We start from the raw sequence: 46,354 nt of genomic DNA, 5'->3' as shown, positions 1-46,354 counted from the left end.
GCGTTTTTAGAAGCAGAACACATAGAAGCCTCCTGTCTTTAGGTGATACATATAGCTATATCCCTAAAACAGGAGGCTTCCCTTTTTCATCCCATTACAAAGTTCGGGATGACTCATGTTTTTGTTTCTAGCCACTCTTAAAAGTATACATGGAAGCTAAGCTCTAAAATAAATTGTTTGCTTGAGGGTAAGGTTGTGTCATTCTATATTTCTGCCGCAAGTTTTCAACTTGTGGCTTGTCATGGTGTTGAGTTTTCAACTCAACTGGGCTGGAGGCCCAAACTATAGTCCGATATTAACAAAGGCACTCACACTATATGCATGTAGCTTTCTAGAATTAATCATCCCTGTTTCGGGGAGAATAATTTTGTTTGAATTTAACAGCCCTTCACCATTCAAAGTATGAACAACCACTCCAGGTTTTACAGGCAGACAAATGAGTACAGTTATACTTTAGGAAGTATAAAATAGGGACAGGTAAGTGTTTTGGTATACTTGCTTAGCCTACCAGCAGCATCGAAAGTATACCAGTAAGCATGATAAACTTATTGAGGTCGCTCAGGTAAGTAAAGTCTTTCTTTTTGTCGGCGCGGATAAGCTTTAGCAGCAACCACACAGAAGGGGCCAGCACAAGTATAAGCATGTATACATCCAGTACAGTAGAAGTTCTGGGGTGCAACATAATCACTATTAAAAAAGCCTGGAAAATGGCGATGAGCGGGTAGAGCACTAGCTTGGTGTTGCGCAAACCAGCTACGATAGGCAGTGTGCGGCAGTCAAAAGAGGCATCGCCTTTAACATCTTCCATGTCTTTGATGATCTCACGGATAAGGGATATGAGCAGGGCAAAAAGGGCGTAACTGATGGTGATCTTATTCAGCGTGTCGGCATAAACGGCAACCACCAGCAGCATGGAAGCCGACAGCAGCGAGATAACCACATTGCCGATAAGCAGCATTTTTTTTAAGCGTGCCGAGTAACCCCATAGTAGTAACACGGCCCCCAGGTTTATCAAGCCTACCGGAATTGACAGCCAGATACCGCCCAGCACCCCCAAAGCTGAAAGTATAAGGTGCGCGAACATGGCCCTCCTGCGGCGTATCTTACGGCCTACCAGAAGCCTGCCGGGCTTGTTTATGGCATCTATCTTTATGTCGTAATAATCGTTGATGATGTAGCCTGCCGCCGCGATAAGCACCGTTGAGAAAGTAAGAAGCAGAAAGCCTGGCTCCAGCACTTTGTACCACTTAATGCCATCCGAAAGCAAACAAGCCTGCGCCAGCGACTGGCTTAGCACGATCAGCACCAGGTTTGGGAAACGTATGAGGCGAAGTATGTTTTTCACGGAGGGTTTAAATAGCTGCGTAAAGTTAAGGGCAAGAGCCGGAATTCCATAAAAAAAAGCCCTTGCATAAAACAAGGGCTCCTTTCTGAAACGGCAGAGTATATATGTACTATATTCTTTTCACGTTTACAGCGTTGATTCCTTTTTTGCCTTCCTGCGTGTCAAACTCAACGCGGTCATGCTGCTGAATCTGCAAGCCGTTAAGGCCAGTTACATGCACAAAGAAATCTTCGTTTGTCTCGTCCTCAGTGATGAAACCGAAACCTTTTGACTCAATAAAAAACTTAACTTTTCCTGTTTTCATAAAAATGAACAAATAATTTATTTTAAATCTAGCGTAATGTAGTTAGTAATTTTAATATATGCAATAGTCTATTAAGATAAATTTAATATTGAATTGCAGGAAAAGTATAGTCAGTTTACCAGGTATCCTGGGCTTTCATAATGGTCTCTATCAGCTCTCTAACTGCCCCGCGGCCGCCTTTTTTGGTAGATATAAAAGTGGATATCTCTCTGATGTCGTCGGCAGCATCGGAAGGGCAGGCTCTCAGGCCGCAGCGTTGCATTACTTCGTAGTCGGGCATGTCGTCACCCATGTATGCCACCGTGGCGGGGTGTATGCCCTGTGTGTACAGGTAGTCCTCAAAAACATCGGTTTTATCATCTATCCCCAGAAAAATGTTCTCGATGTTCAGCTGCTCCAGCCTGTTGCGTACGCCGGGCTCGTTTTTACCGGAGATAATGGCTACGTTGTATCCCTGCGAGATGGCGTGCTTTATAGCAAAGCCATCCTTTATGTTAAAGGCCCTTACGTGTTCGCCATCGGCAAAGCAGTACAAAAGGCCATCCGTCAATACACCGTCCACGTCGAAGACAAAAGTATTGATGCGGGTGAGGTCTGTTTGAGTAATTGGCATAGGTATAAGGAATAAAAAAAGGTTCTTTACAAGAAAGAACCTTTAAAAGTATATATTTTATACGATATAATCGAGAAGCGGAGGTGTTAATTAGTCCTGGTTGTCGCGCCACTCGTACACCCACGCAGCCTGGATCTGCTCCAGGTGGCCTTCGTTGGCCTCTTCGCGCTTGCCCTCAAAATTTGGCAGCGAAAGTACCCAGTCCAGCAGTTCGGTAAAGCGGATGCGGTAGATCTTAGACTCTGTAAAGTCATCACCGAATTTCTCGTATAGCGCCATGGCGATATCCTCGTAATCGTTCCAGTGGATTGGCGGCTCGTAGTTCTTATTCATTGTTCAGATGGTTAAATGGTTTAATGGCTAAATGGTTATTGGCAGAATTGGCGTTGAGCGCCCAAGCAATTTAACCATTCAGCCATGCAGCAATTTAAATTAATGCCCCAGGAAATCCTGCTCAGGTATGGTTACTACAATGTCTTCGTTGCCTTGCACCACGCACTGGCAACCCAGCCTTGAGTTGATGCGCGGATCGATGGCACGGTCAATGTAATCCTCCTCTTTATCAGAGATCTCTGGTAGGTCGTCCATGCCTGCCTCGATGTATACGTGGCAGGTACTGCAACCGCAAACACCACCGCAGTTGTGCTGCAGCTGTATATCGTTGTTCAGCGCCACATCCAAAATCGATTCACCCTCAACGGCCGGGTGTACCTCGTCTGGAGAGCCGTCTGCAAACTTAAAGGTTATATTTACTACTTTCATTTCTGCGTTTCAATTTAAAGTGCAAAGGTACAAAGCCTACTTGCCGAATCAAAGTATACGCTGCCTGATAGGCAATGAGTTTAAGCTTTTGGAGTGCAAAATTTATACTTTGGCAGCCTGTATACTTTCAGTCAGTTTTTGATAAAGCTCCTGAAAGCGGGGATGTTGTTGCAGCATCTGCAGGTGTGCCTGTATCACGTTGTCATCGTGGCGTATGGCGGGGCCGGTTTGTACCTGGTATGGGTTTTGCTGCATGGCTTTGGCGATAGTTTCCTGCACCAGTGGGTGTAGCAGTTCGGTGGGCAGGTTGGCCTCCTGCAGCAGTTGCTGACTAATGCCAAGCAAATGGTTGGTAAAATTGCAGGCAAACACGGCTGCCAGGTGCAGGTGTCGGCGTGCCTCCGAATCAACGCGTTGTACCTTGGAGCTTATACTTTGCGCAAGCGCCTCCAACTCTTGGGTTATACTTTCCTGAGAAGCCTCTACAAGTATAGGCACTTGCTGCAGGTTAACAGGTTTTGCTTTGGAGAAGGTCTGTAATGGGTAAAAGACTGCCGGCTGTGCACCTTCAACTGCATCAAGCATAATCAGTGGCTGTGAGCCTGAAGTATGGGCCACAATAGTATCCGGTGCAACTTTTAACGCTGAGGCTACTTGTTGCAAAGCTGCATCCGGCACGGCAATTAACACTGCATCTACAGCCAGGGTTGTAAAGTCTGGTGTTTGCAAAGCTTTTGCCCCAGGAAGTATACTTGCCAATTCGTTGCGGTTTGCCTCGCTGCGGCTATAGATTGCTACCACCTGATGCCCCGCGGCTACAAAGGCCTGCGCCAGGTGCCAGGCTACGTTGCCTGCACCTACTAAGGCTATTCTATACTTTTTAGCGGTCGTATCCATACTTTTAAGCTGGCTCAAGTTAAGGGCAATGCGGCTATAAAACAAAAGAGCCTCTGCCATAGCGGCAAAGGCTCTCTATACGTTCAGGCTATATTAGGCAACCTGTGTTTTCTTGTTTTGCTTTGGTTTGACAACATTCTTAGGTGTGCCGCCCTCCTGGTTACGACGCACAATGGCCATTATAAAGCCAATCGACATTACAATCGTACCAATCCAAAGTATATTTACAAAAGGTTTTTCTACTGCCTTCAGGATGATGTAATCCTTTTGCGTAGCGTTCACGCCGAATGTAAACTTGCCTTTTTCAGGGTCTACGTTCATAAGTGTAAGCCTCAGGCCAAGGTCACCAATAACCTCCGGGTAGTAACCAGCCATGCCGTCTTTGTAGATAAGCACCGGGTGGGCGTGGTATACTTTCTTCTCACCAAAAATCTTCAGGTCGGCCTGTACGGCAATGTCGCCTTTGTTTAAGGTAACACCCGGCACCTTCTCAATCACTTCGGCACCGTTAAACTGCGCCACGTAATCGTTCAGTATAATGGTGTCGCCGGCTGCCAGTTCGTGCTGCTTCATCTCGCCCCACTCTTTCTCCTCGTTCGGGTCCGGAATAGACGAAACGTGCGTGTAAAGGTCCTTATCAGCAAAGTGCTTGATATCCGGGGAGGCTAGCAAGCCCATGTTCGGGTTAACCTGTGCGCGTGGGTAAAGCGTGAAAGTCTTGTCGCCTTCGCGCTCTTTGTACTGTACTTCGTAGTATGTGTTCTCCGGAGAGTGCAGGTTTATAGTATCACCGGTTTCGAAGTATATTTTTTCGCCTACCTGTATGCGGCCACGCGCAATGGCTTTGTACTCATCAGCAGTCGGGAAAAGCAATTCGCGGTTAACGTAACCCGGCACGCCTTCCACCTCCTGGAACTGGCCATGGTAGCTCACTGTATACTTGTCCATGTCAACCGGCGAGTTTCTCCAAAGCAGCACGTTGTCGCGGTTTATATCCTCCGGGAACTCACGTGAGTACACCATACCCGATGTGTTTTGCGAGATGATGTTGGAATAACCCGATGAGAAAAGTATACCGATCAGCATTAAAGCGATGCCGATGTGCGCCACCGCACCACCAGAAAGCGTAACTTTTTTGTGCAGCAGGTTAAGGATGATGCTCAGGTTAGCAAACACCGCGAAAAGCGAAGCTGCCAGCAAAATCATATAAACAGGATTGTCGATAGTCTCGTTGCCAACCACGCCCAGCTTAGACAATACAATGATTAAGCTAAAGAAAAGCATGGTAAGCATGCCCGGCATCATGATGGCCTCTTTAAAACCACCTTTGTCGGATTTGCGCCACCACAGCAACTGGCCAATGCCTGTAAGTATGGCAATGCCTACACCGGCCCATAACTGGAACTTGGTATAGTGTGCGATCTGGTCGGCTGGAAGGGCTGCGTTAGAGTCGATGCCGATGAAGCCAAGGAATGAGTTGTAAACCGGAATAGAGGTAGTAAACAATACCTGGAATGCCGCAAGGCAAAGCACAATGGCACCAATGAACACCCAGAATTCACCGCTGTAGGTAGAAAGCTCTTTCTCGGTAGTAGGGATCTTCTTCCAGTTATACGCCAGCAAGCCAACCGCCAATACAGCAAAAGCAGCCAGGTAGCTAAATAGCTGTCCCGACAAGCCAAGGTCTGTGAAAGAGTGTACAGAGGCGTTGCCCAAAATACCACTACGCGTTAAGAAGGTAGCGTAAAGTATAAGTATAAACGATGCGATAACAAGTATAAACGAAGCCTTTAAGCCAGACTTTCCACGGCGGTACGCGATCATAGTATGGATAGCACCCACCAGCACCAGCCACGGAATGTATACGGCATTCTCAACAGGGTCCCAGTTCCAGTAGCCACCGAAGTTAAGCGTTTCGTAAGCCCAGTAAGCTCCCATCATAATGCCAATGCCCAGCACCACAGCCGCAAAATGCGACCAAGGCAATGCTGGCTTTACCCACTCGGTAAATTTACCTTTCCAAAGGCCAGCCATGGCAAATGCAAACGGTACAAGCGTAGCGGCAAAGCCCAGAAACAGGGTAGGAGGGTGAATCACCATCCAGTAGTTTTGCAATAATGGGTTCAAACCGGTACCATCGTTTGGTACAAAGTTCGGGTCCATGGCAAACACCGGGGCATCTGTCATGAAGTCGCGCATCAGGATGAACGGAGATGAGCCTATCTTCAGGTCACCGATTACCACACCCAGAATCATGGAAGTAAGGAACAGTTGCACAAACGAGAAAATGCCCATTACAGGCGCTTCCCATACTTTGTTCTTCTTACCGCTCTTGATCAAGGCAAAGCCCAATAATACATGCCAGAATATCCAAAGCAGGAACGAGCCTTCCTGACCCTCCCAGAAGCAGGAGATCATGTAGTATACCGGCAGGTGGTTAGAGGAGTGGCTCCAGGCGTAGTAATACTCGTAGCGGTGCTCGTAAATGATGTTGAACAACGCGAATATCACCATGAACACGGCAGCGCCATGCACATAAAAAGCCCCACGGGCCAGGTTGCGCCAGCTGTTGTCGCCGGCAGCCTCTACCTTGGCGCGCGAAGCCATAAAATAAGCGTAAGAGGATACGATAGCTGCCACAAAAGCAACAATCACACTTGCATGGCCAATATCCCCGATCAGCGTATTAATCATCTCTGATAGTTAAAAGTTATAAGTTAAAAGTTAAAAGTTGGTAAGGTAAAGAGTCATCACTTCTAACTCTTCACTCTCAACTCTTAACTAAATTACAGGCTTGCTGTGTTTTGTTGCACTTCTTTTTCCACGTACTTGGATGGGCACTTGAGAAGGATCTTGTCGGCCACGAACACGTTGTTTTGCATGTTGCCCGTAATTACGACCTGCTCAGAGCGTTCGAAATCCTGTGGTTTGGGGTTATAGTAGACTACCTGCTGCTCGAAACGGTTAGTGTCTACCAGCATGAAGGAGAAGTAATTAGGGTCTATAAGCGGGTCGTACTGCATGCCCACAATGTGGCCCTGTGCGTCTTTTTTGAGGCGGCCCACCACGTGCACCTTTGTCATGTCTCCGTCTTCGGCGCGCTCAATGGCCTCGTCAAAAGAAACGTAGGTGCTGGCATCGCCAACCGACGACATAATGATGACGATCGCGACAGCAATCACTAAAATCCCGATGATGTGTGACTTTTTCATCTATGTAAAAATGTGTATTCTCTTGTTCTTGTAGCCTAACACACAACCGGATATTATAAATCCATTGGGTGCGGCTTAATTTATACTTAGGGTCACACAGCGCATCGGGCCTTGGCTAGTGTTTGCCGTTGCCGTTGCTGCTCACGGCATCCTGGGCTAACAGACTGGCCACGCTTTCCTGCTCTTTCTCTTCAAGCTTAAAGTATAGCTTGTCGGAGTCGAGCAGTTTGTAGGCTCTGAGGTGGCGCTGCGAGATAAACCAGATCTCGTTTTGTGTGTTGCTAAGTATAAAATAGCACTCCGAAGTTTCGCTGGCGCTGTGCAGGCCCAATACTTTGTAAGCATAAGCCGGGTCAAAGCGTCCGTCGGTAATCGGGTGCGGTTTAACGTGTGCTAAAGGCCGAAGGGTAACGTAAAGTTTAGGGTTTAAATAGATGCTCATTCAGTTTTAATTATGTTGTTGAATGAACTAGGTACGTAAACCCGGTAGCTTTCGGCTGTTTAATCGCGCATCTGTTTTTCAAGTCTCGCTACCTTACGGTCTAAGGTAACCAGGTAAGCAATCATGCCTCCCAACACGGTAAGCAAAACCACCACTACCACGTAAATCTTTCCGTCCTGGCGCAGGGTGTCGGCCATTTCTACTTCTGGCTCGGCTACAGTGGCGGCTGTGTTTTCGGCAACTTGTGCCTGTGCCTGCTGTAAGCCAGCCGTGGCGCAAAGTATAAAGCACCACACAGCCAGTATTCTAAACAGTTTCATATAAGCGTTGTCTGAGTATTTCTAATCTTGATTTCACGTTCACGATCCAGAGGCCAAGCAGTGTCCAGCCCAAAACAGCTGGGTAAAACACCAGGCGCAGGCGGTTGTCCAAGTCGTAAGAGTTAAACCCGGGGTTGCCTCCGTTGCCAGGGTGCAGCGAGTCGGTTAGCCTTGGAAGTATAAACAGCAAAGGTATAAGCGCCGCAAAAGCGAATATGTTGTACACGGCGCTGATGCGGGCACGCTGCTGTTGCTCGTTAAAAGAGCTGCGCAGTACCAGATAGGCAAAGTATATCAGCAAGCCGATGGCCGAGGCGTTCTGCTTCGGGTCGTTGCTCCAGTATTCGCCCCAGGTAAACTTAGCCCACTCCATGCCCGTAACAATGCCCAGCACCCCGAACAGGATACCAACTTTGGCAGCCTCGTAAGCTATAACATCGTTCTTGATGCTTGGTTTGCGCAGGTATTTGATAGAGTAGATCACGGACACCAGTAGGATCAGGATCATGCCGAACCACATGGGCACGTGAAAATACAGGTTGCGGATGGTCTCGTTTAGGATGGCCAGGCGCGGAACCTCAGATAACATACCGGCCAGCACTGTAAAAACCAACAGTACAACGGCCACTATTTTCCACCAGTTTTTTTTCATTCTTTATAATCAGACATAAGATGTTAGACAAAAGACACAAGACTTTTCTCTTTACCATCGGAGTCTTTTAACACTATTCTATTTTTTAGACACTTTAAAATATCAATTCGTTCTTCATAGTATGGTGTAAGCGCATAATTTTGTCCTGAATCTGATATCTTACATCTTGTGTCTTTAGCCTTACGAGCGCCAAAGGTACGGGAATAAGATGTAAGAAACCGTGACAACGATCATGTTTATGGCAAGCAAAGTGAGTAGTTCGTCGAGGCTGGTACTTCTGTCGAGGCCATCCAGCGCGTTTTTAGACATTTTTATCAGCATCAGCAGCATCGGTATGATCACCGGGAAGCTTAAAACCGCCATTAAGGTGCTGCTGTTGGCCGCCTTGCTGGCAATACCCGATATCATGGTAAGGGAAGTAGAGAACCCGATGGCCCCCAAAAGTATAGTGAGCAGAAACATGGGTACATCCTGCACCGGGTTACCCAGCACAAAGGCATAAAACACGAAGCAGATCAGGGCCAGGATGAGCATGAGCATCGCGTTGTACACGATCTTGGCAAGTATAACCCCCTGCGGACTCACGATGGAGTAGAAGTATAAAAGCCTGCCCCGGTTCTCCTGCATAAAGCTTTTGGCAATGGCATTTACCGATGTAAACAGCAGTATGATCCAAAGCACTGCGTTCCAGACCGGTACGGTAAGCACGTTAGAGCGCAGGCCAAAGCTCAGGTAGCATACAAACACTGTACTACTGACATAAAGCAACATCCCGTTAAAGGCATATTTCTGTCGCCACTCCAGCACCAAGTCCTTCTGGATCAGGTATAAAACTTCTTTAAAGAGCATCAAAGCCAAAATTTACCGCAAAGGTACGGCACAAAAAGTATAATTGCTAAAGTGTTGGCTTTATGGTTGAATTGCCGAATGGGTGGATTGTTCTCGTAGGAACAGGTCGCGACCCAATACCTTTAATTTAATTAATAAACGCATCCAAACTGTCATCTCGACGACAGGAGAGATCTGGAATATTTTATGTAAAGCGGCGTTTCAGATTTCTCACAGCTAAGCTGATCCCTTTCGACTCTCGTCTCAGGCATGTTCGAAATGACATTTTTTATAAATTGACAGCATTGAATCGCTGCCTGTCCATACGAATATGAAATAGCACGGACCTTAATTTTGTTATTGGTTATCAGTTGTTGGATTTGGGTTTAAGTAAAATGGACACACTGAGTTGTTTAAGAGGGTGGTTAGCTTATTACTTAAGGAATTTAATACGCAGCAGGGCAAGTTTCAATTAACGCTATACAAGGCATTATTAATCAAGGTATCTAAATACTTTCTTCTGGATATTTTGTTAATTCTGTTTTTTTTTATTTTCGGGCCGGATAACACATACTATATGAAAACAAATCACATATTAACCATCACGTTACTGCTAGTGGCGGTATTACTCTATGCCGGGTCAGAAAGTATAATTTCCAGGTCCGATCAAGCCAAACCCACTGTCAAGGTCAGCCAGATTGGTATTAAGAAAGGAAAAGGCAAGACAGTTTATTTAAATGATAAACTTACTTCTGTAAAAGCTATCCTGGGTAAGCCAAGTTCGGTTTCAACTGAGTATTTTGAGATGATGGAAAAGGATGCGACTGTGCTGAGTTATGGTAGTAACAAGCTTTATTTTGTTGATGATGTTTTAGATTCTTACGAGTTAATTGAGTCAACTATTGCAGTAGGTCAACAAGGAGGTACTTTTTTTAAAGTTGGAGACAATCTTAATGCTGTTAATCCCTTAATATCGACTGCTGCAATAAAAAATAATTGGCTAACTGCTGACATCAGCACAGAGAGTGGTATTATAACCGATTACTTCATCTCAATAGAAGTTGAGCCATCTAATAGTAAGGTTAAGACAATCAGAATCAATTCATACTAAAAGACAGCGTGAGATGAGAAAAATCTCTATAATTATCATAATGGTTGTAGTTTCAGCAACTTTTATGCTGCTAAAGGGAAAAGGTATAAGACTAGTTGACGGAGATAGCGTTAAGATTTCTTCACTCTATTTGCATCCCACAGCAAACCCTAGCTCCACTTTCAACTTACTAGATCCTTCTTCTAAGCTTAGTACCGTATTTGGGTCGCCGCTGAATGTAAAAACAGAGTTTTCCGAAATGTATGGTGGTAATGTTACACAATATGAGTTCGAGGGAGTTAATGCTTCCTATTTTGAGGGACATGCAATTTCTAATCAAATTAAAAAGGCAACGGTTTCACTAGGCATTGTTGGTGCTGGCAGTATCAAAACAGGAGATAGTATAAATAAATTAGAAGCAATATTTCCAAACTCGCTTGCGCTAAAGAAGGATGGTCAAATTTTTGTTTCTATACTAACGCCTTCCGGCGAGGTATCAGATAGTTTCCTTGTATTTGACTATGATGCAAACAATGTAGTAACAAGCATCGTCATAAATTAATTGTATTGCTGTATGGCCTTGTAAATTCATTATACTTCATACAACAAAAAGAGCATGGACCGCTTTGGCCCATGCTCTTTCATTTTTTATACCTTGCTGAATTGACAATCAGCAATCCAGCAATCCAGCAATCAACAATTACTTCTTCTTTTTCTTGTCCTGCTTGTGCTTTACCACCTTGGCCTCACGGTAGAAGATAACTTCCTCGGAAATGTTGGTTACCTGGTCGCCTACACGCTCCAGCTTTTTGATGATGGAGAGTAACGCCAGTGCTTCAGAAATTCTGTCTGGGTTCTGCTGCATAAACTTGGTTGCCACGGCATCAGACTTACGGTAGATCTTGTTCAGTACCTTATCGCGCTTGATCAGGGTTTTAGCCAGCTTAGGGTCGTTGGAGATGAAAGCCACGCGGCACTCGGCGAACATGGCAAGCGCTTCTTCATACATAGGCAGTACCTGTGTTGCCTCCAGCAAATCCGGGTGCGCAGGTTCTTCCAGTTTCTGCACAAAGCGGGCAATACCTTCTGCCGTGTCGCCGATGCGCTCCAGGTTGGCGTTTATTTTGAGCACGGCCAGTACCATGCGCAGGTCAACGGCCACTGGCGTAAACAACGCGAAGAAGTTCTCGCACATGCGGTCTATCTTCACATCGAACTGGTTCACTTTTTTATCGCGCTTTACAATAAGCTTTGCCAGTTCCTGGTCTGCATTCAGCATGGCTTCGCGGCCACTCTGCAATTGGTATTCCACCAAATCCCACATCTCCAGGAGTTTGGTTTTCAGGCGCTCTAACTCTACGTCTATATGCGGCATGATGTCTTATTAATTTATTGGGTGAGATTACACAAACAAACAAGTATAAATAACTGAGAAAGGCCCGGGATTAACCGAAACGCCCCGTAATGTAGTTTTGGGTGCGTTCATCCTTAGGGCTCGTAAACATGGTTTTGGTTTTATTAAACTCCACCAGCTCACCCATGTAAAAGAATGCAGTATGGTCGCTTACACGGCCTGCCTGCTGCATGTTGTGGGTTACAATTACAATTGTATAGTCGTTTTTAAGCTCATAGATCAGCTCCTCCACCTTTGCCGTAGAGATCGGGTCCAGGGCAGAGGCGGGCTCATCCATTAGCAATATTGAGGGCGAAATAGCTAGGGCGCGTGCAATACACAAACGCTGCTGCTGACCACCCGAAAGCGCCAGCGCCGATTTATGTAGCTTGTCCTTCACCTCTTCCCAAAGTGCGGCACGTTTCAACGAAGTCTCGCATGCCTCTTCCAGTACCGACTTCTTTTTCACACCCTGTATCTTCAGTCCATACACCACGTTTTCGAAAATGCTCTTCGGAAAAGGGTTTGGCTTCTGAAACACCATGCCTACTTCTTTGCGCAACTCATCCACGCGAACGTCTTTTTTATAGATGTCCTTGCCGTCGATCAGGATCTGTCCGTCCACCCGGAAGGCTTCGATGTAGTCGTTCATGCGGTTAAATGTGCGCAGAAACGTAGACTTGCCACAGCCGGATGGTCCGATAAAAGCCGTAACGGCCTTTTCTTCCATAGATATGTTTATTCCTTTTAAAGCGTGGAAATCGCCGTAGTATGCATCGAGGTCAATCGCCTCCAATTTAGTTCTTTTGCTCATGGTGTATGTTTACCACTTAACTTTTTTCTGCTGCCTGTTGCGCAGGTATACGGCAATGCCGTTCAGCATAAAGGTGATGATCAATAGGATAATAATGGCGGCTGCAGCGTTTGTAAGGAACTCCTCCTGCGGCCTTGAGGTCCAGTTAAAGATCTGGATAGGTAATACAGTAAACTCATCAAACGGCGAAGATGGCGTAAAAGGCACATAAGCCAAAGCACCGATCACGATAAGCGGGGCAGCCTCGCCAACTGCTCTCGAAAGAGCTAAGATAATACCTGTAAGTATACCGCCAAAAGAGGCAGGCAATACTTGGGTCCAAACGGTTTGCCACTTAGAGGCTCCTAATGCATACGCACCATCGCGGATGCTGCGTGGAACTGCCTTTATAGCCTCACGGGTTGTAACGATGATGATCGGAAGTATAAGCAGCGACAAGGTTAAAGCACCTGCCAGCAAGCTGCCGCCCAATCGCATCTGGCGCACGAATATCTCCAGGCCCAGTAAACCGTAGATAATGGAGGGCACACCGGCCAGGTTGGCAATGTTGATCTCCAGGAAGTTGTTTATTCTGCTTTTACGTGCGTACTCTTCCAGGTAAACTCCAGCCGATACACCTAATGGAAAAGCTATAATGGTAGTAAGCACCAATATCCACAGCGTACCCACCCAAGCCGTAAGTATACCTGCGCGGCTTGCTCTGCGCGATGGCAGGCTAGTCAGGAAGTCCCAGTCTATGCGACCTACACCTTCAACAATAATGTCGAACAGGAATATTGCTAGTACTACCAGTCCTATGAAAGTACAAAAGATGCCAAAGAAATGGAAGGCTTTGTCCTTCAGCCTGTTTTTATCTGAGTTAGTCATACTTTTCCTGGTATTTCTTTTTGATCCAGAAGCTTAAATTGTTCAGGGCAAACGTGAAGATAAACAGCGTGATACCGGCTGCGAAGATGGTTTTATACTCCAGAGAGCCCTGCGGCACGTCGCCTAAGCTTACCTGTACAATGTAAGTGGTAATGGTCTCGATGGGCACCAGCGGATTTAAAGTCAGGCGTGGCTGCTGGCCGGCAGCAATTGCCACGATCATTGTCTCGCCCACAGCCCTTGAGATAGCAAGTATAACCGATACCACAATACCCGATGAGGCTGCTGGCACCATAACCCCGAATGACGTTTGCAGACGGGTAGAGCCCATGCCATAAGCTGCCTCACGCAACGAACGCGGCACAGAGCTGATGGCGTCCTCGCTGAGAGAGGATATCATCGGGATGATCATGATGCCCATTACAATGCCTGCCGACAAGGCGTTGAATCCTGCCAGTGATGGTATGATGGTCTGTAAAAATGGCGTTACCACTGTCAGGGCAAAGAAGCCATACACTACCGTAGGTATTGTTGCCAGAATTTCCAGTAGCGGTTTAACGAACTGGCGCATACGGTCATGTGCATACTCATTCAGGTAAACGGCAATTGTTAAACCTATCGGGAGTGCTACGGCAATGGCTACGGCTGTTGTTAACAAAGTGCCCGCCACCAGGGGCATAATGCCAAATTTCTTATCGGCAAAAAGCGGTGTCCATTCTTTCTCGGTTAAGAACTCGGATAAAGAAACAACCTGGAAAAAGCTGATAGACTCTGAAAGTAATACCCAGATAATGCCTATGGTGATGAGTATTGTGATTGCCGCAGACAACCACAACAAGCCCTCGATTATTTTTTCTGATACTCTCAAGGTGCTGTATAGTTTAAATGCTGCTGCCTTGGCCTAAAAAAGCCAGGACAGCAGCATTGATTTGTTTGTGTTATTTTTTAGCAGCAGTCTGAGCAAACTGCTTAAACTTCTCTTTCTGCTCTTTGTACATTTCTGCAGGCATCGGGATGTAACCAACCTCCTGGCTAAGATCAGCGGCGTTGTCCAGGTAGAAATTTACAAAGTCAATTACAGCAGGGCTGTTTACGCCTTTAGAGCTTACATAGATAAACAACGGACGAGAAAGTGGGGCATATGATCCGTCTTTTACTGTTTCCAGGCTAGGGGTGATAGCACCTTTGCCATTGGCATCATTCAGGTCATCTACAGGCACTACTCTTAGCTTACCCTGGTTTTCTTCGTAATATGCATATCCAAAGAATCCAAGCGCATTCACATCAGTTGATACACCTTGTACCAGTACGTTGTCATCTTCACTGGCAGTATAGTCGCCACGGCTGGCGCCGCTCTCGCCTACAACAGCCTCTGTAAAATAATCATACGTGCCAGACTCAACACCAGGGCCATAAAGATGGATTTCCTGGTTTGGCCATTCCGGACGGATTTGGTTCCAGCGTGTTATCTTGCCTTGTGCAGCGGGCTCCCAGATTTTCTTCAGCTCATCGATGGTGATGTCTTTTACCCAAGTGTTCTCAGGGTGCACTACTACTGTAAGGCCGTCGTAAGCTACTGGTAACTCAACATAAGATATACCGTTTTCCTTAGCCTGATTTGCTTCTGCCTCTTTTATCTGGCGCGAAGCGTCTACAATATCAATTTCGCCACGGGTAAACTTTTTGAAGCCACCGCCTGTGCCGGATACCCCTACTGTTACTTTCACATCAGGAGCTTCGGCTCTGTACTCCTCGGCCACAGCCTCGGTGATCGGATAGACAGTTGAAGAACCGTCGATCTGGATGCTTCCGGTCAGGTCGCCGTTGGCCTCGGTTGCACTTTTATCGCCACCACAGGCACTGAACATTAGTGTAGCGCCTAGCAGCATGGCTGCGTTTAGTTTCGCACTTGTTAGCTTAAACTTTAACATGAGCTCTTTTGAGTTAATTTGAATGTTGTTTTATAAAGTTTATACTTCTGGTAAAATGCTTCTGTTGATATACTCTAATGTGTATCAAGTAGTTGTGTTTGGGTTGTTTCTTAGGCCCTGGCACCGTTTTGCGAGTGCAAAGAGAGGCAGAACCAAGCACATTAGAAACAGTGCAATATTAACTTATTGTTAAGTTTTAGGGTTACAGCGCCACTTCCATTTGCAGCCTGAACAGATAAGTGTTTTCCCTGCCTGGTGTGTCTTGTAGCGTAGCATCGCCCTGTACTTTCAGGCTGTGTCCCACAATGTATTTTGATACGCCCAGTGTATACTGTTCCTGTGCACGGATGTTAGTAGCTGCATCAGGATTGTAGGTAGTATAACGGCCTGCCAGCTCCCAGTTGCTCGGGAAAAGGTAGCCTGCCTGAATATTGAAAGCGTTGCCGGTTACAAATGTTTCTTTAACGGCACCTTCATCGGTTCTGAGCACAACAGGGCCTGCCGGTGCAGTTTTGTTGGCATACTCTGCCATTGAAGAGAAACCTTTATACTTGAACATGTAATCCAGGAACCAGGTCTTCAGGTCACGCTCATCGCTCAGGAAATCGCCTAGCTGACCTCTGGCGCGGGAAGCGTTGTCGTTAAAGTTGTATGCGGCGGCAATGGCCAGTTTGGGAGTTTCCTCGCGGTAGATGTCGCTGCCCACATAGGCACCATCACTCTTAAACGCGCCGAAAGGCATTACTTCTATTTTAGCTGTGTAATCGTAGCCTCCGGCGTTGTTTACTGTAATGTCGCGGCCTTCACCCATAGAGATCGAACCAGACTCACGTACCAGTGCATTACCTACCATGTGCGTGTGGTGTAGCTGTACACCTGCATCCCTGTCAATGTTGAAGCGGGAGTTTAGCAGGCTTCGGTCTACGAATTGCATCTTCTGTGATGAAACGATTCGCTCTCGGTTGCCCGGTAGTTTTGTCTGGCCTACCCATAGTTCCCAGTGCGGGGCAAAATTCCATTTGGCAACGGCGTCAAGTATAATGTTGTCGGCGTTGTTGGTCTGGTTGGGTATGTCGTTGCCGATGTCGCTGTTGCTAAGGCCCAGCTCAATTTTATACTCCAGCTTGGGCGAGAACACAAAGCCATCAAACTTTAAGCGTGCTCTGCGGATAAGGAAGCGGTCATCCAGCTGGTTAGTAGAGTTATTGATAGCACCCTGGTACAGCATCTGGAAACGCGTGCTGAACCTGAGGCTGAAGGAGGAGTCGGCTGCAATGAACTGCAGGCCTTTGCCAAACTTTGATTGATTGACACTTTGCGCCTGTGCGGCGCTGATAACGAAAAGTGAGAAGAGTGCTACGAAAGCACCTTTCAATTTGATATTCACGATTCTTAATGGTTTTAGTGAGAATAAAATACTTAAGTCGTGACTAGCTAAATAAAGTTGCACCCCAGGTTTTACGCCTTCTGCGTTAGCCCTTAATGTGCACAAAACAAGCATCCTGCATTCAAAAAAGTTAGTCAGGCTTTCCCGAACTGTTCCTGTTTTGCGGTGCAAAGTTCTGGCTTTTAGCAGGAAAGTGTTAAGTATAATGTGTTATCAAATTGTTAAAAATGGGGCCACATGCTTAACATAAAAACAGCCAGAAATACTAAAATTCGCCATTTTGGGGGCGTTGTCTGCTGTTGTTATTATTGTTTCCGGAGAAAATGCATTATTTTGTTAACATTAAATTAACATGAAGCAGTGAAGCTAAAGGCCAATCTCGGGCAGGGATAGGACAGGTATGAATAATAATCCCCTGCGTAATCAAGCGTTACGCAGGGGATTATTATTACAAGTTGTAGGGTTTAGAAGTTGAACTGCGCCTGCAAGCGAAGTCTGTTCCCATGTTGCCTGTTAAAAGGGTTCTGTGCGTTTCGTACAGTTCGGTCTTCTATGGAGTAAAGGGCTGTCAGCTCCAGGTTGCGGATAATCTGCCACTCGGCGCCTATCTCTGTTTGGTATACCAGATGGCTTGGCGCATCACGTTCATGCTTTTTACCGCCATCATAATACTGCAACTTCACAAAAGGTATAAGTGTCTGGTTACCTATCTTTTTCATATACATTACCTGTGCGTAGCCGCCCTGCAGGTCTTTTACCTGTATCGAGTTCGTAGCTGGATCATACTCTGGCCCTTCGCCAATGTTATACTCAGCCTGTAAACCCAGAGGCTGCGGGTAAATCATAAGCGTGGCAGCAATGCGTCGGTCGTCAAAGCCGTCTTGCTGCTGCCCTTCTGTCGGTATTTTCACCCCTGAGGAAAGCTGGTCCGGGGTTACCACATACTTACCGGTGTATGCCTGCAGGCCAGGTTCGATAAACTGGCCGTTCTTTAATTTAAACGGATAAGAGACTCTGGCCACGGCATGCAGGTCGTCGTTGGCTTCGGGGCGGTTGGCTGTTTGGCCATTGTACAAGCCTATGCCAAAAACGCCATAGTCACCGCTTCCCTTTAAGCCGAGGCTCGTTAATTCCTCAAAACGCTTGCGGATTTCAGCAGGGGCAAAGTAGAAAAACACTCCCAGGTCACGCTCGTTGGCAATGGCGCTGTTAAGGGCATCGTTACGGTCAAGGGTTAAGCGATTGCTGCTCGACTGCAGGTTCTCGAAACCATATGGTATTTTGCTTTGGCCGATACGCACTCTGTATTCCTTTGCCTTATCCAGGGCCACATCAAAGTATGCATCCCGAATCTGGAAAAAGTTAAGAGAGGTAGAGCTGGAAGAGGAGGCAATGTCTGGCTGTATGTATATAAATACACGGTCATGTACGTTTCCGCTGAAGATCAAACGTGCGCGCCTGATAAAAAAGCCACCGTTGTCGCCTAACGATCTGTCGCACTGGTCGCACTTAAGTTCGGGATTTGTTTCCAGCAGGCGGTTATACCTTATCTGTGCATAGCCTCTGATAGAAATGATCTCGTACCAGGCCTTTTTCTTAGCCGTTTCTGTTGCCACAGCAGGTGCCTGGGCCTTTACCTCAGGCTCGGTTACAACCGGGGCAACAATAATGGCTTTTGTTGTATCGGTTTGTGCTTTGGCAACTGGTGCCGCAGCGATACCTAAAGCCAGGGCAAATGCCAGTGCACAGCCGCGTGATTTTTTGAATGTCATTTTGGTGAGAATAAAATAACGTTTAAAACTGTCTGCGTATGAGAGAGTTAGTCAGGCTCTTTCAATTCGATGCGCAAAGAACGCTCGCTAATATTATTAAGATATTATGCCAATGTTATTATAATGTTAAGGGCAAAAATAATAGCAAATAGCCTTAATATATTGTAATCAGCGAATTTATATAAATGGGCTCCGTTGCAAATTGAAGTATAACATAACAGATGCGGTGTGTAGTTAACATTCGCATAATTTTCGGGTAACGCTATGTTAAAACAAGTGCCTTATTCTTAACAGAAGGGTAATTTCTATGTAAAAATGGGGTAATGTAGGCATTCTACTTTTGCAGCGAGACTAAACAAGAGTAGATCCCATGAAATCATTGCTTACAATTCTCACCATTTTAGCTGCCACCATCAGTGGCTTTGCACAACAAGGCACTTTAAAAGGAAAGGTAACCGATAAAACAACCGGCGAAGAAGTAATAGGAGCTGTTGTATTTATAAAAGGTACCTCCAAAGGAACCACAACTGACTACGAAGGTAACTACACACTGCCCCTTGAGCCGGGTACTTATAATGTGTCGGTTACCTTTTTGGCTTATAAGCCCTTCGAAAGTGCTGGTGTAAGTATAAAGTCCGGGCAGCCAACTACACTTAATATACAACTGGAGGAAAATGCCACACAGCTACAGGCAGTTGAAATTGTGGGAACGCGCCAGACGAACACAGAAATGGCCGTTCTGGAATCGATTCGCCAGAGTGAGGTGGTGGTAAGCGGTGTGGCTGGTGAGCAAATTGCCAAGTCAATGGACCGCGACGCGGCTGAGACAGTTAAGCGTATACCTGGTGTAACCATACTTAACGACCGCTATGTGGTGATAAGAGGTATGAACCAGCGCTACAACACAGTAATGCTGAACGATGCCCTTACCCCAAGTACAGAACCCGACCAAAAAGCCTTTTCTTTCGATGTGCTTCCTACAAGCGTTATCGACAGGATCATGATCTACAAGAACGGCTCTCCGGAGTTGCCAGGTGAGTTTGCCGGCGGTGTTATTAAGATCTATACTAAGAATGTGGTTGATGAGAATAAGACAAGTATAGGCGTTTCAGGTTCTTACCGTGTAGGTACTACCTTTAACAACTTCCTGACGGACAGCAAAAGCAGCACGGACATCTTTGGATTTGATAATGGCAAACGTGCTATACCTGCAGGTGTGCCGGCAAACATAAACACGGTGGGCAACCAGGATGAACTGGCGAAAGTCGGAAGACTTTTTCCGAATAACTGGGCGGCTCAATCTTCAACGGCTATGCCCGATCTGCGCTTTTCATTAGGCCTTAACCGTCGGTTTGATCTTGGTAACATCAGGGTAAGCACAGTGTCTGCGGCATCTTATAGCAACACGAACTCGCTTACCGAAGGAACACGCGATACCTACGGCGCATTTAGCGAAACAGAAGGCAGAAGTCAGCGTCAGATGAGCTATAATGATAAAGTATATACTAGCAATGCACGTGTTGGTATTATCAGCAACTGGATGGCCCGCCTGAACAACAATAATAAGATAGAGTTCAGAAACTTATTTAACCAACTGGGAAGCAATGAGGTGCTGGAGCGTGAAGGTATAGACTTTACAAACGATGACCAGCGCCAACGCAATTACTCGCTTCGTTACGAAAGCCGCACGATCTACACTGGCCAGTTACAGGGAACCCACGACTTCAACGATAACAGAAGCTCAGTAACCTGGACGGGCGGATATAACTACACAAACCGTAATGAGCCGGATTACCGCCGCCTGCGCACAGCCGATGACGATAATGACGGAGTTTACCGCCTGCTTTATCAGCCTATCCCAACACTGAGAGACGCTGGCCGCTTCTATTCAGATCTGAATGAGCAGGGTGTTATGGCCAACGGGCAGTTTGAGCACAGATTCGCAACAGCAGACTCTACAGCAGAGAATGCACCTAAAATCAGAGTTGGTTTCTATGCAGAGCACAAAAGCCGCGATTATACTTCACGCTTCTTCTCATTTGCCCCATTAAACACCAGCACCTTCGACGAGAATATTCCATACCTGCCAATAAGCCAGATCTTTGAGCCAGGCAATATCGGTACCTCTATTGGATGGAAATTGCTGGAGGATTCTAACCCGCAGAACAACTACGAAGCACAGAATATGTACCTGGCAGGTTTTGTTGGTGGTGCCACACCTCTTAACGAAAAGCTTTCAGTGTCCGGCGGTGTGCGTGTAGAGCATAACAACCAGAAAATGCAATCGCTTGGTTTCGACGGCAGACCGATCAACAAAGAGAATCCGGTGCTAAGCATACTTCCATCAGCCAACTTTACTTATGCCTTTAACCAGCGCGCTATGCTGCGTGCCGGTGCAAGTATAAGTGTAAATAGACCAGAGTTCCGTGAGATTGCCCCTGCACCATACTTTGACTTCGTGAACCTGCTGGAAGTGATTGGTAATCCAGACCTGGATATTGCCACGATCTACAACGGTGATGTACGTTACGAATTCTACCCTAACCCTACGGAGCTCATCTCAATCGGCGGTTTCTACAAATACTTTAATAAACCAATCGAGTCGGTTTTTGAGAATACCAGTGGCGCCAACACCATAACGTTCGAGAATGCGAAGAATGCCTACAGCTATGGCCTGGAGGCGGAGGTAAGGAAGTCATTACTAGACCTGTCTGAGAACAAATTTGTACAGAACCTAAGCCTGGTGCTGAATGCAGCCCTGGTAAAAAGCGAGGTGCAGTTAACTGATGACAGAGCGGCTTACCAGCCAGGCAAGCGCGCCATGGTGGGCCAGTCGCCATACGTGCTGAACACGGGAGTGTATTACCAGGATGATGACCGCCAGTTACAGTTTAACGTGCTGTACAACGTAATCGGTCCTAGAATTTTTGCAGCAGGAAGCAACCAGCGCCAGGCAGTTTACGAGATGCCGCGCCACCAGATAGACCTGTCGCTTACAAAAGGTATAGGCGAGCATTTTGAGATCAAAGCTGGTATCCAGGACCTGCTTAACCAGAAAACCCGCCTGATACAGGACTCCAACGACGACCAGAAGATCACGGATATAGACGAATCATTCAGAGCTTTCCGCAAGGGCCAGTACTCAACCCTGGGAATTACATACAAATTTTAACTAAGAACCAAACCCTAAACCTTTTAACACTTTTAACAACGATTATGAAAAAGTTATTTAATCTGATGTTGGTGGCATTGTTTTCTGTAGTGCTTTTTGCCTGCGACGATGAGAGCACTACTCCAACGCCTACAGGTCTTGCTTTTACAACTTCTCAGGAAAACGGCATGACTGTAATTTCTGGATCAACGGAGCAGAATTATACTTTTAAAGCCGACACAAAATACCTGCTAAAGGGCTTTGTATATGTGAAAGACGGTGCTATGCTTACTATTGAGCCAGGCACTATCATTAAAGGGGATAAAGCCACAAAAGGAACACTTATTATTGAGCGTGGTGGTAAGATCATGGCTAACGGTACAGCTGCCAAGCCAATCGTGTTTACATCTGCTCAGCCGGCTGGCCAGCGTGCTGCCGGCGACTGGGGTGGCATCATTATACTTGGTAAGGCCCCAGTAAACTTAGGTGCTTCCGCTAAAATTGAAGGCGGCGTAGACAGAGAGTTCGGCGGTACTGACGTTGCTGACAACTCTGGTGTACTAAAGTATGTTCGTATCGAATATCCTGGTATCGCTTTCCAGCCAGACAACGAGATAAACGGCCTTACAATGGGTGGTGTAGGCTCCGGTACTACCATTGAGTATGTGCAGGTGTCTTACAGCGGCGACGATTCTTTTGAGTGGTTTGGCGGTACAGTAAACGCAAAATACCTTATCGCTTACAAAACTGTGGATGATATGTTTGACACAGACAATGGTTACTCTGGAAAGCTTCAGTTCCTGGTAGGTATCTCTGACCCTAACGTAGCAGACGCTTCCGGCTCTAACGGATTTGAGTCTGACAACGACTCTCAGGGTTCTACTGCTACGCCAATCACATCCCCAACTTACTCAAACGTAACGCTTTTCGGTCCGCTTGGCACAAACCCTTCTGCACAGGTTAATGCAAACTTTAAGCGTGGCCTGCACCTGCGCCGCAACAATAAAACAAAGCTACATAACTCCGTTATACTTGGCTGGCCTGTTGGGTTGCTTTTAGATGGTGGCACTACGGAAGCAAACGCAACTGCAAACGAATTCAGAATTCAGAACACGGTTATTGCAGGTGTACCTTCAGGCAAAGCTTTGACACTTGCTACTGGCAGCACTTTTGATATTGCAGCCTGGTACAATGCCACGGCTAAAGGAAACGCTGTTGTAAACGACGGTGCCTCACTGAACATCGGAAACGCTTACAATGCTACTCCTGGCTTTACGCAGGCAAACACTTCAGTGGCTGCCAACTTCACAGGGTTAGATAGCTTCTTTACGCCAACTACATACGTAGGTGCGTTTGGCAGCACAGACTGGACTGCAGGCTGGGCTAACTTTAACCCGCAGAACGTAGCTTACTAATAATCTTTAAAACACTGATTGCGCATGTATGGGTGAGAAACATCGTGTCAATCACTAGCAAAGCGGATTAGTCTCCCGCTTTGCGCAGAACCCGCCTTACCGGCGGGTTTCTTTTTTATCAGGCAAAGTAATAACGTATACTTTCAGTGACGAGAAGTATAGCTGTCGCAAGCAAAAAGTGCCCACCTTGCATAGAGATGGGCACTTTTAGTATGGGGTAATGTATAGAAGAAACTTAACTGATCGGTACCTTGCGAAGTATGGCCTCGATAAAATCCTTGGAGGTGATGCCATCGGCTTCTGCCTCATAGTTGAGTATAATACGATGGTTCATAACATCGTGGGCCACTTCTTTAATATCCTCTGGCAACACATAGTCACGCTCGTCGAAATATGCTACGGCCTTGGCTGCACGGTTTAAAGCTATACTTGCCCTCGGCGACACACCAAACTGAATGTATGGCGCAAACTCGTTCAGGTCGTACTCTGCAGGGCGGCGGGTGGCAAAAACCAGTTCTATGATATACTTCTCCAGCGTTTCCGATATCTGCACCTGGTTAATGTCGTTTCGGATGTCAAAAATGTCTTCTTTGGAGAGTACCTTGGCCACCGAGTCCTGGAAAGACATGTTGGCCATGCGGCGCATGATCTCCAGTTCGTCCGCCTTTTTAGGGTAGTCGATATATACTTTCATCATAAAGCGGTCTACCTGCGCCTCTGGCAGCGGGTAAGTACCTTCGTGCTCCACAGGGTTTTGCGTGGCCAGTACCAGAAACGGAAGATCAAGCTGGTAGGTCGTTTCGCCAATGGTTACCTGCTTTTCCTGCATCGCCTCCAGCAACGCTGACTGCACCTTGGCCGGAGAGCGGTTAACTTCGTCGGCAAGTATAAGGTTGGCAAAGATTGGCCCCTTCTTCACTTCAAACGCAGAGGCATTCTGGTTATAGATCATCGTGCCGATCAGGTCAGAGGGTAGCAGGTCCGGGGTGAACTGGATACGCTGAAAGTCGAGCCGCAGGGCTTTAGACAGGGAGTTAATAGTTAAGGTTTTGGCAAGGCCGGGCACGCCTTCCAACAAAATATGGCCGCCAGTAAAAAGGCCTATCAGCAAGCGGTTAACCATATACTGCTGGCCTACCACTGCTTTGCCCACCTCGTTAAAAACCTGTTTTATTTTTCGCTGGTGCTCTTTCACCTTGTCTTCGTAAATCAAATCGTCTGTTGCCATACTGCTTCAGAAACTTTAAACCCTTAAATATAGCAATTATTGTGTATCGGTGGGTAAGGTAGGGTGCGCTAAGTACAATTAATAAAAAAAGCACCTTGTCAGGTGCTTTTCAAAATCTATACTATATAAGCCTGTGCAGATTTCTCTAATATTCATACTGCCTGCCCTTGCTGCGTTTTTTCACCGGCAAGTATACTTGAATCTGCCTTTTGATCGTTGGTGAAAAACACCAACAATGGCGGGATTATACCTTTTATCCCAAACTTTAGGCACCTTCTGTATAAGCCGATTTAGGCCACTGCAGTCTGGTGCTTTAACTGCTCAACTCTGTTGTGTTTTGCTTTCCGAACCATCTCTATCAGATTGCTGATACGTGACTCCTCAACCTCGAGGGGAAGTACCGTTACACCGTTGCGTGTATTAATGTGGATGCGGTTTTGCCTAGTCATAAAATACAACATCAGGAAAAAACCGCTGAGCAAAGCAAAAGAATCGTTGAAGTAGATCAACAAAGCCATGCCTATGCTTAAGCCAAAGTAAAGGCTGTTTGTTGTCTTTTTTACTTCCCAGTTTACAATATCCTCTAACTGAATGGAAGATAAACCAATGTTTGTCCAGGGCAAACGTCTGAAAATGAGCCTTTGGTTTGTAAGCGCCAGTTTTTTGTCAACGGTCTGCACAAGGTATTGTTCACCGGTAGCCAGTTTAGTTTGTGCCTGGTAGAGAGGGGAATTAAGTTTGTTTAATTTCGGATAGCGAAGTAATGTTAATATCACGGTGTTTTCGATAGATGTTCAAATAGGTAGATCACATTTATAGCAAAATGGTTGCATGCTATATGGCGCAAAGATAGAATTTTATTAGCGATTTTCTAATATTATGTTGCATGTAAAAATGTCTAAATCCTTGAATATAACGATTTGTTAATTTATACTTCTCTGCCTGCAAATAAAAAAGGCCCTCCCTTGTTCAGGGAAGGCCTTTCTTATATAATTTTCAAGGGCTAGTCGTTCAGGTAATAATCACCCTCATGGCCATGTGCCCTTTGGTTTTTAAAACGTGCAATATCAGACTGCATGTTGTCGTATATTTCCTGTATCTCCTCTGAGTCGGCGGTAAGTGGCTTAATGTGCTCACTCAGAAGCTTGGCCGCAAGCGGGTAAAACTTAGAGTCGTCAGTATTCTTAGCGTTTACTTTAAACGAGCTAACAGCACTTTCCAGTTTTTTAAGGGAAGGATACTTTGTCTTGTATTCCTGAATGGTGTCGCGAAGCTTTTCGCGTATCATCAGGTACACGTCCTCTTCGAACGTCATGCCGAAATCGTCATCATCCTCTTCGTCGTCGAAATTGTGTGAATAATCGTCGTCGTAGTCAAAATCGTCTCTCATGGCTGTTAGTTTCTATTATTTATTATTTGGTAGTACGGGTTAAGTTCCGGTTTGTGTCGGTGCTTTTTGCTTTTCCTCTGAAAATACAAGCCCCTGTGTTATCCGGGTAAAGTGCCTCTGCGCTTTATAAATGCATAATTAGCATTTCGCACCATTATTTGCAACAGGTTACGTGCACACCGCAATAACTGTTTTTCTGAATTAAATACAGAAGAAAACACACAACTGTAGTTTAGGCCTGAGTATGAGCCTGAAACAAAAAGCCCCGCTTGGAAAACAAGCGGGGCTTAATTTGCTGTAAAATGTTGTTTAAGCGAATTTTCTGTCGATGAGGCGGAGCATCTTGCCTACGTGCTCCTGCTTTTTCTGCCAGTCATACTTTGGGGCTACTTCCTTCATAAAGTACTGTTTGGCAGCTTCAGGGTCGTTATACTCGTCGAGTTGTTTTATGGTGTTATAGTATGTCATGTTATCACCATCAAAAAGCTCGTTAATAAAGCTGAAACGCTGGTTTATGGAAATGGAGTTCTTCAGCGAGTCAATTTTACGGTTGCTGTGTACATCGGCAAGTGAGGCTGGCGCTGCCTTCCGGAAGTTATCGTTGAGTGTAGGGCGATGGCCAGCTGCAATTTCTTCTTCCGCTTCCTCATCTTCCCGGTAAACAGGTTTTGCCACTGGCGCTGATGCTTCGCGCTGGGTAGTATGGATTGGGGCAACCACTTCCTTCTCGGCCACAGGTGCAGCCGGTGTCGCTACAGGCGTTGGGGTAGCCACCGGAGTCGGTTTGCCAAGTATCTCTTCCTCGGTAATGGCAAGCAAGTAATTAAACTGGCCTAGTAAATCTGAAAGAGGCGTAAGGCTGCTCTGGTGCGCATTCACATACAGCCTGAAGCGGCTCAGGATATACTCCCTGTCGCGGTTGCCCGGCGACAGCGTTTCTATGAATCCGGCAAACAGCTGCTTGTCAATGTCGATATACTTCAGGTTCTCCTGCAGCTTTGGCAGCGTGATCTCTTCCTGTATGCGTAAGAACTTCTCCTCAAAGGTGGCAACAGGGGCCAGTATAACCTTAAACGTGTCAAGTATGGCTTTCTGCAGCAGTGGCTCAAAGGCATCGCGCTTCATGAGTATTTTGCGCGAAAGCACATTCATGAAATTCAGCAGCGCTTCCTTTACCTCCTCATGCTCATAGTCAAAGTATGGGCTGCGCAGGTTTGCCATTTCCTGATGCCATTTCAGTAAAAGCTCTTTGATCACGAAAAGGTTTACCTGCTTAATTGGCGTAAATCCAATAAGCTGAGGGCCGTTCAGGGAGTCGTGGGTGGCAAAATGTCTGTCGCATAGCAGATTTGCCAGTTGTTTACTGTACTGCTCTAGGCGTAATTGATTATATTTGTCTTCCATAGGAATCTCTTTCTTCTGTAAAGTTATAAAATTATGCCAATCTTGACGGTGCAAAACCTTTCCGAACTTAAAGTAAAAGTAACGGAGGGGCAAACGCTGCTCAAAGCCTTGCAAGCCGAAGGCGTGGATTGGATGCATGCCTGCGGAGGAAAGGGCCGCTGCACCACCTGCCGCATTATTGTAGCGCAAGGTATGGAGCACCTGGGGCCCCTGACGGACAGTGAGCTGCGCTACCGAAACAACAACCGCCTGAAAGATAACGAAAGACTGACCTGCCAATGTACACTATCAGGCGGAGATATTACAGGCAGCGTGCCGGAGCAGACAAAACTGCCGCATATGAGTTATAGCAGTTAAAGAGGTTTCAATTTTGAATGAGTGATTGAGCGAATGTGTGAATGTAATAACAGTTTACAAATCAGCCATCCAATAATTAACAAACAGCAACCAACAATCAGCAATTTAAATTACCACATCACAAACCCATGTTTATTGAACCACGTGTAGGCAACGGAAAAAATACTGCCAGAAGAGGATGGATAGAGGTGATCTGCGGGTCCATGTTTTCGGGAAAGACGGAAGAACTGATCAGAAGACTGAACAGGGCCAAGATAGCCAAGCAAAAGGTGGAGATCTTTAAGCCTGCCCTGGACAAACGCTACCACGACGAGGACGTAGTATCGCATAATGCCAACTCCATCCGGTCCACACCCATCGATTTTGCCCAGGACATGCTGCTTTTGGGAGGCAGCTGCGATGTTGTGGGCATTGATGAGGCGCAGTTTTTTGACGAGGGCCTGGCGGATGTTTGTGCCAAGCTGGCCAACAGTGGCGTTCGTGTGATCGCTGCCGGCCTGGACATGGATTACCTTGGTAACCCCTTTGGGCCTATGCCGGCGCTTATGTCGGTGGCAGAGTATGTAACTAAAGTGCATGCGGTTTGTGTACAGTGCGGCGATATAGCACATTACTCTTTCCGGAATGCCGCCTCCGAGCAGCAGGTGCTGTTAGGAGAAACAGATTCGTACGAGGCACGCTGCCGCCACTGCTTTGTAGACGGAATGAAAGCAAAGAAATAGCTGTTCTCTAAATCCCGGACTTAAGTTAAAGTATGAACCACAGCAAGCCATTCGCTTTTTCCCTTCGCTTTTTGCTTTGCCTGTTTTTACTGGGCGGCGCTTTAAACAGCTATGGACAAAGCAGCCTGCCATTGGGTGGCTGGCGCTTGCATGTGCCTTACCAGCAGGGCAAAGCTGTAGCCCTAGCTGGCGACAAAGTATACGTGGCGGCAGAAAAAGGGCTTTTCTACTTTGATAAGGAGTTCAATACCACGCAGCCCATCTCTAAAGTGGATGGACTGAATGAGCAGCAAATAAGCACCATTGCTTACGATGAGGCAACAAAAACGCTGGTAATAGCCTACCAGAACACTAACCTGGACCTTATCCAGAACAGCCGCATTATAAATGTAAATGATATCCTGCGCAAGGCGGTTTCAGGCGATAAGGCCATCAGCGACGTTAGCATCCATAACAAACTGGCTTATATCTCCAGCACCTTCGGGGTAGTGGTACTGGACCTGGTTAAGCACGAGGTGCGCGATAGTTACCGTAACCTAGGGCCAAACGGCGAGGCTGTGAATGTGAAAGCCGCAGCTATCTTACGCGACAGCATTTACCTTACTACCGACGTAGGAGTGCTGGCCGCAAAAAACTCAGGCACAAACCTGCAGGACTACAGAAACTGGGGGCGGTTAAACAGCGGATTGCCTTTAAACGGCAGCGCCGCCGAAAAGCTGGCAGTATTCAATAACAAACTTTACGTTAGCAGCAGTGGAGGCGGGATTTATACGTTGCACCAGGGTGTGTGGGTAGCCGAAGCCTTGCCTGTAACAGGTACCGTAGTCTCTTTTAATGCAACGGCCACGCATTTAAGTATAACCAGTGCCACAAGTATAACCATAGTAGCCCGGGATGGATCTGCAAAAAACTACACACACCAACGCCTGATAGCGCCACGTGAGGCTGAAGTTGATAAGGATGGAGCCATTTGGGTGGCCGACAGCCAGGCAGGGCTGGTAAAACTTAACCAAAACGGCACCGAGGCAACTGCATATACCCCGAATGGGCCCTACAGCGCAAGCAGCTTTAAAATTTATACTTATGGCGGCAAAGTGTATGTGCTGAGTGGCGGCTATAGCTCTGCTTACCTGCACAACGGCACCTGGAACGGCTTTTATGTCTATGATCAGGGCAGGTGGGAGAGTTATAACCGATATCTGTATACAGATCAGTCTTTTGTGAAAGGCTACGATATGGTAGACGCCGTTTACAACCCAACTACAAAAAAGCTATACCTGGCCAGCTACGGAAATGGTGTAATTGAATGGGAAAGCCCGGACAAGGCCCTGCTATACAACGGGCATAACAGCACTCTTTTAAGTGCTTTGTCTTTTTCAGATAAAACTGACTACGTGCGGGTAACGAGCCTGGCAGTTGACGCTGACGGAAACGTATGGGCCGTAAACAGAAACCAGGCCACTGGTGCGCCAGGGCTGCACATGCTTAAACCCGACGGTACCTGGAAATCCTTTGTAGTACCCAATGTACCCGATGCCAGTAACCTCGACCAGATCTTGATCGATGATTACGGCCAGAAGTGGCTGTCTGTGGCACGGAGGGCAAACCGCCGTAACGGACTGGTGGTTTTTGATGAAACGAAGAACCGCGTTAAAGAACTGTCTGTAGGCAATGGAAGCGGAGGATTACCCAATGGTGATGTTTACACACTTGCCAAGGACCTGAACGGAGATATCTGGGTGGGCACAGCAAACGGTGTAGCTGTATACTATAACCCGGGAAGTGTTTTTACAGAACAAAGCTATGATGCCCGGATACCAATCGTAGACAGAAGGCCTTTACTGGACGGGCAAACAGTGCGTGCCATTGCCGTGGACGGTGCTAACCGCAAATGGATGGGCACGGACAATGGCCTTTGGCTTTTTAACCCGGAAGGGGATAAGCTGATCCGACATTTTAATACATCCAACAGTCCTATGCCGTCTAATAAGGTGCTGTCGGTGGCAGTGGAGCATACTTCCGGAGAAGTGTTTGTGGCCACGGATGCCGGCGTTGCCTCTTACAGGGCAGAGGCTACCGTTACAGAGGGCAAAGCAGAATGCGCCACTGTGTTCCCGAACCCGGTGCGCAAAAATTACACAGGCTTGATAAGTGTTTCCGGGTTGCCTAACAATGCCAATGTACGCATTACAGATGTGGCCGGCATGCTGGTTTACAAGACAAAAGCCACTGGCGGCACCTTAGCCTGGGATGCCCGCGATTATAACGGAAAACGTGTGAAAGCCGGAGTATACCTGGTTATGAGTGCCTCCGACGACGGAACCCAAACCTGTATCAGTAAAATAGCCGTACTGGATTAAATGCTAGTCAAAACAAGGGGCATCGTACTTAACCACATCAAGTACCGCGAATCATCCATCATAGCCAGGGTGTACACCGAGCAACTGGGGGTGCAATCGTATATCGTGAACGGAGTGCGCAAAAAAGGCAGCGGCTCCCGCATCGCCTTGTTCCAGCCTTTCACGCTGCTCGATATGGTGGTGTATACTTCGCAGAAGGGTGGACTTACCCGTATATCAGAGTATAAAAGCGCTTATCCTTTCGGCAGTATTCCATTCGATATCCGGAAGAGCAGCATCTTGTTGTTTCTGGCCGAAATCGTTTCCAAGACAATAAAAGAGGAGGAGGAGAACCCGCAGCTCTTCAATTTCCTGTACCAGGCCATCATATTTTTCGATGAGCAGCAGGAGCATTTTGAGAATTTCCACCTGGTGTTCTTGCTGCAACTCAGCCACCATTTAGGTTTCGGGCCTAGCTCAGGTGCCGAGATTGTAGAACAGGTGGCTTTTTCGGCCAACGCACAAACGGCCACAGCCGCACCAACTGTGCTGGCGATACAGGCCCACGAAGAACTCTTTACCCAACTTTTGCACCACCCTGAGCAGGCGCACATTCCCAATGGCAGGGTGCGCCGGGAGTTGCTGTCCATACTTATCCGGTATTACCAACTACACGTGGACAAACTCGGAGAGATAAAATCGCTGACTATACTTTCAGAAGTGCTTTCATGAGGAGTTAAAACAGAAGAGGCGCCATACTTTGGCGCCTCTTCTGTTTATACGCTTATACTTTATACTTCTTACTTTATTCTCAGTACTTCTATGTCAAAGATAAGCACTGCGCTTGGCGGGATACTGCCCTGGCCATAGGGACCGTAAGCAAGATGAGAAGGAATGAACAACCTCGCTTCTTCACCAGCTTTCATAAGCTGTAAACCCTCATCCCAGCCGGCAATAACTTGTCTAGCCCCTACTGTAAATGTAAAAGGCTGGCCTCTGTCGTATGAAGAGTCAAATTTGGCACCGTTGATCAGTTTGCCTATATAATGTACCTCCGCCAGGTTACCGGCTTTGATTTCAGCGCCGCTGCTTGGTTTCAGGTTAAGATAATACAGGCCAGAATCAGTCTTCACTACTTTTGTAGTATCCACGTTATTGTCGCGGAAGTACTTACGAATTACCTGCTCATCAATCTTCTTCTGTCCCTCTACATCAAAAGTATAAGGGTCTACATCGTCGCCGCAAGCAGAGAAAGATGCAGCCACTAGCACAAAGAGGAAAACCTTAAGCAAATTACGGCTGTTGGTTGCCCATTGGGTAAGGGTTTGCATTTTCATAAAATAAAGTATTTAAAAGATTACTGTTTGCTAACTTTTACCAGTTCTATGTCGAAACGAAGTATAGAGTTGGCTGGCATTTCCGGGCCACGCTCCTGCTCGCCGTAAGCCAGCGGAGAAGGAACAATAAGAGTGGCTTTGCTGCCTTCCTTCAGTTTCTGGATAGCCTCATCCCAGCCACGGATTACCTGGCCCTGGCCAAGCGTGAACGTGAATGGCTCGCCGCCAGTCATCGGGTTGTTGTAAGAAGACTCCAGTTCTTTGCCTTCCAGGTTGGTAAGCTTGTAGTGTACAGTTACCTGATCGCCGGCAGCTGCCTGCGGGCCTTTGCCCGGAGAGGTTACGTTATAGTATACCCCAGACTCTGTTTTCTGTACATTGCTAATGTTTTGCTTTTTAATGTACTCCTGTATCTTCTGGTCGTCTACTTTGATCTGCTTTTCAGCACGTACCTGCGCCTCTTTCATCTGTTCCTCAAACATCTTCTGCTGGTCGGCTATAGCGGCTTCTCTCGACTGTATTTTCTCAGCTTTGATGAAGAACGTAAGGTGCGAGCCAGGCTTAATGAAGGGAGGAAGCGGCTGGTTAAATGTTTTAGCGAAAAGCGAATCGGCGTTTACTTTAAATACACCACTGTCACCCGCAGACATCATCATCAGGGCATGCTCCAGGCTGCCTTTAAAAGTTGGCTCCATTACCGGGATCATGATCGGCTGGTTTTGTGTGCGTGAGTCAAAAAGCACAGAGTCTGCTGCGTTTTTGTACATCATGTGCATGGTTACTACCTCGCCAACTTTAGCGCCAGTCGTGTCATCAGCGGATACTTCGCCTTTGTTCTCGTACTCGCCCTTGTCGTTTTTCTCATAGATTTTATAGGTCAGGCCATCAGCCGTAGTATAAAACTCATCTTTTTTGTTGCAAGACTGCAACATGATCGCGCCAGCTAGTACCGGCAGCAAAAATTTAGTTTTAAATAGCATTGGTTTTAAGTTGAGATAAATTTCTAGTTATTGTCTGTAGCATGCAGCAGTTGCTCTTTGTATTGCGGCAGCAAGCTTTCAAATTTGGCAACGGTGGCCTCCAGCGTATCCATAGACATACCGCCTGCCGCGTTTTTATGGCCGCCTCCGTTAAAGTGGGCGCGGGCAAACTCGTTTGCCGAGAAATTGCCCACCGAGCGGAACGACATCTTAACTGCCTGCGTGCGGTCTATGATCAGGGCTGCAAATACGATGCCCTCAATAGAAAGCGCGTAGTTTACCAAACCCTCCGTATCGCCGGTCTTTGAGTCGTAAGCCTTTAACTCATCTGCTGTTATAGAGATGTAAGCTGTTTTATACTCATGCAGCACTACTAACTTATCTTTCAGGGCATAACCCAGAAAGCGCAAACGTAGTTCCGATGAGCTGTCGTAGATAAGGCGGTGAATATCCGAGGTACGCACCCCGATCTGCAGCAGGTCTGCGATGATCAGGTGCACGTTCTGCGAAGTGCTTGGGTGCCTGAAAGAGCCTGTGTCGGTCATGATGCCGGCATAAAGTGCCTCGCCAATGCCCGCGTCGATCAGGTCTCTGTCGCCCATTGCCTTAATCAGTTCATACACGATCTCGGCAGTTGCAGCGGCGGATGTGTTTGAGAACTCAAGGTCTGCAAAGTCTTCGGGTTGCAGGTGGTGGTCTACAAGTACTTTCGTGCCGTTGGCGTTTCCAATGTACTCACCCATCTCGTTAATGCGCGACAGGTTGTTAAAGTCGAGGCAAAAAATTACCTGCGACTCGTTAATGATGCGCTGCACGAGGGCATCATTTTTATCAGAGTATACGATCACGTCGTCGTTGCCCTCCATCCAGTTCAGGAACGAAGGGTAGTCCGATGGTGTGATAACTGTTACACGGTGTCCCTTTTTCTTAAGGTAGCCTGCCAGTCCAAGCGAAGAGCCCAGCGCATCAGCGTCCGGTTTGTGATGTGTGGTGATCATCACTTCTTTAGGCTCTTGCAGCAGCTCTTTCAGAGCGTTGATATTGTGCATACTATAGTTTTAAATCCTCTGATTAGTAAGGATATAAGGCGCGAATTTCTAAATAAAATAGTTCTAAAGCAATTATATGGGCTTTGAAGGCATACTTTAACAAATTTTAAAACCGTGTGGCCCGGAAAAGAGTTAGCAAGTATATCTGAAAAGTATGCCAAATATTGCCCGAAATCCCCTACTTTTGCAAACCAAAATCGAAAAATATAAACCAAACCATTAAATAGACATGGCCGGAAACATCACATTTACCATGATTAAGCCTGATGCTGTGGCTGATAACCACATCGGCGGCATTACTAAAATGATCGAGGAAGGCGGCTTCCGCATTGTGGCAATGAAGAAAACTAAGTTGTCTGAGGAGCGTGCCGGTAAATTTTACGAAGTACACAAAGAGCGTCCTTTCTACGGCGACCTTGTAAAGTATATGTCTAAAGGCCCTATCGTGGCGATGATCCTGGAGAAGGACAATGCGGTTGAAGATTTCCGTACGCTGATCGGTGCTACTAACCCGGAGCAGGCTGCAGAAGGCACTATCCGTAAGAAGTATGCGAAGTCTATCGAGTCTAACGCCGTTCACGGTTCTGACTCTGACGAGAACGCACAGATCGAAGCTGACTTCTTCTTCTCAGCTGACGAGCGCTTCTAATTTTTAGAAGTATACTTATTGATTTTTGAAGGCCTGCTGAACTTTGTGTTTGGCAGGCTTTTTTGTTTGAGTGCCTTTAGGGTCTACTAAAATAAACCTTGCCTGCCCTAGCTGTGTGTTCTCACCAGCAAGTATAATAGCATCTGCCTTTAGATTGTTGGTGAGAAACACCAACAATGGCGTCTTTTAAAAACGCTGTGTAGCTTCAACATACTGTTAAGTATAAAAAAATAGCCGACTAGTTAACTAGCCGGCTATTTTTCCATTCAACACAAACAATTTTAATCTCTAGGTATCACAAAGCGCTGCCCCGGACGGATAAGGTCTGGGTTGTCGCCGATCTTGTCTTTATTGGCATTATAGATTTTGGTCCAGGCGTTGGCGTTGCCGTAGTGCTTTTTAGCGATCTTTGAAAGCGAGTCGCCTGACTGAACTGTGTACACATCCTGGTTTGGGCCCGGGTCTGTAATTTTGTTCATATCGCTTTTGCTGAAGAACCCATGGCCTTCACCTTTTTGAATAGGGGTGCCGGGCTGTTGTTTAGCGGGTTCTTCTTTTCCCTTTTTAAAAAAATCTCTTAGTCCCATATCGTAGTACAGTTAAATCGTATTGTATAAGGTGTGGCTTTTGATACAGAGCCACTTACTAAGATACGCCACTGTAGCTACTTAGTTGTGCCATAATTCTGCAACGGCAAATAGTATAAGACCGTAAGTTATGGCATTACCCGAATGGTGGAAAAAATTAGTAGACCTAAAAGATAAAACTATGAATACTCGGATTTTTGAAGCAAGAGGCCTGTTGGCTAAAGCTATAGCTATGTTGCTGGTAGTAGTACTCTGGAGCTGCGGAGGCAAAGACGAGGTTGGCACCGAAAGTATGATATCGGGGGCTAACAGTAAAACCTGGAAGGCTGAAAAAGAGCTTACCGCCGCCGGCGACAAAGATAAACTGACCGATAGCGAAAAGCAGGAAACCATGCAGTTTTATGCCGATGGCCGCTTTGCTTTAGGCGGAGGCGGAACATTGCAAACCGGCACCTGGACCTATGACCCAACCGCTAAACGGCTAAGCCTGCAGTTTGAAGGCCAGGACATGACGGAGAATTTTGAAGTGACCAAACTTACAGACGATAAGATGGTTTTAAAAGCCTCGGATGGCTCTACAATGGAGCTTGAGGCGGAGTAGCAACTAATTATAGTTAGCTAAAGTATAAGCAATTAAGTTTCGATTTTTTGAGCGGCAGCCTGTTTTGTGCAGGCTGCCGTTTTTTATGGCTGCTTTACCAGCCTTCGCAGAGCAAACAGGCCAAGTAATGGCCCCAGGGCCAGCCACACAAAAGTATGCTCCGGCTTTAATAGCTGCAGTAACCAGGCTGAAACCTGTATGCTGACGATAGTGATGGCAAAACCTATACTTGTAACAACTGTAAGGGCAGTGCCCACTAAATGCGGAGGCGCTGTTCTGGCAGACAGTGCTGAGAATTGTGGTGAATCGCCGGCCACCACCACACCCCAGAACACCAGAAAAGGCACGATAAAGTATGATCCGGAAAGTATAAACAAAGATAGCACACAGCACAAACCCGACAGTAGCAATTGCACAAAAGCCACCTTTGCGCTTCCCCATAACTCAGAAAGATAACCCCCTCCAATACATCCCACGGCACCCGCAGCAATCACTGCAAAGCTATACAGCGATACCTGGCTTGTTGAGAGATCGGGTAAAGTATAAGAAAGTATAAATGGCGTAAAAGCCCATAGAGTATAAAGCTCCCACATGTGGCCAAAGTAACCGAATGCAGCTGCCCTGAAGTCTGGTACTCTGAACACTTTCAGCATATTACCGGCATCGAACCTGGCTCCCTTGCTTAAGTATGGCCCATCGGGTACAAGCAGGTACATAAGCAAGCCACCTGTTGCGGCCAGTAAGCTTACCCCCAGCAGCATGCTTTGCCAGGGCATTGTTGCACCCAGTCCCCGCAGCAAATGCGGAAAAGCAGTGCCCAGCACCAGTGCCCCCACCAGGTAGCCAATGGCCTTGCCCAGCTTGCCGCTGTACCAACTGGCCGCGATTTTCATGCCCACGGGGTAAATGCCTGCCAGCAGAAAACCTGTAGCTGCCCGAAGTATAAGTACACCAGTAATGCTTGTAGCAAAGTATAAAACCAGGGCATTGGCACCGGCCCCCAACAGTGCGCAGATCAGGAACAGCAGCCTGGGAGACATTCTGTCTGCGAGTGAAAGCAGGGCAAAGCAGAGTGTGCCCAGTATAAACCCAAACTGTACCGCCGAGGTAAGCAGGCCTAATGCCCCTTCCTGCAGTTGCAATGAACTTTGCAGTTCTGGCAATACCGCATTTCCGGCAAACCAAAGCGAGGTGCCCGCAAACTGCGAAAACACAATGGTTGGAAGTATGCGGGAAGGAGGCATGTTTTGAGTTTGGGAGTTAGAGAGTTTGGGAGTTAGAGAATTTTGAATGAGTGATGGAGTGATTGTGTGAATGAGAAGCAGTCAAAATATTAAATCCAGGTCTTTCTGTGCATAAAAAGATTTAGATCTAACAATCAACAATCAAAACCTATCCAAATATCGTTTCAGCAAATTTTTCGATGGCTTTGCGGGTTTCGTAGGTGCGCTCGAACATGCCCATGTGCCCGGTTTTGCCCAGGAAATTGACCATGCTATTGTTGGGCAGGTGGCACTGCTCCAGGGCTTTATCCAAGGGTACGGCTCCGTCTTCTTTACCGAAGATAAACAGCACCGGGCATTTGATTTTCTTCAGCACATCGGTTCTGTCGGGTCTGTCGCGCATGGCAGCCAGGCCGCCGGTTATACTTTCTTTTGGCGTGCTCTTGCCGATCTCGATCATCAAGTCAATCTCTTTGCGCAGCTTCTTGCGGTTGTCGGCAAAGAACAGCGGCTCCACAAACGACTGCATAAATTTATCCACGCCGTGCTTCTCCACAAACTCGATGGTCTTGTTGCGGTTTTCTTTTTTCTCTTCGGTGTCGGGTAGGGCAGAGGAGTGGAACAGGCAAAGGCCGCTATACATTTTTTCATACTTTTCGGCAAAAGCCATACTTACGTACCCACCCATCGAGTGGCCTACTAAAATGCATTTCTTCACACCTAGCTCATCCAGTTGCTGCTTTACATACTCGGCCATACTTTCCATGCTGTAGTCGTGCACGTTCTGGGTGTTTTCGCCAAAGCCTGGCAGGTCTAAAAGTATAATCCTGAATTTTTGCTCCAGTGGCTTTACAAACTCTTCCCATACTTTAGTGTTCTCGCAGAAGCCATGCAGGAAAACAAGTGTGTCGGTGGGGTGGGTATGTGCTTTTGTCATAGATCAGGATTTGCAGGATTAGTAGATAAACAGGATGACCTTCAAAAGTATAAAACTTAAAGTTGATTTGCGAGCGCTTTTGCAATACTGGGTCCAACCACCCCTAACCCCTCCTTGTCTAAGGCAGGGAATTTTGCCTCTCCCCAGCCCTCTCCTAAAAACAGGAGAGGGAGCTTAGCTTTTACTGCTTCTTCTGTCATCACAATAGCACTTGCTCTTATCTTCATGTCATCCTGTTAAGAATCTTGTGTGAAGGGAGATTAAGCAAAAGCTACAGGCTTTACGATTTTGCTTAATAAACATCAGAACCCCTCCCCTTAGCTAAGGAGAAGCAGTTCGACCCGGTATTGCTGATTATCCTGTCCATTCTATAATCCTGCAAATCCTGATTCAGACAAAAAAAACCTCACAGCTTGTAAAGGCTATGAGGTTTTAGTCTGAAATCTTATGTCTGATATCTTGTGTCTTTTTATACCTTAACCGGCACTCCGATCATCTCACGCACGGTGCGCTCAATGTCTTCCGGGGCGAAACCTGCTTCGCGGTGTAGTTCCAGCTGCGAGCCGTGTTCGAAGATCTTATCCGGAATACCCAGGCGCTTTACCTGCGAAGTATAGCCGTTGTCTACCATAAACTCCAGCACGGCACTGCCGAAACCACCTTGCAGGCAACCATCCTCTACAGTAATCACTTTCTCATACTTTGAGAAAATGTGGTGTAGTAATTCTTCGTCGAGTGGCTTGCAGTAACGCATGTCGTAGTGGCCCGGGGTGATGCCATCGTAAGCAAGCTTTTTGCAAACATCCACGGCATAGTTACCGATATGGCCAAAGGTAAGTATGGCTACCTCTTCGCCTTCCTGTATCGTGCGGCCTTTGCCCACCTGCTGCAACTCCAGCGGAGTTTTCCAGTTCGGCATAACACCTTCGCCACGCGGGTAACGGATCGTGAATGGACCCATATCATCCTGAGATGCGGTGAACATCATATTACGCAGTTCCTGCTCGTTCATAGGGGCAGCTACCACCATGTTCGGGATACAGCGCATATAGGCAATGTCGTAAGCGCCGTGGTGTGTAGGGCCGTCGGCTCCGGCAAAACCGGCTCTATCTAAGCAGAACACCACGTTCAGGTTTTGTAAAGCTACATCGTGCAGTACCTGGTCGTAGCCGCGCTGCATAAATGTGCTGTAGATGTTGCAGAAAGGTACCAGGCCCTGCGTAGCCAAACCTGCTGAGAAGGTAACCGCATGTTGCTCGGCAATGCCCACGTCGAATGCACGGTCCGGCATGGCCTTCATCATAATATTAAGCGAGCAGCCGGAAGGCATGGCAGGTGTTACACCCATGATTTTCGGGTTCTGCTCAGCCAGTTCAACCATCGTGTGGCCAAACACATCCTGGTACTTAGGAGGCTGCGGCTTTTCGTGATGGGTTTTGTATATCTCGCCCGTTATCTTGTCAAACAAACCTGGTGCATGCCACTTGGTCTGGTCTTTCTCGGCCAGTGCGTAGCCTTTGCCTTTGGTGGTAAGCACGTGCAGGATCTTAGGACCCGGAATGTGCTTCAGGTCTTCCATTACAGAAGCCAGGTGGTTCACGTCGTGGCCATCTATCGGACCGAAGTAACGGAACTTAAGGCCCTCAAACAGGTTGCTCTGCTTGAGTAAAGTCGCCTTAATGCCACTCTCTACCTTAGAGGCGATCTGCTGGGCATTCGGGCCAAACTTGCTGATCTTGCCCAACACGTTCCAGATCTCGTCGCGCACTTTGTTATAGGTGCGGGAGGTGGTAATGTCGGTCAGGTATTCTTTAAGCGCGCCTACGTTCGGGTCAATGCTCATGCAGTTGTCGTTGAGCACCACCAGCAGGTTCGCATTGGCTACACCGGCGTGGTTAAGGGCCTCAAAGGCCATCCCGCCTGTCATGGCACCATCACCGATAACGGCAATGTGCTGGCGGTTATCCTCGCCTTTATACTTAGAGGCCACAGCCATGCCCAGCGCCGCCGAAATAGACGTGCTGGAGTGGCCTACGCCAAACGTATCGTACTCGCTTTCTTTTCTTTTCGGGAAACCGGAGATACCGCCATACTTGCGGTTTGTATGGAAAACATCACGACGGCCGGTAAGGATCTTGTGCCCGTATGCCTGGTGCCCCACATCCCAGACCAACTGGTCGTAAGGTGTGTTGAAAACGTAATGTAATGCAGTTGTAAGCTCCACCACGCCAAGGCTGGCACCAAAATGGCCACCATGTATCGAAACAACATCGATGATGTACTGCCTCAATTCCTGGGTTACCTGTAGCAATTGCTCTGGCTTGAGCGCACGCAGGTCGGCAGGCGTGTTGATGGAGGCTAGCAACTCTCCGGGTTTAATAATCATAGAATTGTCTTTATAGACCTCTAACAAAAAATTTCAGTGAAAGTTTACAATACAGATATCGTACCCTTTCTACGAACTCGTAAAGTTAATAAATTTAAAAACACAGGCACCTACAATTGCGCATTTAGCTAACGCAAAAAAGCTCCCTGAAGTATAGTGCAAATGCTATGTAACGCTGTTTCATGAGCTTAGTTGTGTCTTTCTGATACTGCCGCCTGCAACTTAAGCCTTTGTATGCAAAAGTATACTTATATGAGATGCAACTTGTTATGAACCAGCAGCCAATGGTTTAGGTTGTGTGGGTAGAAATGGCGGTATTACGCCGGAAATGATTATTTTTGTAACCGGCGCTGCCACAAGCGCTCATTAAAAAGGCAGAATACGTGAGTTTCGAAATCAGATTACCCCTGTTTGAAGGTCCATTTGACCTCTTGCTCTTCTTCATCGAGCGTGATGAGCTGGACATCCATGACATTCCGATCTTCCAGATCACGAATGAGTTTGTGGGCTATATACGCCAGCTGGAGCAGCTAAACATTGAGGTAGCCAGCGATTTTATACTTACGGCCGCCACCCTGATGCGCATCAAAGCCAAAATGCTGCTGCCCCGCACCGAAAAGGACGAAGAAGGCAATGAGATTGACCCGCGCCAGGAACTTGTGCAGCACCTGTTGGAGTACAAGAAGTATAAAACCGCCACGCCTATACTTTCGGAACTCGAGGATGTACGCCTGGCCCAGGAAAACCGTGGCAACATACACGACGAACTGCAGCAGATTGCCAACGCCAACCACTTTGAGTATGAGTTGCAGGATCTGAGCCTGTACAAGCTGATGCGGGTGTTCGAGAAGGTGATGGTGCGTTTTGAGGAAGAGCAGAACAGACCTAAGCACACCATTATACAGTACCCTTACACCATTGAGGAGCAGCGCGAAGTGATCCTGAACATGGTGATGAAACGCAAAAATGTGGCTTTCTCAGAGATCATTGCAGAGTTTCCGGACAAGATAGGTATGATCTTCAACTTCCTGGCTATACTTGACATGTTGCAACTGAACCTGATCGATATTGAGGTAGGTGATGGCTTTAACGATTTTATTATCATTGACACCATCGATAAAGCCAACCAGGTAACACAGTTGGTAGTAGAATAATCCGATAAATTTTTAAATCACTAACTTGCCGTAAGTTTAGCTTTTGCTTTATACTTGGTGCGTCTTGCTGCCAGACCATTGAGGCAGGCGCCGTCCTTACCACCCATACATGGATCAGAATAAGAAAACGATACTTAAAAGCTTTAGCCCGATAAAGATCCTGATCCCGGTACTACTGGGTTTGGCGGCAACGGCGTGGCTTTTTATTAAAGACGACAGGGTAGGAGAGCTGAAAGGCATCGTGGAGGCCAATGTATGGTGGCTTGCAGCAGCGCTGGTGGTGCTTGTGATCCGCGACCTGGGTTACATGTACCGCATCCGTTCGCTAACCGATAAGTTCCTGACCTGGCGCAACAGCCTGGACGTGATCATGCTCTGGGAGTTTGCCTCTGCCGTTACGCCATCCGTAGTTGGCGGCACCACAGTGGCCACCATCATACTTAACAAAGAGGGGATACCGCTGGGCAAATCGTTGGCGTATGTTATGCTGACGGCAGTGCTGGACAACATGTTCTTTATTGTGGCGGCCCCCATTGCGCTGCTGCTCACGCAAGGCGAGGTGTTCCCTACTTTCAATCTTGATCCTTCTGACATTGCCAAGCTTAAATCTGCTTTTTACATAAGCTACGGACTGATTGCCCTTTATACTTTCATCATGATCTATGCGCTTTTCGTGAGGCCGAGGGCATTTAAGTGGCTGTTGCTTAAAGTTACATCCATCGGTTTTCTGCGTAAATGGCGCGTGAATGCTTTTCAGCATGGCAATGAGATCGTGTGGGCATCGGAGCAGCTAAAAGGCAAAGACTTTAACTACTGGGCCAGGGCCATTATCTCTACCATATTTGTGTGGAGTGCACGCTACTTCCTGCTAAACTGCCTGATCGCTGCCTTTACAGATGTTACCCTAAGCGAGCATGCCCTTATTATTTCCCGCAACCTTATCTTCTGGATCGTGATGCTGATTGCCATTACGCCAGGCGGTGCCGGTATCGTGGAGATGGCTTTCCCGAGTTTCTTTGGCTTGTTCCTGGGCAGGTTCAGTAACATTGTGGTGGTGCTTTACCGCCTCATTACCTACTATCCGTACCTGATTCTGGGCTCTATCTTCCTGCCAAAGTGGGTGGCCAAAGTATTTGGGAGGCAGGCACAGGAGCAGGAAGTACTTTCGGAGCAGTACCGAGGCTAACTTATTGACATTCGTAGAGACGCAATATTTTGCGTCTCCTTTACAAATTCCATAGCGTTTATACTTTCTATGAAAAGATTTCTCTTTCCACTGCTTGCTCTTTTATACTTAACGGGCTGCTCTGATAGCAACACCACACTGGAGCAAAAGCTAAAAGAAGCCGTTACAGAAGGAGAAGTGGATGCGAAAGGCTATAAAACAATAAACCTTACCGGGCTGACAGACTTCGAATGGGATAAGCTATACTACTTCCAGCCCGGCGAGGACAAAAAGATCATCAGCGATGCCATTGGTTTTAGATGGGATGGCGCAACAGTTGAAGATGGGTATCGCCGTTTGCTGTTTGTTAAAGGCCAGGAAGTGGTGTCGTACACAGACTATAATTACCGTGAGTTCCCCTTGGCAGTGTATGGTTGCCGAGGCGATAAATGGGTATACCCTAGCAGCCGCAGCACTTTTGCTACCTTTAAGTATTGCAGCGGAGACGACGAAGTTTATACTTTTATACCTGTAGCTTGTATAGAGGATATAAGCGAACTGATAGCAAACAAATGTCCTGAGAAAGCAGAGTAAAGTATAAAAGCCGGTTAATGCCGGCTTTTTTGTTTAATGCTTATGGTTACTGATTCTTAAGACTGAGGTACAGCAGGCTTCTTAAATGACTTATACTTTACAAAAAAGAGCAATGGCCCTATAAGCGGTAGAAACATTGTACCTAGTAGCCAGACTAGCTTCTGGGTTGCATCAAGCCTGTTTGTGGCCAGTATCATTATCCAAGCTATTAAAAACATTGGGATAACTGCCATAAGCACTGTTTGCCAAAATACTAGCCCAATTCCGGGAGTAACTAATGCCATAAGTTTGATTTTAAGGGTTATGTGTATAATCTATTATTTGCTCAAGCTTTTATGTAAAGCTGTCATCTGGGCCAGATGATGATCGTCGTGCTCAGCTACGAAAAGGAACAGATCCATGATACGCAAGGGGGTGTTAAGCCGAGGGTGTAAAGCATAGCGGAATACATCTTGATCCGATAGATTTGCCAACTTTTTTAGCGTGGCCTCGCGTACTTGCCAGAACTCTGAAAGCAGGTCATTCATACTTCTCAAGTTATGCTGTGCTCTGTGGGTAGCGGTATTGTCAAGGTCTGCAGGGCGCATGTGTTGCTGGCCACTTAAAATGTCCTCAACTCGGCCTTGCCACAAAGGCTCCAGATCTATCAAATGGCCCACGTTCTCTTGTATAGACCAGGCTCCATCATCTGTTTTATGAGTATATAGGCTCGGGGCTATCTGATTTATCTTGTGCTCCAGCCTAAGCGGAGTGTCTGATATCCTCTCCAAAATAGATGGAAAAGTATTCTGCTCTGAGGAGAAGTCAAACTTCCTGTCGAACCACCTGATCTGTTTCATTCTTTAAATTTGAGTAGTAATGAAATGCGAGGCTAACTTAGCCATTTAAGTTGGAAGCTTTTACTTTTTTGGAGAAGATATCTGCAAAGCCCATTTGTTTGTGGTATTAAATCGTCTGGGGCCAGCTATTTTTATGCCTGCATAGGTTACACCAAAAGCCGGAACAGCCAGTAGGAAAAAGGGTGTACCAACTCCATACTCCATCATAAGGGAAGAGCCTGCAGCAACAGATGCTGCACCAAAAGTACCTAAGCCTATTGCCAACACATTGCCACCGGCCTTTCTCCAAAAATCGCCTTTAACCTTGCCTTTTATGGATGTAATATCTTTCAAAGCCACCGTATCCGTCATAGCCACTAGAGCAGAATCACCAACCGCTTGGTAATTGTATAAAGTCAGCTTGCGCCCATCCGCTGTTGTAATCTTAACAGGTTTATTGGGCTTGAGGGTTAGTGTAGTGGCAGTGCCTGCTTTGCTAAGCGTGAGTACAGGCTGGTTTACAGTTGTGTTCTGTGCTGCTGCACTAAAACTTGCAAGGGTGAGGACTAAAAGTATAAACTGTTTCATAGCATGTTTATATTAAGCTTATAGTACGTTGCAGTATAGCACGTAACTTAACCTTAACTAGCTTTTTTCTTCATGTTTACCAATACTGCTAAAGCAGAGAATATTAAGCCAACAATTGACAGCAGCATAAAGGTTAGCTCTTTGCCAGCAACATCTTGCAGTATGATATAGCCTGCTTGAACGCCAATAATGGTGCAGATTAATATGAATAGTAGTTTAAGTTTATTCATGTGCTGGATTTTAAAATAAATATGAGACAGGTGACCGAGTTATGATTTTCCCAAAGAGCTTCTCATTACTATTCGTTAGTTATACCACAGCCAACTTACCGTCTTGGCTAACTATACTTCGTTAAATTCTTTTGGATAACGCACTGTACCGCTCACGTCTTTTAAGCCATCTGGAACAAGCTCAAGAGCCATGAACACATTTGCCGGAACCTCGAAAGGTGGTTTTATATCCCATTTCTCTGCAGGCTCAAATCCAAACTTTGGGTAATAATGCTCGTGCCCCAGCACAATAACCGATTTATACTTTAAGGCTTTCGCTTTCTCAAGTCCGGCTATAATCAGTTGCCCGCCAATACCCTTCTTTTGGAACGCTGGTAGTACAGCCATCGGTGCAAGTGCCAGGCTTGGAAACTCGTTTTGGTTTGCATCCACAATTACAACCTCAGAAAAAAGGATGTGGCCAATTACATTATCATCAGCTATAGCTACCAAAGACAGCTCCGGCACAAAGGCATCGCTTTTCCGCAATAAATCCACAAGCGTAGCCTCCGCTTCCTGGCCAAAGGCAAGCCGGTTTACTTCAGCAATAGCTTCTAAATCGTTGGGGTTCTCTGGCCTTATGGTAACTGTCATTTTCTTTGATGGGGTTGGGGTAACCTCAAATTCACTCAGAAGTCCATTATCCTTTGATTTACATGAGAGCAGCAAAAGAAAAAGTACAAGTAAAATGTTCTTCATTAACTTTCTATTTTAGATAACGGATTTGTGCAGCTGAAGCCCGAAGCGTAGCAAGGGTTAAGGCTGAACTGGGTTGGGTGCTTTTGTTTTTTTATTGTCTATGTTTCTTATTGGATTGTCTTACTTGTTCAATTAGATGTTCAAGAAGTTTTACAAATACATTCTTGTGTATCAATTGATTAAGTCGAGTGCTGACAATTATTGTATTCTCAATTTTAGCAATTTCATTCTTTAACTTAATAAGCTCTGAATAAAGCAAATCATTATCTAAGCTAATTGATGCACCACCTATATCTTCCGGCCAGAAGGCAAAAGCGTCAATTCCACAGCAAGCTGCAACGCATTCGGTTTCCAGCAATTGCCAAAACCCCATGGTTGGCTTTAAGAGGTTATCTATTTGAGATGGATTGGCAGTTGAGGCGTCAAATTCAATCCAATCTATCCACAGATTTTCTCCTATGCTTATGTCTCTATTATTGTTCAATTTTTATGATTCCAATTGCACCCAACGGTTTCGTATAAACGATGCCGAAGGCCAACAGCCAAGGTTACGTTTATACAATGTGTGCGCCCAGCATGGCGCGAGTCATATTTCTCTAGAAATATACTCAGATTATCCAGAGGGTGCAAGTCCCTTATTGGCAAGTTGGCGAAGCCGATTAGCAAGCTGCAAGGGTGGAGAG

50 protein-coding genes are annotated in these 46,354 nt (G+C 46.6%); 13 read left to right on the top strand and 37 right to left on the bottom strand.

Annotated elements, in window-relative coordinates; translation table 11 throughout:
* Positions 1-499: 499 nt before the first annotated feature.
* The 12 genes from AC4BAP_RS18850 to AC4BAP_RS18795 form a co-directional block, all read right to left on the bottom strand.
* Entirely contained in the window at positions 500-1,345 is an 846-nt protein-coding gene (locus AC4BAP_RS18850) for a geranylgeranylglycerol-phosphate geranylgeranyltransferase (protein WP_490584238.1), read from the bottom strand.
* 109 nt (positions 1,346-1,454) lie between these two features.
* Complete coding sequence (locus AC4BAP_RS18845) at positions 1,455-1,649, bottom strand: cold-shock protein (protein WP_490584237.1); 195 nt, start codon at positions 1,647-1,649, stop codon at positions 1,455-1,457.
* A 115-nt stretch (positions 1,650-1,764) separates the two neighbouring features.
* Entirely contained in the window at positions 1,765-2,262 is a 498-nt protein-coding gene (locus AC4BAP_RS18840) for a KdsC family phosphatase (protein WP_490584236.1), read from the bottom strand.
* A 90-nt stretch (positions 2,263-2,352) separates the two neighbouring features.
* A complete protein-coding gene (gene iscX, locus AC4BAP_RS18835) occupies positions 2,353-2,595 on the bottom strand; it encodes a Fe-S cluster assembly protein IscX (RefSeq protein WP_490584235.1) in 243 nt (80 codons plus the stop codon).
* 99 nt (positions 2,596-2,694) lie between these two features.
* Positions 2,695-3,024, bottom strand: a complete 330-nt coding sequence (locus AC4BAP_RS18830; protein WP_490584234.1) for a 2Fe-2S iron-sulfur cluster-binding protein — start codon at positions 3,022-3,024, stop codon at positions 2,695-2,697.
* A 102-nt stretch (positions 3,025-3,126) separates the two neighbouring features.
* Entirely contained in the window at positions 3,127-3,981 is an 855-nt protein-coding gene (locus AC4BAP_RS18825) for a Rossmann-like and DUF2520 domain-containing protein (RefSeq protein ID WP_490584233.1), read from the bottom strand.
* 33 nt (positions 3,982-4,014) lie between these two features.
* A complete protein-coding gene (gene ccsA / locus AC4BAP_RS18820; protein ID WP_490584232.1) occupies positions 4,015-6,615 on the bottom strand; it encodes a cytochrome c biogenesis protein CcsA in 2,601 nt (866 codons plus the stop codon).
* 92 nt (positions 6,616-6,707) lie between these two features.
* A complete protein-coding gene (locus AC4BAP_RS18815; RefSeq protein ID WP_490584231.1) occupies positions 6,708-7,133 on the bottom strand; it encodes a cytochrome c maturation protein CcmE domain-containing protein in 426 nt (141 codons plus the stop codon).
* A 115-nt stretch (positions 7,134-7,248) separates the two neighbouring features.
* Positions 7,249-7,575 (bottom strand): hypothetical protein, encoded by a 327-nt coding sequence (locus tag AC4BAP_RS18810; protein ID WP_490584230.1) that lies wholly within the window; start codon positions 7,573-7,575, stop codon positions 7,249-7,251.
* A 59-nt stretch (positions 7,576-7,634) separates the two neighbouring features.
* Positions 7,635-7,895 (bottom strand): CcmD family protein, encoded by a 261-nt coding sequence (locus AC4BAP_RS18805; protein ID WP_490584229.1) that lies wholly within the window; start codon positions 7,893-7,895, stop codon positions 7,635-7,637.
* Positions 7,882-8,547 carry a cytochrome c biogenesis protein gene (locus AC4BAP_RS18800; protein WP_490584228.1) on the bottom strand — a complete coding sequence of 222 codons (666 nt, stop codon included), beginning with the start codon at positions 8,545-8,547 and terminating at the stop codon, positions 7,882-7,884. Before AC4BAP_RS18800 ends, AC4BAP_RS18805 begins: the two co-directional genes overlap by 14 nt.
* Before the next feature lie 180 nt (positions 8,548-8,727).
* The gene (locus AC4BAP_RS18795) at positions 8,728-9,396 is read right to left on the bottom strand and encodes a heme exporter protein CcmB (RefSeq protein WP_490584227.1); all 669 of its coding nucleotides are present in this window, start codon (positions 9,394-9,396) and stop codon (positions 8,728-8,730) included.
* A 556-nt stretch (positions 9,397-9,952) separates the two neighbouring features.
* On the opposite strand from AC4BAP_RS18795, the gene AC4BAP_RS18790 reads away from it, so the two are divergent.
* Both AC4BAP_RS18790 and AC4BAP_RS18785 read left to right on the top strand, forming a co-directional pair.
* Positions 9,953-10,486, top strand: a complete 534-nt coding sequence (locus tag AC4BAP_RS18790) for a hypothetical protein (RefSeq protein WP_490584226.1) — start codon at positions 9,953-9,955, stop codon at positions 10,484-10,486.
* Positions 10,487-10,499: 13 nt separating this feature from the next.
* Entirely contained in the window at positions 10,500-11,027 is a 528-nt protein-coding gene (locus tag AC4BAP_RS18785) for a hypothetical protein (protein ID WP_490584225.1), read from the top strand.
* 138 nt (positions 11,028-11,165) lie between these two features.
* Here the strand turns inward: AC4BAP_RS18785 and phoU are convergent, their stop codons facing one another.
* The 7 genes from phoU to AC4BAP_RS18750 all read right to left on the bottom strand — a co-directional run bounded on the left by phoU (position 11,166) and on the right by AC4BAP_RS18750 (position 18,629).
* On the bottom strand, positions 11,166-11,840 hold the full coding sequence (gene phoU / locus AC4BAP_RS18780; RefSeq protein WP_490584224.1) for a phosphate signaling complex protein PhoU: 675 nt from the start codon (positions 11,838-11,840) through the stop codon (positions 11,166-11,168).
* 70 nt (positions 11,841-11,910) lie between these two features.
* Complete coding sequence (pstB, locus tag AC4BAP_RS18775) at positions 11,911-12,672, bottom strand: phosphate ABC transporter ATP-binding protein PstB (protein WP_490584223.1); 762 nt, start codon at positions 12,670-12,672, stop codon at positions 11,911-11,913.
* 9 nt (positions 12,673-12,681) lie between these two features.
* A complete protein-coding gene (gene pstA / locus AC4BAP_RS18770) occupies positions 12,682-13,539 on the bottom strand; it encodes a phosphate ABC transporter permease PstA (RefSeq protein ID WP_490584222.1) in 858 nt (285 codons plus the stop codon).
* Positions 13,532-14,407, bottom strand: coding sequence for a phosphate ABC transporter permease subunit PstC (gene pstC / locus AC4BAP_RS18765; protein WP_490584221.1), 876 nt, complete (start codon positions 14,405-14,407; stop codon positions 13,532-13,534). The genes pstA and pstC overlap by 8 nt, the downstream gene beginning before the upstream one ends.
* A gap of 70 nt (positions 14,408-14,477) precedes the next feature.
* Positions 14,478-15,470 (bottom strand): PstS family phosphate ABC transporter substrate-binding protein, encoded by a 993-nt coding sequence (locus AC4BAP_RS18760; protein WP_490584220.1) that lies wholly within the window; start codon positions 15,468-15,470, stop codon positions 14,478-14,480.
* A 202-nt stretch (positions 15,471-15,672) separates the two neighbouring features.
* On the bottom strand, positions 15,673-16,857 hold the full coding sequence (locus AC4BAP_RS18755) for a porin (RefSeq protein ID WP_490584219.1): 1,185 nt from the start codon (positions 16,855-16,857) through the stop codon (positions 15,673-15,675).
* A gap of 464 nt (positions 16,858-17,321) precedes the next feature.
* The gene (locus AC4BAP_RS18750; protein WP_490584218.1) at positions 17,322-18,629 is read right to left on the bottom strand and encodes a porin; all 1,308 of its coding nucleotides are present in this window, start codon (positions 18,627-18,629) and stop codon (positions 17,322-17,324) included.
* Between the two features lie 370 nt (positions 18,630-18,999).
* Here AC4BAP_RS18750 and AC4BAP_RS18745 point away from each other — a divergent pair, with 370 nt between their 5' ends.
* Positions 19,000-21,801 (top strand): TonB-dependent receptor, encoded by a 2,802-nt coding sequence (locus AC4BAP_RS18745; RefSeq protein WP_490584217.1) that lies wholly within the window; start codon positions 19,000-19,002, stop codon positions 21,799-21,801.
* A gap of 44 nt (positions 21,802-21,845) precedes the next feature.
* A complete protein-coding gene (locus tag AC4BAP_RS18740) occupies positions 21,846-23,195 on the top strand; it encodes a beta-helix domain-containing protein (protein ID WP_490584216.1) in 1,350 nt (449 codons plus the stop codon).
* 235 nt (positions 23,196-23,430) lie between these two features.
* Here the strand turns inward: AC4BAP_RS18740 and AC4BAP_RS18735 are convergent, their stop codons facing one another.
* The 4 genes from AC4BAP_RS18735 to AC4BAP_RS18720 all read right to left on the bottom strand — a co-directional run bounded on the left by AC4BAP_RS18735 (position 23,431) and on the right by AC4BAP_RS18720 (position 27,217).
* Positions 23,431-24,423, bottom strand: coding sequence for an AAA family ATPase (locus AC4BAP_RS18735; protein ID WP_490584215.1), 993 nt, complete (start codon positions 24,421-24,423; stop codon positions 23,431-23,433).
* 290 nt (positions 24,424-24,713) lie between these two features.
* Positions 24,714-25,199: a hypothetical protein gene (locus tag AC4BAP_RS18730; protein ID WP_490584214.1), complete on the bottom strand. Its 486-nt coding sequence runs from the start codon at positions 25,197-25,199 to the stop codon at positions 24,714-24,716.
* A 227-nt stretch (positions 25,200-25,426) separates the two neighbouring features.
* The gene (locus AC4BAP_RS18725) at positions 25,427-25,813 is read right to left on the bottom strand and encodes a hypothetical protein (RefSeq protein WP_490584213.1); all 387 of its coding nucleotides are present in this window, start codon (positions 25,811-25,813) and stop codon (positions 25,427-25,429) included.
* Between the two features lie 309 nt (positions 25,814-26,122).
* Entirely contained in the window at positions 26,123-27,217 is a 1,095-nt protein-coding gene (locus tag AC4BAP_RS18720) for a DUF8457 domain-containing protein (RefSeq protein WP_490584212.1), read from the bottom strand.
* Positions 27,218-27,250: 33 nt separating this feature from the next.
* Between AC4BAP_RS18720 and AC4BAP_RS18715 the strand changes: the two genes are divergently transcribed.
* The 4 genes from AC4BAP_RS18715 to recO all read left to right on the top strand — a co-directional run bounded on the left by AC4BAP_RS18715 (position 27,251) and on the right by recO (position 31,367).
* A complete protein-coding gene (locus AC4BAP_RS18715) occupies positions 27,251-27,574 on the top strand; it encodes a 2Fe-2S iron-sulfur cluster-binding protein (protein WP_490584211.1) in 324 nt (107 codons plus the stop codon).
* Between the two features lie 128 nt (positions 27,575-27,702).
* Entirely contained in the window at positions 27,703-28,296 is a 594-nt protein-coding gene (locus tag AC4BAP_RS18710) for a thymidine kinase (RefSeq protein WP_490584210.1), read from the top strand.
* A gap of 32 nt (positions 28,297-28,328) precedes the next feature.
* Positions 28,329-30,656 carry a type IX secretion system anionic LPS delivery protein PorZ gene (porZ, locus tag AC4BAP_RS18705; RefSeq protein WP_490584209.1) on the top strand — a complete coding sequence of 776 codons (2,328 nt, stop codon included), beginning with the start codon at positions 28,329-28,331 and terminating at the stop codon, positions 30,654-30,656.
* Positions 30,657-31,367, top strand: coding sequence for a DNA repair protein RecO (gene recO, locus AC4BAP_RS18700; protein WP_490584208.1), 711 nt, complete (start codon positions 30,657-30,659; stop codon positions 31,365-31,367). It abuts the gene before it with no gap.
* Positions 31,368-31,435: 68 nt separating this feature from the next.
* Here the strand turns inward: recO and AC4BAP_RS18695 are convergent, their stop codons facing one another.
* From AC4BAP_RS18695 to AC4BAP_RS18685, 3 genes are read right to left on the bottom strand one after another with little or no spacing between them, the layout of a single operon-like run.
* A complete protein-coding gene (locus AC4BAP_RS18695) occupies positions 31,436-31,972 on the bottom strand; it encodes an FKBP-type peptidyl-prolyl cis-trans isomerase (RefSeq protein ID WP_490584207.1) in 537 nt (178 codons plus the stop codon).
* Positions 31,973-31,992: 20 nt separating this feature from the next.
* Positions 31,993-32,952, bottom strand: coding sequence for an FKBP-type peptidyl-prolyl cis-trans isomerase (locus tag AC4BAP_RS18690; protein ID WP_490584206.1), 960 nt, complete (start codon positions 32,950-32,952; stop codon positions 31,993-31,995).
* A 23-nt stretch (positions 32,953-32,975) separates the two neighbouring features.
* On the bottom strand, positions 32,976-34,001 hold the full coding sequence (locus AC4BAP_RS18685; RefSeq protein WP_490584205.1) for a DHH family phosphoesterase: 1,026 nt from the start codon (positions 33,999-34,001) through the stop codon (positions 32,976-32,978).
* 229 nt (positions 34,002-34,230) lie between these two features.
* On the opposite strand from AC4BAP_RS18685, the gene AC4BAP_RS18680 reads away from it, so the two are divergent.
* On the top strand, positions 34,231-34,650 hold the full coding sequence (locus tag AC4BAP_RS18680) for a nucleoside-diphosphate kinase (RefSeq protein WP_490584204.1): 420 nt from the start codon (positions 34,231-34,233) through the stop codon (positions 34,648-34,650).
* A gap of 281 nt (positions 34,651-34,931) precedes the next feature.
* Here the strand turns inward: AC4BAP_RS18680 and AC4BAP_RS18675 are convergent, their stop codons facing one another.
* Entirely contained in the window at positions 34,932-35,237 is a 306-nt protein-coding gene (locus AC4BAP_RS18675) for a LysM peptidoglycan-binding domain-containing protein (RefSeq protein WP_490584203.1), read from the bottom strand.
* 181 nt (positions 35,238-35,418) lie between these two features.
* On the opposite strand from AC4BAP_RS18675, the gene AC4BAP_RS18670 reads away from it, so the two are divergent.
* The gene (locus AC4BAP_RS18670; protein ID WP_490584202.1) at positions 35,419-35,838 is read left to right on the top strand and encodes a lipocalin family protein; all 420 of its coding nucleotides are present in this window, start codon (positions 35,419-35,421) and stop codon (positions 35,836-35,838) included.
* 83 nt (positions 35,839-35,921) lie between these two features.
* Here AC4BAP_RS18670 and AC4BAP_RS18665 read toward each other — a convergent pair whose 3' ends face one another.
* The 4 genes from AC4BAP_RS18665 to dxs all read right to left on the bottom strand — a co-directional run bounded on the left by AC4BAP_RS18665 (position 35,922) and on the right by dxs (position 40,384).
* Positions 35,922-37,082 (bottom strand): MFS transporter, encoded by a 1,161-nt coding sequence (locus tag AC4BAP_RS18665; RefSeq protein WP_490584201.1) that lies wholly within the window; start codon positions 37,080-37,082, stop codon positions 35,922-35,924.
* 148 nt (positions 37,083-37,230) lie between these two features.
* A complete protein-coding gene (locus AC4BAP_RS18660; protein ID WP_490584200.1) occupies positions 37,231-37,998 on the bottom strand; it encodes an alpha/beta fold hydrolase in 768 nt (255 codons plus the stop codon).
* A 56-nt stretch (positions 37,999-38,054) separates the two neighbouring features.
* Positions 38,055-38,225, bottom strand: a complete 171-nt coding sequence (locus tag AC4BAP_RS18655) for a hypothetical protein (protein ID WP_490584199.1) — start codon at positions 38,223-38,225, stop codon at positions 38,055-38,057.
* Between the two features lie 242 nt (positions 38,226-38,467).
* Entirely contained in the window at positions 38,468-40,384 is a 1,917-nt protein-coding gene (gene dxs, locus AC4BAP_RS18650) for a 1-deoxy-D-xylulose-5-phosphate synthase (protein WP_490584198.1), read from the bottom strand.
* A 383-nt stretch (positions 40,385-40,767) separates the two neighbouring features.
* Here dxs and AC4BAP_RS18645 point away from each other — a divergent pair, with 383 nt between their 5' ends.
* The 3 genes from AC4BAP_RS18645 (at position 40,768) to AC4BAP_RS18635 (ending at position 43,297) form a co-directional block, all read left to right on the top strand.
* A complete protein-coding gene (locus AC4BAP_RS18645; RefSeq protein ID WP_490584197.1) occupies positions 40,768-41,538 on the top strand; it encodes a segregation and condensation protein A in 771 nt (256 codons plus the stop codon).
* A 109-nt stretch (positions 41,539-41,647) separates the two neighbouring features.
* Positions 41,648-42,724 carry a lysylphosphatidylglycerol synthase transmembrane domain-containing protein gene (locus tag AC4BAP_RS18640; protein WP_490584196.1) on the top strand — a complete coding sequence of 359 codons (1,077 nt, stop codon included), beginning with the start codon at positions 41,648-41,650 and terminating at the stop codon, positions 42,722-42,724.
* Between the two features lie 69 nt (positions 42,725-42,793).
* Positions 42,794-43,297 (top strand): lipoprotein, encoded by a 504-nt coding sequence (locus AC4BAP_RS18635; protein ID WP_490584195.1) that lies wholly within the window; start codon positions 42,794-42,796, stop codon positions 43,295-43,297.
* Positions 43,298-43,353: 56 nt separating this feature from the next.
* On the opposite strand, the gene AC4BAP_RS18630 is transcribed toward AC4BAP_RS18635, so the two are convergent.
* The 6 genes from AC4BAP_RS18630 to AC4BAP_RS18605 all read right to left on the bottom strand — a co-directional run bounded on the left by AC4BAP_RS18630 (position 43,354) and on the right by AC4BAP_RS18605 (position 46,155).
* Positions 43,354-43,581, bottom strand: coding sequence for a PLDc N-terminal domain-containing protein (locus AC4BAP_RS18630; protein WP_490584194.1), 228 nt, complete (start codon positions 43,579-43,581; stop codon positions 43,354-43,356).
* Between the two features lie 33 nt (positions 43,582-43,614).
* On the bottom strand, positions 43,615-44,136 hold the full coding sequence (locus AC4BAP_RS18625; protein ID WP_490584193.1) for a DinB family protein: 522 nt from the start codon (positions 44,134-44,136) through the stop codon (positions 43,615-43,617).
* 60 nt (positions 44,137-44,196) lie between these two features.
* Complete coding sequence (locus tag AC4BAP_RS18620) at positions 44,197-44,703, bottom strand: hypothetical protein (protein ID WP_490584192.1); 507 nt, start codon at positions 44,701-44,703, stop codon at positions 44,197-44,199.
* A gap of 53 nt (positions 44,704-44,756) precedes the next feature.
* On the bottom strand, positions 44,757-44,933 hold the full coding sequence (locus AC4BAP_RS18615; protein WP_490584191.1) for a hypothetical protein: 177 nt from the start codon (positions 44,931-44,933) through the stop codon (positions 44,757-44,759).
* Positions 44,934-45,044: 111 nt separating this feature from the next.
* Positions 45,045-45,671: a GNAT family N-acetyltransferase gene (locus tag AC4BAP_RS18610; protein WP_490584190.1), complete on the bottom strand. Its 627-nt coding sequence runs from the start codon at positions 45,669-45,671 to the stop codon at positions 45,045-45,047.
* 91 nt (positions 45,672-45,762) lie between these two features.
* Positions 45,763-46,155, bottom strand: coding sequence for a DUF6331 family protein (locus AC4BAP_RS18605; RefSeq protein WP_490584189.1), 393 nt, complete (start codon positions 46,153-46,155; stop codon positions 45,763-45,765).
* Positions 46,156-46,354: the final 199 nt, after the last annotated feature.

It is taken from the genome of Pontibacter sp. GD7, from assembly GCF_058216375.1.
Note: the sequence above shows the minus strand (reverse complement) of the source record. Positions and strands in the feature narration are given on the sequence as shown.

Coding starts and splice junctions, on each gene's coding strand:
- AC4BAP_RS18635 (WP_490584195.1), top strand. CDS start 42,794: ATGAAAAGATTTCTCTTTCCACTGCTTGCTCTTTTATACTTAACGGGC.
- AC4BAP_RS18790 (WP_490584226.1), top strand. CDS start 9,953: ATGAAAACAAATCACATATTAACCATCACGTTACTGCTAGTGGCGGTA.
- AC4BAP_RS18725 (WP_490584213.1), bottom strand. CDS start 25,813: ATGAGAGACGATTTTGACTACGACGACGATTATTCACACAATTTCGAC.
- AC4BAP_RS18610 (WP_490584190.1), bottom strand. CDS start 45,671: ATGAAGAACATTTTACTTGTACTTTTTCTTTTGCTGCTCTCATGTAAA.
- AC4BAP_RS18675 (WP_490584203.1), bottom strand. CDS start 35,237: ATGGGACTAAGAGATTTTTTTAAAAAGGGAAAAGAAGAACCCGCTAAA.
- porZ (WP_490584209.1), top strand. CDS start 28,329: ATGAACCACAGCAAGCCATTCGCTTTTTCCCTTCGCTTTTTGCTTTGC.
- AC4BAP_RS18840 (WP_490584236.1), bottom strand. CDS start 2,262: ATGCCAATTACTCAAACAGACCTCACCCGCATCAATACTTTTGTCTTC.
- AC4BAP_RS18805 (WP_490584229.1), bottom strand. CDS start 7,895: ATGAAACTGTTTAGAATACTGGCTGTGTGGTGCTTTATACTTTGCGCC.
- AC4BAP_RS18715 (WP_490584211.1), top strand. CDS start 27,251: ATGCCAATCTTGACGGTGCAAAACCTTTCCGAACTTAAAGTAAAAGTA.
- AC4BAP_RS18720 (WP_490584212.1), bottom strand. CDS start 27,217: ATGGAAGACAAATATAATCAATTACGCCTAGAGCAGTACAGTAAACAA.
- AC4BAP_RS18800 (WP_490584228.1), bottom strand. CDS start 8,547: ATGAAAAAAAACTGGTGGAAAATAGTGGCCGTTGTACTGTTGGTTTTT.
- AC4BAP_RS18830 (WP_490584234.1), bottom strand. CDS start 3,024: ATGAAAGTAGTAAATATAACCTTTAAGTTTGCAGACGGCTCTCCAGAC.
- AC4BAP_RS18680 (WP_490584204.1), top strand. CDS start 34,231: ATGGCCGGAAACATCACATTTACCATGATTAAGCCTGATGCTGTGGCT.
- AC4BAP_RS18745 (WP_490584217.1), top strand. CDS start 19,000: ATGAAATCATTGCTTACAATTCTCACCATTTTAGCTGCCACCATCAGT.
- AC4BAP_RS18750 (WP_490584218.1), bottom strand. CDS start 18,629: ATGACATTCAAAAAATCACGCGGCTGTGCACTGGCATTTGCCCTGGCT.
- pstA (WP_490584222.1), bottom strand. CDS start 13,539: ATGACTAACTCAGATAAAAACAGGCTGAAGGACAAAGCCTTCCATTTC.
- AC4BAP_RS18615 (WP_490584191.1), bottom strand. CDS start 44,933: ATGAATAAACTTAAACTACTATTCATATTAATCTGCACCATTATTGGC.
- AC4BAP_RS18685 (WP_490584205.1), bottom strand. CDS start 34,001: ATGCACAATATCAACGCTCTGAAAGAGCTGCTGCAAGAGCCTAAAGAA.
- AC4BAP_RS18690 (WP_490584206.1), bottom strand. CDS start 32,952: ATGCTATTTAAAACTAAATTTTTGCTGCCGGTACTAGCTGGCGCGATC.
- AC4BAP_RS18710 (WP_490584210.1), top strand. CDS start 27,703: ATGTTTATTGAACCACGTGTAGGCAACGGAAAAAATACTGCCAGAAGA.
- AC4BAP_RS18695 (WP_490584207.1), bottom strand. CDS start 31,972: ATGAAAATGCAAACCCTTACCCAATGGGCAACCAACAGCCGTAATTTG.
- recO (WP_490584208.1), top strand. CDS start 30,657: ATGCTAGTCAAAACAAGGGGCATCGTACTTAACCACATCAAGTACCGC.
- AC4BAP_RS18640 (WP_490584196.1), top strand. CDS start 41,648: ATGGATCAGAATAAGAAAACGATACTTAAAAGCTTTAGCCCGATAAAG.
- AC4BAP_RS18660 (WP_490584200.1), bottom strand. CDS start 37,998: ATGACAAAAGCACATACCCACCCCACCGACACACTTGTTTTCCTGCAT.
- AC4BAP_RS18735 (WP_490584215.1), bottom strand. CDS start 24,423: ATGGCAACAGACGATTTGATTTACGAAGACAAGGTGAAAGAGCACCAG.
- AC4BAP_RS18630 (WP_490584194.1), bottom strand. CDS start 43,581: ATGGCATTAGTTACTCCCGGAATTGGGCTAGTATTTTGGCAAACAGTG.
- dxs (WP_490584198.1), bottom strand. CDS start 40,384: ATGATTATTAAACCCGGAGAGTTGCTAGCCTCCATCAACACGCCTGCC.
- AC4BAP_RS18845 (WP_490584237.1), bottom strand. CDS start 1,649: ATGAAAACAGGAAAAGTTAAGTTTTTTATTGAGTCAAAAGGTTTCGGT.
- AC4BAP_RS18825 (WP_490584233.1), bottom strand. CDS start 3,981: ATGGCAGAGGCTCTTTTGTTTTATAGCCGCATTGCCCTTAACTTGAGC.
- phoU (WP_490584224.1), bottom strand. CDS start 11,840: ATGCCGCATATAGACGTAGAGTTAGAGCGCCTGAAAACCAAACTCCTG.
- AC4BAP_RS18620 (WP_490584192.1), bottom strand. CDS start 44,703: ATGAAACAGTTTATACTTTTAGTCCTCACCCTTGCAAGTTTTAGTGCA.
- AC4BAP_RS18655 (WP_490584199.1), bottom strand. CDS start 38,225: ATGAAGATAAGAGCAAGTGCTATTGTGATGACAGAAGAAGCAGTAAAA.
- AC4BAP_RS18665 (WP_490584201.1), bottom strand. CDS start 37,082: ATGCCTCCTTCCCGCATACTTCCAACCATTGTGTTTTCGCAGTTTGCG.
- ccsA (WP_490584232.1), bottom strand. CDS start 6,615: ATGATTAATACGCTGATCGGGGATATTGGCCATGCAAGTGTGATTGTT.
- AC4BAP_RS18670 (WP_490584202.1), top strand. CDS start 35,419: ATGAATACTCGGATTTTTGAAGCAAGAGGCCTGTTGGCTAAAGCTATA.
- AC4BAP_RS18625 (WP_490584193.1), bottom strand. CDS start 44,136: ATGAAACAGATCAGGTGGTTCGACAGGAAGTTTGACTTCTCCTCAGAG.
- AC4BAP_RS18810 (WP_490584230.1), bottom strand. CDS start 7,575: ATGAGCATCTATTTAAACCCTAAACTTTACGTTACCCTTCGGCCTTTA.
- AC4BAP_RS18815 (WP_490584231.1), bottom strand. CDS start 7,133: ATGAAAAAGTCACACATCATCGGGATTTTAGTGATTGCTGTCGCGATC.
- pstB (WP_490584223.1), bottom strand. CDS start 12,672: ATGAGCAAAAGAACTAAATTGGAGGCGATTGACCTCGATGCATACTAC.
- iscX (WP_490584235.1), bottom strand. CDS start 2,595: ATGAATAAGAACTACGAGCCGCCAATCCACTGGAACGATTACGAGGAT.
- AC4BAP_RS18760 (WP_490584220.1), bottom strand. CDS start 15,470: ATGTTAAAGTTTAAGCTAACAAGTGCGAAACTAAACGCAGCCATGCTG.
- AC4BAP_RS18740 (WP_490584216.1), top strand. CDS start 21,846: ATGAAAAAGTTATTTAATCTGATGTTGGTGGCATTGTTTTCTGTAGTG.
- AC4BAP_RS18795 (WP_490584227.1), bottom strand. CDS start 9,396: ATGCTCTTTAAAGAAGTTTTATACCTGATCCAGAAGGACTTGGTGCTG.
- AC4BAP_RS18785 (WP_490584225.1), top strand. CDS start 10,500: ATGAGAAAAATCTCTATAATTATCATAATGGTTGTAGTTTCAGCAACT.